The organism is Asticcacaulis excentricus (assembly GCF_003966695.1).
Lineage (GTDB): Bacteria > Pseudomonadota > Alphaproteobacteria > Caulobacterales > Caulobacteraceae > Asticcacaulis > Asticcacaulis excentricus_A.
The window spans coordinates 227148-281259 of sequence record NZ_AP018827.1; the positions used below are offsets into that span (position 1 = coordinate 227148).

The 54112-nt window shown below is 60.7% G+C and carries 64 protein-coding genes and 1 tRNA gene (2 of these 65 only partly in view); 32 read left to right on the forward strand and 33 right to left on the reverse strand.

What is annotated here, in order from left to right:
- Positions 1 to 1056 carry the 3' portion of an aspartate aminotransferase family protein gene (locus EM6_RS01100; protein WP_126419639.1) on the forward strand. The gene continues 336 nt to the left of window position 1, outside the view, so only the last 1056 of its 1392 coding nucleotides appear in the window; the start codon falls outside the window, past its left edge; it ends in the stop codon at positions 1054 to 1056.
- Between the two features lie 196 nt (positions 1057 to 1252).
- Positions 1253 to 1504, forward strand: coding sequence for a hypothetical protein (locus EM6_RS01105; RefSeq protein WP_126419640.1), 252 nt, complete (start codon positions 1253 to 1255; stop codon positions 1502 to 1504).
- A gap of 2 nt (positions 1505 to 1506) precedes the next feature.
- Here EM6_RS01105 and EM6_RS01110 read toward each other — a convergent pair whose 3' ends face one another.
- Both EM6_RS01110 and EM6_RS01115 read right to left on the reverse strand, forming a co-directional pair.
- Complete coding sequence (locus tag EM6_RS01110; RefSeq protein ID WP_126419641.1) at positions 1507 to 2241, reverse strand: hypothetical protein; 735 nt, start codon at positions 2239 to 2241, stop codon at positions 1507 to 1509.
- 157 nt (positions 2242 to 2398) lie between these two features.
- Positions 2399 to 3346: an NAD(P)H-dependent flavin oxidoreductase gene (locus EM6_RS01115; RefSeq protein ID WP_126419642.1), complete on the reverse strand. Its 948-nt coding sequence runs from the start codon at positions 3344 to 3346 to the stop codon at positions 2399 to 2401.
- Positions 3347 to 3536: 190 nt separating this feature from the next.
- Here EM6_RS01115 and queF point away from each other — a divergent pair, with 190 nt between their 5' ends.
- A complete protein-coding gene (gene queF / locus EM6_RS01120) occupies positions 3537 to 3998 on the forward strand; it encodes a preQ(1) synthase (RefSeq protein ID WP_126419643.1) in 462 nt (153 codons plus the stop codon).
- Positions 3999 to 4042: 44 nt separating this feature from the next.
- Here queF and EM6_RS01125 read toward each other — a convergent pair whose 3' ends face one another.
- Positions 4043 to 4480 (reverse strand): hypothetical protein, encoded by a 438-nt coding sequence (locus EM6_RS01125; protein WP_126419644.1) that lies wholly within the window; start codon positions 4478 to 4480, stop codon positions 4043 to 4045.
- Between the two features lie 130 nt (positions 4481 to 4610).
- Here EM6_RS01125 and EM6_RS01130 point away from each other — a divergent pair, with 130 nt between their 5' ends.
- The gene (locus EM6_RS01130; protein ID WP_126419645.1) at positions 4611 to 5078 is read left to right on the forward strand and encodes a hypothetical protein; all 468 of its coding nucleotides are present in this window, start codon (positions 4611 to 4613) and stop codon (positions 5076 to 5078) included.
- A 106-nt stretch (positions 5079 to 5184) separates the two neighbouring features.
- Here EM6_RS01130 and EM6_RS01135 read toward each other — a convergent pair whose 3' ends face one another.
- Entirely contained in the window at positions 5185 to 5817 is a 633-nt protein-coding gene (locus tag EM6_RS01135; RefSeq protein ID WP_126419646.1) for a nitroreductase family protein, read from the reverse strand.
- Positions 5818 to 5900: 83 nt separating this feature from the next.
- Here EM6_RS01135 and EM6_RS01140 point away from each other — a divergent pair, with 83 nt between their 5' ends.
- The 3 genes from EM6_RS01140 to EM6_RS01150 all read left to right on the forward strand — a co-directional run bounded on the left by EM6_RS01140 (position 5901) and on the right by EM6_RS01150 (position 7825).
- A complete protein-coding gene (locus EM6_RS01140) occupies positions 5901 to 6524 on the forward strand; it encodes an NUDIX domain-containing protein (RefSeq protein ID WP_126419647.1) in 624 nt (207 codons plus the stop codon).
- 15 nt (positions 6525 to 6539) lie between these two features.
- A complete protein-coding gene (gene cysE, locus EM6_RS01145) occupies positions 6540 to 7367 on the forward strand; it encodes a serine O-acetyltransferase (protein WP_126419648.1) in 828 nt (275 codons plus the stop codon).
- 257 nt (positions 7368 to 7624) lie between these two features.
- Positions 7625 to 7825, forward strand: coding sequence for a DUF3126 family protein (locus tag EM6_RS01150; RefSeq protein WP_126419649.1), 201 nt, complete (start codon positions 7625 to 7627; stop codon positions 7823 to 7825).
- A 346-nt stretch (positions 7826 to 8171) separates the two neighbouring features.
- Here EM6_RS01150 and EM6_RS01155 read toward each other — a convergent pair whose 3' ends face one another.
- From EM6_RS01155 to rpmH, 6 genes are all read right to left on the reverse strand, one after another.
- Entirely contained in the window at positions 8172 to 8600 is a 429-nt protein-coding gene (locus EM6_RS01155; protein ID WP_126419650.1) for a hypothetical protein, read from the reverse strand.
- A gap of 3 nt (positions 8601 to 8603) precedes the next feature.
- Positions 8604 to 9410 carry a heme-dependent oxidative N-demethylase family protein gene (locus EM6_RS01160; protein ID WP_126419651.1) on the reverse strand — a complete coding sequence of 269 codons (807 nt, stop codon included), beginning with the start codon at positions 9408 to 9410 and terminating at the stop codon, positions 8604 to 8606.
- 50 nt (positions 9411 to 9460) lie between these two features.
- Positions 9461 to 10156, reverse strand: coding sequence for a ribosome biogenesis GTP-binding protein YihA/YsxC (yihA, locus tag EM6_RS01165; protein ID WP_126419652.1), 696 nt, complete (start codon positions 10154 to 10156; stop codon positions 9461 to 9463).
- A 99-nt stretch (positions 10157 to 10255) separates the two neighbouring features.
- Positions 10256 to 12232 (reverse strand): membrane protein insertase YidC, encoded by a 1977-nt coding sequence (gene yidC / locus EM6_RS01170; protein ID WP_126419653.1) that lies wholly within the window; start codon positions 12230 to 12232, stop codon positions 10256 to 10258.
- Positions 12233 to 12251: 19 nt separating this feature from the next.
- Positions 12252 to 12590: a ribonuclease P protein component gene (gene rnpA / locus EM6_RS01175; RefSeq protein WP_126419654.1), complete on the reverse strand. Its 339-nt coding sequence runs from the start codon at positions 12588 to 12590 to the stop codon at positions 12252 to 12254.
- Between the two features lie 354 nt (positions 12591 to 12944).
- The gene (gene rpmH, locus EM6_RS01180; RefSeq protein WP_013479320.1) at positions 12945 to 13079 is read right to left on the reverse strand and encodes a 50S ribosomal protein L34; all 135 of its coding nucleotides are present in this window, start codon (positions 13077 to 13079) and stop codon (positions 12945 to 12947) included.
- Between the two features lie 230 nt (positions 13080 to 13309).
- Between rpmH and EM6_RS01185 the strand changes: the two genes are divergently transcribed.
- The gene (locus EM6_RS01185) at positions 13310 to 14953 is read left to right on the forward strand and encodes a sensor histidine kinase (RefSeq protein WP_126419655.1); all 1644 of its coding nucleotides are present in this window, start codon (positions 13310 to 13312) and stop codon (positions 14951 to 14953) included.
- A 10-nt stretch (positions 14954 to 14963) separates the two neighbouring features.
- Positions 14964 to 15251: a hypothetical protein gene (locus EM6_RS01190; RefSeq protein WP_197723580.1), complete on the forward strand. Its 288-nt coding sequence runs from the start codon at positions 14964 to 14966 to the stop codon at positions 15249 to 15251.
- Positions 15252 to 15260: 9 nt separating this feature from the next.
- Here the strand turns inward: EM6_RS01190 and pip are convergent, their stop codons facing one another.
- The gene (gene pip / locus EM6_RS01195; RefSeq protein WP_126419656.1) at positions 15261 to 16253 is read right to left on the reverse strand and encodes a prolyl aminopeptidase; all 993 of its coding nucleotides are present in this window, start codon (positions 16251 to 16253) and stop codon (positions 15261 to 15263) included.
- A gap of 52 nt (positions 16254 to 16305) precedes the next feature.
- Between pip and EM6_RS01200 the strand changes: the two genes are divergently transcribed.
- Positions 16306 to 17526: an MFS transporter gene (locus EM6_RS01200; RefSeq protein WP_126419657.1), complete on the forward strand. Its 1221-nt coding sequence runs from the start codon at positions 16306 to 16308 to the stop codon at positions 17524 to 17526.
- 183 nt (positions 17527 to 17709) lie between these two features.
- Here EM6_RS01200 and pheT read toward each other — a convergent pair whose 3' ends face one another.
- From pheT to EM6_RS01230, 6 genes are all read right to left on the reverse strand, one after another.
- Positions 17710 to 20091 carry a phenylalanine--tRNA ligase subunit beta gene (gene pheT / locus EM6_RS01205; protein WP_126419658.1) on the reverse strand — a complete coding sequence of 794 codons (2382 nt, stop codon included), beginning with the start codon at positions 20089 to 20091 and terminating at the stop codon, positions 17710 to 17712.
- 54 nt (positions 20092 to 20145) lie between these two features.
- A complete protein-coding gene (pheS, locus tag EM6_RS01210; RefSeq protein WP_126419659.1) occupies positions 20146 to 21219 on the reverse strand; it encodes a phenylalanine--tRNA ligase subunit alpha in 1074 nt (357 codons plus the stop codon).
- 109 nt (positions 21220 to 21328) lie between these two features.
- On the reverse strand, positions 21329 to 23359 hold the full coding sequence (locus EM6_RS01215; RefSeq protein WP_126419660.1) for a phosphocholine-specific phospholipase C: 2031 nt from the start codon (positions 23357 to 23359) through the stop codon (positions 21329 to 21331).
- 162 nt (positions 23360 to 23521) lie between these two features.
- On the reverse strand, positions 23522 to 23881 hold the full coding sequence (rplT, locus tag EM6_RS01220) for a 50S ribosomal protein L20 (protein WP_013479284.1): 360 nt from the start codon (positions 23879 to 23881) through the stop codon (positions 23522 to 23524).
- Positions 23882 to 23894: 13 nt separating this feature from the next.
- The gene (gene rpmI, locus EM6_RS01225) at positions 23895 to 24092 is read right to left on the reverse strand and encodes a 50S ribosomal protein L35 (protein WP_013479283.1); all 198 of its coding nucleotides are present in this window, start codon (positions 24090 to 24092) and stop codon (positions 23895 to 23897) included.
- Positions 24093 to 24224: 132 nt separating this feature from the next.
- Positions 24225 to 24845 carry a glycoside hydrolase family 19 protein gene (locus EM6_RS01230; RefSeq protein ID WP_126419661.1) on the reverse strand — a complete coding sequence of 207 codons (621 nt, stop codon included), beginning with the start codon at positions 24843 to 24845 and terminating at the stop codon, positions 24225 to 24227.
- A 242-nt stretch (positions 24846 to 25087) separates the two neighbouring features.
- Between EM6_RS01230 and EM6_RS01235 the strand changes: the two genes are divergently transcribed.
- From EM6_RS01235 to EM6_RS01250, 4 genes are all read left to right on the forward strand, one after another.
- Positions 25088 to 26242 (forward strand): FtsW/RodA/SpoVE family cell cycle protein, encoded by a 1155-nt coding sequence (locus EM6_RS01235; RefSeq protein WP_126419662.1) that lies wholly within the window; start codon positions 25088 to 25090, stop codon positions 26240 to 26242.
- On the forward strand, positions 26236 to 26571 hold the full coding sequence (locus EM6_RS01240) for a hypothetical protein (RefSeq protein WP_126419663.1): 336 nt from the start codon (positions 26236 to 26238) through the stop codon (positions 26569 to 26571). Before EM6_RS01235 ends, EM6_RS01240 begins: the two co-directional genes overlap by 7 nt.
- Before the next feature lie 22 nt (positions 26572 to 26593).
- The gene (murG, locus tag EM6_RS01245) at positions 26594 to 27730 is read left to right on the forward strand and encodes an undecaprenyldiphospho-muramoylpentapeptide beta-N-acetylglucosaminyltransferase (RefSeq protein ID WP_126419664.1); all 1137 of its coding nucleotides are present in this window, start codon (positions 26594 to 26596) and stop codon (positions 27728 to 27730) included.
- Between the two features lie 61 nt (positions 27731 to 27791).
- The gene (locus tag EM6_RS01250) at positions 27792 to 28850 is read left to right on the forward strand and encodes an AI-2E family transporter (RefSeq protein WP_126419665.1); all 1059 of its coding nucleotides are present in this window, start codon (positions 27792 to 27794) and stop codon (positions 28848 to 28850) included.
- On the opposite strand, the gene EM6_RS01255 is transcribed toward EM6_RS01250, so the two are convergent.
- Together EM6_RS01255 and EM6_RS01260 are read right to left on the reverse strand one after the other, a co-directional pair.
- A complete protein-coding gene (locus EM6_RS01255; RefSeq protein WP_126419666.1) occupies positions 28847 to 29137 on the reverse strand; it encodes a type II toxin-antitoxin system RelE/ParE family toxin in 291 nt (96 codons plus the stop codon). The genes EM6_RS01250 and EM6_RS01255 overlap by 4 nt on opposite strands.
- On the reverse strand, positions 29130 to 29390 hold the full coding sequence (locus EM6_RS01260) for a type II toxin-antitoxin system ParD family antitoxin (RefSeq protein ID WP_126419667.1): 261 nt from the start codon (positions 29388 to 29390) through the stop codon (positions 29130 to 29132). Before EM6_RS01260 ends, EM6_RS01255 begins: the two co-directional genes overlap by 8 nt.
- A 234-nt stretch (positions 29391 to 29624) precedes the next feature.
- Here EM6_RS01260 and murC point away from each other — a divergent pair, with 234 nt between their 5' ends.
- From murC to EM6_RS01285, 5 genes are all read left to right on the forward strand, one after another.
- Positions 29625 to 31052 (forward strand): UDP-N-acetylmuramate--L-alanine ligase, encoded by a 1428-nt coding sequence (gene murC, locus EM6_RS01265; RefSeq protein WP_126419668.1) that lies wholly within the window; start codon positions 29625 to 29627, stop codon positions 31050 to 31052.
- Positions 31049 to 31534 carry a hypothetical protein gene (locus EM6_RS01270; RefSeq protein WP_126419669.1) on the forward strand — a complete coding sequence of 162 codons (486 nt, stop codon included), beginning with the start codon at positions 31049 to 31051 and terminating at the stop codon, positions 31532 to 31534. Before murC ends, EM6_RS01270 begins: the two co-directional genes overlap by 4 nt.
- Positions 31531 to 32433: a UDP-N-acetylmuramate dehydrogenase gene (gene murB, locus EM6_RS01275; protein ID WP_126419670.1), complete on the forward strand. Its 903-nt coding sequence runs from the start codon at positions 31531 to 31533 to the stop codon at positions 32431 to 32433. The genes EM6_RS01270 and murB overlap by 4 nt, the downstream gene beginning before the upstream one ends.
- Before the next feature lie 65 nt (positions 32434 to 32498).
- Positions 32499 to 33278 carry a dihydropteroate synthase gene (folP, locus tag EM6_RS01280; RefSeq protein WP_126422804.1) on the forward strand — a complete coding sequence of 260 codons (780 nt, stop codon included), beginning with the start codon at positions 32499 to 32501 and terminating at the stop codon, positions 33276 to 33278.
- 181 nt (positions 33279 to 33459) lie between these two features.
- A complete protein-coding gene (locus tag EM6_RS01285; protein WP_126419671.1) occupies positions 33460 to 33810 on the forward strand; it encodes a hypothetical protein in 351 nt (116 codons plus the stop codon).
- Here the strand turns inward: EM6_RS01285 and EM6_RS01290 are convergent, their stop codons facing one another.
- Positions 33811 to 34173 (reverse strand): hypothetical protein, encoded by a 363-nt coding sequence (locus EM6_RS01290; RefSeq protein WP_126419672.1) that lies wholly within the window; start codon positions 34171 to 34173, stop codon positions 33811 to 33813. It abuts the gene before it with no gap.
- A gap of 2 nt (positions 34174 to 34175) precedes the next feature.
- A complete protein-coding gene (locus EM6_RS01295; RefSeq protein WP_126419673.1) occupies positions 34176 to 34415 on the reverse strand; it encodes a DUF1653 domain-containing protein in 240 nt (79 codons plus the stop codon).
- A gap of 77 nt (positions 34416 to 34492) precedes the next feature.
- On the opposite strand from EM6_RS01295, the gene thiD reads away from it, so the two are divergent.
- Positions 34493 to 35272: a bifunctional hydroxymethylpyrimidine kinase/phosphomethylpyrimidine kinase gene (thiD, locus tag EM6_RS01300; RefSeq protein ID WP_126419674.1), complete on the forward strand. Its 780-nt coding sequence runs from the start codon at positions 34493 to 34495 to the stop codon at positions 35270 to 35272.
- Positions 35273 to 35397: 125 nt separating this feature from the next.
- Here thiD and EM6_RS01305 read toward each other — a convergent pair whose 3' ends face one another.
- Both EM6_RS01305 and EM6_RS01310 read right to left on the reverse strand, forming a co-directional pair.
- Positions 35398 to 35808, reverse strand: coding sequence for a hypothetical protein (locus EM6_RS01305; RefSeq protein ID WP_126419675.1), 411 nt, complete (start codon positions 35806 to 35808; stop codon positions 35398 to 35400).
- A 51-nt stretch (positions 35809 to 35859) separates the two neighbouring features.
- Entirely contained in the window at positions 35860 to 36045 is a 186-nt protein-coding gene (locus tag EM6_RS01310; protein ID WP_126419676.1) for a hypothetical protein, read from the reverse strand.
- On the opposite strand from EM6_RS01310, the gene EM6_RS01315 reads away from it, so the two are divergent.
- The gene (locus EM6_RS01315) at positions 36035 to 37213 is read left to right on the forward strand and encodes a phosphoserine transaminase (RefSeq protein ID WP_126419677.1); all 1179 of its coding nucleotides are present in this window, start codon (positions 36035 to 36037) and stop codon (positions 37211 to 37213) included. The genes EM6_RS01310 and EM6_RS01315 overlap by 11 nt on opposite strands.
- Before the next feature lie 4 nt (positions 37214 to 37217).
- Here the strand turns inward: EM6_RS01315 and EM6_RS01320 are convergent, their stop codons facing one another.
- Positions 37218 to 37490, reverse strand: a complete 273-nt coding sequence (locus tag EM6_RS01320) for a hypothetical protein (RefSeq protein ID WP_126419678.1) — start codon at positions 37488 to 37490, stop codon at positions 37218 to 37220.
- A 123-nt stretch (positions 37491 to 37613) separates the two neighbouring features.
- Here EM6_RS01320 and EM6_RS01325 point away from each other — a divergent pair, with 123 nt between their 5' ends.
- Positions 37614 to 38570: an IS1595 family transposase gene (locus EM6_RS01325; RefSeq protein WP_126419679.1), complete on the forward strand. Its 957-nt coding sequence runs from the start codon at positions 37614 to 37616 to the stop codon at positions 38568 to 38570.
- A 36-nt stretch (positions 38571 to 38606) separates the two neighbouring features.
- Here EM6_RS01325 and EM6_RS17265 read toward each other — a convergent pair whose 3' ends face one another.
- The 3 genes from EM6_RS17265 to EM6_RS01335 form a co-directional block, all read right to left on the reverse strand.
- Positions 38607 to 38759, reverse strand: coding sequence for a hypothetical protein (locus tag EM6_RS17265; protein WP_172961100.1), 153 nt, complete (start codon positions 38757 to 38759; stop codon positions 38607 to 38609).
- Between the two features lie 196 nt (positions 38760 to 38955).
- Positions 38956 to 39028, reverse strand: a tRNA-Ser gene (locus EM6_RS01330).
- A gap of 25 nt (positions 39029 to 39053) precedes the next feature.
- Positions 39054 to 39560: a hypothetical protein gene (locus EM6_RS01335; RefSeq protein ID WP_126419680.1), complete on the reverse strand. Its 507-nt coding sequence runs from the start codon at positions 39558 to 39560 to the stop codon at positions 39054 to 39056.
- A gap of 306 nt (positions 39561 to 39866) precedes the next feature.
- Here EM6_RS01335 and EM6_RS01340 point away from each other — a divergent pair, with 306 nt between their 5' ends.
- The 4 genes from EM6_RS01340 (at position 39867) to EM6_RS01355 (ending at position 44955) form a co-directional block, all read left to right on the forward strand.
- Complete coding sequence (locus tag EM6_RS01340; RefSeq protein WP_126419681.1) at positions 39867 to 41156, forward strand: adenylosuccinate synthase; 1290 nt, start codon at positions 39867 to 39869, stop codon at positions 41154 to 41156.
- 205 nt (positions 41157 to 41361) lie between these two features.
- The gene (locus EM6_RS01345; protein WP_126419682.1) at positions 41362 to 42162 is read left to right on the forward strand and encodes a response regulator; all 801 of its coding nucleotides are present in this window, start codon (positions 41362 to 41364) and stop codon (positions 42160 to 42162) included.
- Between the two features lie 80 nt (positions 42163 to 42242).
- Entirely contained in the window at positions 42243 to 43151 is a 909-nt protein-coding gene (locus EM6_RS01350; RefSeq protein WP_126419683.1) for a retroviral-like aspartic protease family protein, read from the forward strand.
- Positions 43152 to 43191: 40 nt separating this feature from the next.
- Positions 43192 to 44955, forward strand: a complete 1764-nt coding sequence (locus EM6_RS01355) for an aspartyl protease family protein (RefSeq protein WP_126419684.1) — start codon at positions 43192 to 43194, stop codon at positions 44953 to 44955.
- A gap of 77 nt (positions 44956 to 45032) precedes the next feature.
- On the opposite strand, the gene rpoH is transcribed toward EM6_RS01355, so the two are convergent.
- The 5 genes from rpoH to folE form a co-directional block, all read right to left on the reverse strand.
- Positions 45033 to 45899 carry an RNA polymerase sigma factor RpoH gene (gene rpoH / locus EM6_RS01360; RefSeq protein ID WP_410271587.1) on the reverse strand — a complete coding sequence of 289 codons (867 nt, stop codon included), beginning with the start codon at positions 45897 to 45899 and terminating at the stop codon, positions 45033 to 45035.
- A gap of 239 nt (positions 45900 to 46138) precedes the next feature.
- The gene (locus EM6_RS01365) at positions 46139 to 47143 is read right to left on the reverse strand and encodes an RluA family pseudouridine synthase (protein ID WP_126419685.1); all 1005 of its coding nucleotides are present in this window, start codon (positions 47141 to 47143) and stop codon (positions 46139 to 46141) included.
- Between the two features lie 61 nt (positions 47144 to 47204).
- On the reverse strand, positions 47205 to 47546 hold the full coding sequence (locus tag EM6_RS01370) for a hypothetical protein (RefSeq protein WP_126419686.1): 342 nt from the start codon (positions 47544 to 47546) through the stop codon (positions 47205 to 47207).
- A 14-nt stretch (positions 47547 to 47560) separates the two neighbouring features.
- Positions 47561 to 47998: a biopolymer transporter ExbD gene (locus EM6_RS01375; protein WP_126419687.1), complete on the reverse strand. Its 438-nt coding sequence runs from the start codon at positions 47996 to 47998 to the stop codon at positions 47561 to 47563.
- Positions 47999 to 48244: 246 nt separating this feature from the next.
- A complete protein-coding gene (gene folE, locus EM6_RS01380; protein ID WP_126419688.1) occupies positions 48245 to 48925 on the reverse strand; it encodes a GTP cyclohydrolase I FolE in 681 nt (226 codons plus the stop codon).
- Between the two features lie 217 nt (positions 48926 to 49142).
- On the opposite strand from folE, the gene cysS reads away from it, so the two are divergent.
- The 4 genes from cysS to EM6_RS01400 all read left to right on the forward strand — a co-directional run bounded on the left by cysS (position 49143) and on the right by EM6_RS01400 (position 52253).
- Positions 49143 to 50612 (forward strand): cysteine--tRNA ligase, encoded by a 1470-nt coding sequence (gene cysS, locus EM6_RS01385; RefSeq protein WP_126419690.1) that lies wholly within the window; start codon positions 49143 to 49145, stop codon positions 50610 to 50612.
- Positions 50613 to 50615: 3 nt separating this feature from the next.
- Positions 50616 to 51053 carry an SRPBCC domain-containing protein gene (locus EM6_RS01390; RefSeq protein ID WP_126419692.1) on the forward strand — a complete coding sequence of 146 codons (438 nt, stop codon included), beginning with the start codon at positions 50616 to 50618 and terminating at the stop codon, positions 51051 to 51053.
- 135 nt (positions 51054 to 51188) lie between these two features.
- Positions 51189 to 51650 carry an iron-sulfur cluster assembly scaffold protein gene (locus EM6_RS01395; protein WP_126419694.1) on the forward strand — a complete coding sequence of 154 codons (462 nt, stop codon included), beginning with the start codon at positions 51189 to 51191 and terminating at the stop codon, positions 51648 to 51650.
- Positions 51651 to 51725: 75 nt separating this feature from the next.
- Positions 51726 to 52253, forward strand: coding sequence for a porin family protein (locus tag EM6_RS01400; protein ID WP_126419696.1), 528 nt, complete (start codon positions 51726 to 51728; stop codon positions 52251 to 52253).
- 270 nt (positions 52254 to 52523) lie between these two features.
- Here the strand turns inward: EM6_RS01400 and EM6_RS01405 are convergent, their stop codons facing one another.
- Positions 52524 to 53396, reverse strand: coding sequence for a hypothetical protein (locus EM6_RS01405; RefSeq protein WP_126419698.1), 873 nt, complete (start codon positions 53394 to 53396; stop codon positions 52524 to 52526).
- Between the two features lie 14 nt (positions 53397 to 53410).
- Here EM6_RS01405 and yidD point away from each other — a divergent pair, with 14 nt between their 5' ends.
- Complete coding sequence (gene yidD, locus EM6_RS01410; RefSeq protein WP_126419700.1) at positions 53411 to 53647, forward strand: membrane protein insertion efficiency factor YidD; 237 nt, start codon at positions 53411 to 53413, stop codon at positions 53645 to 53647.
- Between the two features lie 138 nt (positions 53648 to 53785).
- A protein-coding gene (thrS, locus tag EM6_RS01415; protein WP_126419701.1) for a threonine--tRNA ligase crosses the window boundary here: on the forward strand, positions 53786 to 54112 show its beginning. It continues 1596 nt past the right edge of the window; the window shows 327 of its 1923 coding nt (coding positions 1–327); the start codon lies at positions 53786 to 53788; its stop codon lies beyond the right edge, outside the window.

A 54112-nucleotide genomic window follows, 5' to 3' on the forward strand; every position in this document is an offset into this window, starting at 1 on the left:
CTGGGCAATCCGGACCTCAAACACGTCTTTTTCAACTCGTCGGGGTCTGAGGCCAATGACACGGTCTTCCGTCTGGTGCGTCACTACTGGACGCTGAAGGGTGAGCCGGAGCGTCAGGTCTTTATCTCGCGCCGCAATGCCTATCATGGTTCGACCGTCGCCGGGGCCTCGCTGGGCGGTATGACCTTTATGCACGCGCAGGGTGGCCTGCCCATTCCCGGCATCGAGCACGTGCGTCAGCCCTATCTGTTCGGTGAAGGCTTTGGTCAGGACCCGGACGCCTTTGCCGACGCCTGCGTTCAGGACATCGAAGACCGCATCCTCAGCGTCGGGCCGGACAAGGTCGCGGCCTTTATCGGTGAGCCGGTGCAGGGTGCCGGCGGCGTGGTCATCCCGCCGGAAAGCTACTGGCCCAAGGTCGAGGCCCTGTGCCGCAAGTACGGTATCCTGCTGATCTGCGACGAAGTGATCTGCGGCTTCGGGCGTCTGGGTCAGTGGTTTGGCCATCAGCATTACGGCGTCAAGCCGGACATCATCGCCATGGCCAAGGGGCTGTCGTCGGGCTATCTGCCCATTTCGGCGGTCGGCGTGTCGTCACACATCGTCGAGGTGCTGAAAACCGGCGGCGACTTCGTGCACGGCTATACCTATTCGGGTCACCCAGCGGCCTGCGCCGTGGCGCTGGCCAATATTGGCATTATCGAGCGCGAAGGCCTGATCGAGCGCACGCGCGAGGTGACAGGCCCCTATCTGGCCAAGGCCCTGAAACGCCTCGACGGCCATCCGCTGGTCGGCGAAGCGCGCTCCATCGGGCTTTTGGGGGCGGTGGAAATCGTCGCCGAAAAGGGCACCAACACGCGCTTCAAGGGCGCCGAAGGCCATGCCGGTCCGGTGGTGCGTGACATCTGTATCAGGAACGGTCTGATGGTGCGCGGCATCCGTGACACCATCGTCATGTGCCCCCCGCTGATCATCACCGAGGCCGAGATCGACCGCATTGTCGATATTCTGGAGGTTTCGCTGAACGAGGCCGAGCCAGTATTGCGCGCGCTCTGATCGCTTTCTTATGGAGCGGTGACGCCTCGCCTCGCGCCTTTTGATGCCAGACAGCCTAAGCTGTCCGGGCATGAAACGAGCAACCCTGTCCTGCGCACGCCGCCTCTGACAGCGCGTGAAACATAATCGGCCCGGTCTGAGTGTCCCCCGACTCAGGCCGGGCTTTTTTGTCTCAATCGTAAGCAAGGAAACGCCTATGACCGCCCCACATAAGACCGATGATCCGCAAAAGGCCGAAACCGCCGATGTCCGCGAGCATTTTTCGCGCGACAAACCCTCAAACGGCGAAGCTGGCGAATCCTTTGGTGACGAAACAGACAGCAAGGACGAGCGGATGCAGCCCAGGACGCCGAACGGCAAGGGGTTGGCCAATGAGCACTATGTCAAAAGCGATTCTGATCAGCCGCGCGTCGCCGAAGAACCGGGCGCCTTAAGCGGTCGTTCTTAAAGTTAAAACCGTCGTTGCAAGGCCAGCACGAGCCGGTCGCCGTGCGCCTTTGAATACTCATGGCGGTTGGTGTCGTAATAACGCAGATCAAGCGTCGTCCGCGCATTCAGCGTCAGCGTCGCCCCGGCATTCCACGCCGTGTAGGTGCGCTTCGGCTCGGTACGCCGCTCGCCGAGGCCACCCGATACGCTCCAGCGATCGGACAGTTTCTGGACGGCTCCCAACTCATAATAGACGGCCTCTTGGGTCGCGCCCGACGAGTCCGGCGACCAGATGGTCAGGGCCTTTAGCGTCGTGCGCCCGAAGGCGCGGCTGGCCTCGCTTTGCCACTCGACGAAGTGCGTGTCGCTGCCCGGCCGTGCACCGTCATTGACCTTATAGATGATCTGGCTGTTCAGGGTCGCCTTGCCCAGCGTCCACTTACCACCCACGGCCAGTCCGCTCTGATAGTCGCTGCCGTCGCTGCCCTTATAGTTTTTGTAGCGGGCTGAGGCATAAAACCAGTTACGGGTGGCCGTAAGTGCCATACCCACCTGACCATTGCCCTGCGTTTCTGAGACGCCTTTGCTGGTCGAGTCGGTGGCGGCCGTCAGTTGGCCACTCAGCTTCCAGCCCTGCAAGGCCTCCGTGACGTCGTCGCTCCAGTCGGCGATGAGGTTACTTGTGGGGGCAGCCATCGCCGCGGGGGCCGCAAACGACAAGAGCGCAATGACAGATGAGGCGGCAGATAAACGCACGAAGGGCTCCTGTTCGACCGCCATAACTGTCATCAATCTGATGTCAAACTGTCACAAAACGGCGTTGCGCGAGCCTTTATTGCAGTTTGATGACACTATTGTGACAATGCGGGGCCGCGATCAGGATAAACGACCCCGCGTAAGGAAACCATAGGTCCTATGTCAGGCGCGTTTGCGCAAACCTTTGCGTGGCCTCGGAAAATTCCATTTTTAGCCGTGCAATCAGTTCAGAGGCGGGCAGGATGTCGCGCACATTGCCCGTGCCTTGCCCCGCCGACCACAAGGTCTTCCACGCCTTGGCCTCGTCGCTCATCTCGTGGTCCATGTCCATCTTCGTGGTCATGTCCTTCAACATGTCTTTGGTGATGCCGTGGCTTTCGAGCGACGGCAGCAGGAAGGAGGCGGGGACGCCCGAAATGGCCGGCGTATAGACGATGTCCTTGGCCGACGACTGGGTCAGCATGGTCTTGTAGCCGTCGCTGGCCATGGCCTCTTCGGTAGCGATAAAGCGCGTGCCCATATAGGCGAGGTCGGCCCCCATCATCAGCGCTGCCGCCACGTCCGACCCGCGCGACAGGCAGCCGGACAGGACGAGGGTGCCTTTATACCACTGACGGATCTCGCCCAAAAGCGCGAAGGGGTTATAGGTGCCCGCATGGCCGCCCGCCCCATTGCAGACAAGGATCAGCCCGTCCACCCCGGCTTCGGCGGCCTTTTGCGCGTGGCGCACGGTAGTGATGTCGTGGAAGACCACGCCGCCATAGGAATGCACCGCATCGACCACGTCACGCACCGCCCCCAGCGAGGTGATGACCAGCGGCACCTTCTTTTCGACCGTCACCCTCATATCGGCCATCAGCCTTGAATTGGTCGGGTGGACGATCATATTGACGCCGAAGCGCGCATCCTCAAGTTTCAGCGCCCCTTGAATTTCGTCGAGCCATTGCGCATAGCCTTCGGTGGTCCGCTGATTGAGCGCCGGGAAGGTGCCGATCATACCGCTCTGGCACGTCGCAATGACCAGCTCCGGCCCGGAGACCAGGAACATCGGCGCGGCAATGGCGGGGAAGCTGAGGCCCGCTTTCAGGGTATCCGGAATGGCCATGGTCGTTTCTTGCCCTTAAGTAAACTGTTGTATTATATCAATTATTATCCATCTCAGGCGACATTGCAAATGTTGCCTGAGATTCCATTTGTGAATGTGCCTGCTATCGAGCATAGGAACATTCACAAGTACGGCATCCGGAGACGTAGTCTCTTCGGATGCCCCATCGCGTAATAAGGAAAGGTCGTTCATGGCGCACTATACCGATAATCTGACGCAACTGGGCCAACAGTTGGGCGCGCCGACTGACCCGGACAGCGCCGTTTTGGAGCGCGTGCCCAATCCGCACGCCGATATCGACTATGTGGCGCGCTTTACCGCCCCGGAATTCACGTCCCTGTGTCCGGTGACGGGGCAGCCCGATTTCGCGCACCTGGTCATCGACTATGTGCCGGGCGAGTGGCTGGTTGAGTCGAAATCGCTGAAACTGTTTCTGACGGCCTTCCGCAATCACGGGGCGTTCCACGAAGACTGCACGATCTCTATTGCCAAGCGCCTGCGCGACCTGCTGGCCCCGCGCTGGCTGCGCATCGGCGGCTTCTGGTATCCGCGCGGCGGCATCCCGATTGACGTCTTCTGGCAAACGACCGAACCGCCGAAAGGTGTTCTGATCCCTGACTTCGGCGTGGCCACCTATCGCGGCCGGGGCTGAGGGTCAATTATACCTCCCTGCCCTTGGGCGGGGAGGTATAAGAACTACGATGTGTCTTTGCGGTTTTTCGCAACGGGCGTTTCAAAATGCCGGGCCATGACCTGTCTGAGGCTTTCGGGGTCGCCTTTGCTCGCGCGATACAGGGCCTTTGCTTTCATGGCTAAGGCGCGGCTGGCGATTTCGGCCTGAGTCTCTTTGGTCTGGGCTGGCGGCGGCGCAGGCGAGGGCGAGGCTTTCTTTGCGGCCACCTGTTGCTCGATACTGGCCACGGCGTTTTTGATCGCCTTGGCTTCGGTGGCGTCGCAGCGGGCATAGAGCCGCTCGATCAGCAAAGCGCGGCGGATGCCCTTTTCGATCTCCTCGCCGGTTTTGGGGTCTGCCTCGCGGCTGAGCGCCAGCAACATCCGGTCGGCTATGGCGCGCAGATGCCCGCGCCGGGTTTCCGGTGTCAGAGCCTCAGGGATGTCTGCCGCTGTGTCCATGCGACCGAGGATAGACCGCCGTCGTATAGCGGGGATAGATTTTGTTCTTCCTCTCGCGCCAACGGGGGGAGGGGAAGGGGCTTTGTTTCTGCCTGCACCCGTGTAGAATAAGCCCAAGGGGGAGGGGCCGATGTGGAATCGCTGGTGGATACGGATACTGGTCGTCTTGGTATTCGGCGTGATAGCGCTGGTTGCAGGCAACTGGCTAAGTTTTGTGCTGACTGTCGTCATGCCTCTCCTCGCGGAGGCGGGCGAACTGGATTTTGCCGGATCAGCGCTTGTGCATATCGGGGTGATGGAAACGCTTTATTTCGTCGTCCCGACGCTGATCGTTGCCGAATTTTATGGGCTTATTCGCAAGCGGCGTATGTGGACGACGGCCTATATCCTGTATTTCACAGTTTTTTCAGCCGTCCTGACCTTCACCATGATGGCGTCTATGGCCTACGCGCCGGAACATCTCCTCGCACTGGCAGATGTCTGGCCTTTGACGGCTATAGGCCTTGCCGTTCTTGCGGGGCGAGTGGCCATTGAGCCGTATCTCCGATCTCGTCGTCAGGCACATTCCCAAGGCCCATCACACCTCGAGACGTTTTAATATCTCAGAAGGTAGGTTCGTCTGATCTCCTCTCCCATGAGGGGACAGAAACGGGTGCAGGGTCTGTGACCCTGCCCGCCGGAGGCCCTTCTTACTGAGGCCTCAATCACCCCTCCCAGTAACTCACCCGTTCGGCATAGTCCGGGCGGTCGCGTTCCAGCGGCGCTTCGGACGGCGTGCCGAGGTAGATAAAGCCCGCCACCTCTTCGCCGTCCCTGAGGCCTAAAAGCGCCTTGGCCTCGGCGTCATAGGCGTACCAGTCGGTGATCCAGTTGGCGCCATAGCCCATGGCCCCCGCCGCGATCAGCAGGTTCTGACAGATGGCAAAGGCCGAGCCCATCTGCTCCCACAGGGGGATTTTGTGCGGCTGGACGGGGGAATAGATGACCAGCAGGGCTTCGGGTGGCGTGGAGAGTTTGAGCAGCGCGCCCGCCTGCGCCTTGTCACCGCGCGCTTCGGCCAGAGCGCGCAGCTTATCGACCAGCCGCGCCTTCGACTGCGGGGTGAAGCGCACGATGCGCCAGGGGCCGATCTTGCCGTGGTCGGGGACGCGGAAACCGATCTTTAGCAGCACCTCCATCTCGTCTTCGGACGGCGCGGGCAGGCCAAGCGTCGGGGCGGGGGCCGAGCGCCGCGTCAGCAGCAATTCCAGCGTTTGCGCCGATACTTTGGTGGGCAGGGGCGTGCCAAAAGGGATGGGCGCGAGGTCGAGGTGGCGGATATCGGCTTTTTCGGTCATGGCGGTGTCCGGCGCAAAAAATCAGGTTCAACGCATATAGGACATGCTATGGCGCTTGGACAGACTTAACCGGATGAATGCTGATGACTGACCGCACCCTGCCGCCCTGGGATTCCGAAGACCGCAATGCCAGACGCCCGCGCTGGCAGCCGCGCAATGTGCGCGTCATTCATCAATCACCGTGGATTCAGGTGGAGCTTTCCGAGCCTGTGGCCCCAACTGGGCGGGTGGCCAGTTATGGTACGGTGCGCTTCCGTAACCGGGCGATGGGCATGGTGCCGCTGCACGAAGACGGGACGGTGACGCTGGTGGGTCAGATGCGTTATCCCTTTGACGCCTGGAGCTGGGAACTGCCCGAAGGCGGCGTACCGCACGACGAAGACCCCATGGAGGGTGCCCGGCGCGAACTGCGTGAGGAAACCGGCTTTGAGGCGGCCTCCCTTGTTGAAATCCTGCGCCTGGACCTCAGCAACTCGGTGTCCGACGAGGTGGGGATCATCTACCTCGCCACCGGCCTGACTCAGGGCGAAACCGAGTGGGACGATACCGAAAACCTTGAAATCGCGCGGGTTCCCTTCAAAGACGTGCTCGAAGCTGTTATAAAAGGGCAGATACGCGACTCCTTAACCGTTGCGGCGGTACTGAGGGTGTACCATATGGCTGTCACAGGGGCGCTGGAGGCGTCGCTGGCGGCAAAGATTGTGTGAGGCGAAGGGTCAAAGATGGCGCAACCGTTTGAGGTGATTACACCGCAGGACAAGCCGATCTGGCTGACCCTGCGTCAGGAAGCCTCTGACGTCGTGGCGTCGGAACCGGGGCTGGCCTCGCTGCTGCATTCGACCATCCTGTCGCACGACGATCTGGCCTCGGCCCTGTCCTATCATATGGCGCGCAAGCTGGCCGACGACACCCTGCGCGGCATGACCGTGCGCGAGATGGTGCAGCGCTATCTCAAGGCCGACAGCGCATTGGTCGAGGCGGCGGAGGCCGATCTTCAGGCCGTCTATGAGCGCGACCCGGCGGCCAAGGGCTATCTGCAAACCTTCATGTTTTTCAAAGGCTTCCTGAGCCTTCAGGTCTATCGCATCGCGCACCGCCTGTGGCAGGACGGGCGCTTTACCATGGCGCACTTGCTGCAAAGCCGCGTGTCGGAGCTGTTCCAGATCGACATTCACCCGGCGGCCAAGGTCGGTAAGGGCGTGCTGATGGACCACGGCACCGGCATCGTCATCGGCGAAACGGCGGTGGTGGGCGATGAGGTGTCGATGCTGCACGGCGTGACGCTGGGCGGGACCGGCTCTGAACAGGGCGATCGTCACCCCAAGATCGGCCGCGGCGTGCTGCTGGGGGCCGGCGCCAAGGTGCTCGGCAATATCGAGATCGGTGAGTTTGCCAAGATCGCCGCCGGTTCGGTGGTCCTGAAGCCCGTCCCGGCGCACTGCACAGCCGCCGGCGTTCCGGCGCGGCTGGTCAACTGCCAGACCTGCCCCGACCCGGCGAGGTCGATGGATCAGACGCTTTCGGACGTGATCTACGATTACGTGATTTAACTCACCCAAAAGTCTTGGCCTGCGGCCAATACATTTTGGGTGGGGTCAATATCGAGCAAAATTCTCTTGGGGCGGCACTGCGAGAATTTTGCGCTTTAAGGCTTTAAGTGAAACCCAAATGCTTGGGGAAGGGCGCGCCTTGGGGTTTGCCTCTGGCGGCGTTCGCGGGTACACAGACACACAGAATTTATCCCGGCCCTGGTGAAATCGTGCTTTGATCGCACCTCGCAGGGACCAGCCATTCAAGAGACAAAAACATGACACCCGCAGAAATCACCAAGGTGCAAGCCTACCTGACCCAGACCTTTGGCACCAAGGGCCTTGAGGTCCGCGCCCGCAAGCAGAAGGATTCCGCCGAGGTCTATATCGGCGAAGACTTCATCGGCGTGGTCTATGTCGATGAGGACGAGGAAGGCTCCTACCTGTTCGAAATGGCCATCCTCAAGGAAGACCTGTAAGGCTTTGCGGGAATAGCACCGGGCACCTGGCGGGGGAAAGCGTGAAAAGAGCCTTTATCCTGCTGGCCTTGCTACTGACGGGCTGTACGCGAACCGCAAATACGTTTGAGGTTGAGGCTCCTGAGGGCGCATCGGCAGAACTGCGGCTGTGTGGTGATGCCGTCGCTCTCAGACGCGTGGGCTCGAAACTGACGGCGTTTCAAGAAGCGCGCTGTGAAGGGGCAGGCGTCATCGTGGTGCATGTGCCTGATCAACCCGACGTCACCTGCCCTGTTGGTTACGTCACCCCCGGCATAGATCAGACATTCGCTTTCCGTGTTGACGGAGGACGTTGCCGTTAACTGCCTCAGCAGCCGCTCTGGCCGTAAACCGTCACGCTCTGCGATTTGCCGTTCTGTGTGAGGGTAAGGGTTCCGGCCATGTTGGACCATTCCTCGCCCAGCCTCTTTGTCACCTTGAGGGTCTGTGTCACCCTAAGGTCGCCGTCGGCGCTGACGAACTGGTTCACAGGGGTAACGCTCGACTTCGGTTTCCCTTGCAGCGTCAGCGTGACAAGCTGACCGTTCCACCGCATCAGGCCGGTCTGAAAATCGTCATGCCAGATGATCGGTGCTTGGCCTTTTTCAAAGTCAGGCGTTCGGTAAAGCGTCGTGCCGCAACCGTCGAGATGGGCCTGATTGATTTCGCTGCGTGTAATGGCTCCAACTGTGCCCGCCTGTACCGGTGTCGTCAGCGCTATTAAAGCCGTGACGGTTATCGCCATCGTCAGTTTCATCCCTCATCTCCCTTTCAGGCGCAGGATGAGCCGTTCGCGTTCGGCGCGCAATCCCTTATATTCGCTTTGCGCCTCATCGAGGGCTTCGATCTGACGGATCAGGCCTTGGGTGAGGCGTTCGCGTTCCGGGTGGACCTCAATGGCCTCCAGCGGCGTCAGGTGGATGCCTATGGTGAACAGCACCGCGCCCGTCTGCGGTAGCTTTCGCAGCGTCTGACGCTCAACGCGCACATAGACGGCGTCGGCGCGGTCGCCGCTGCCGAAGCGCTGCGGTGGGGACAGGTGCGGGTGATGCAGCGTGTCCGTGCCATACAGCGACCAGTTCCAGCGGATGACCGGCTCATCGGGACGCAGGTTATCGAAAATGCGCTCGATGATGGTCGCATTGCGTGTCCCGGTCTGAAAATCGGGCACGGGGCCATGCACCTGATGCAGGGGCTTACCCAGCTTTTCCGGCAGCAACCACGACGAGGGAAAGCAGATGCAGCCCGCCGTCAGCCGCCAGCCTTCGGGCGATGTTTGCAAGATGGCCAGGTCTTCGGCCACCAGTCGTGCCGCGGCGATCAGCGGGGCGTCAGACGGCGGGGCGGCGGTGTTCAGCGTGGTTTCGATCAGACGCAGGGCTTCGGCTTGCGCGGCCTCAGAGCCCGATTGCGCACCGAAGACGGCATCGCGGTCTACGGTGAGCAGGCGTTCTTTTTCCGCCAGATAGCGGGGCAGGCGCTCATCGCGCTCCAGCCACGCCGCGTCCCCCAGCGGCGCCAGACCGATGCGAAACAGAGGCTGCGAACCGTCAAAGGGCGTGTGCATGAGCGCTATCTTATACCTCCCTGCCTTTGGCGGGGAGGTATGAATGAGACTTACGGCGCGACCGCGCAGGTCGTCATGATTTCAGCGCGCAGTTCGGGAATACCGTGGCCCTTTTCTGAGGAGGTCGCCAGCACCACCGGGTGGGCCGCCGGGCGCTTCTTGATCTGCGCCTGCGTCTTTTCGATGACGGCCTTCAGCTCGTGCGGCTTGATCTTGTCAGCCTTGGTCAGGACGATCTGATAGGAGACGGCGGCGACGTCCAGCGCGTCCATCGGCTCATTATCGACCGCCTTCAGCCCGTGGCGCGCGTCGATCAGCAGATAGGCGCGTTTGAGGTTCGGGCGGCCGCGCAGATAGTCGCGCCCCAGATTCTGGAACTTCTTCACCTCAGCCTTCGACGCCTTGGCCCAGCCATAGCCGGGCAGATCGACCAGACGCAGCTTTTCGTCCAGCACGAAGAAATTGACTTCGCGCGTGCGGCCCGGCTCGTTGGAGGCGCGCGCCAGGTGGTTTTGGCCGACCAGCGCATTGATCAGGCTCGACTTGCCGACATTGGAGCGCCCGGCAAAGGTCACTTCGGGCAGGTCGGCCGCGGGCAGTTGCTCGATCTTCGCCGCGCCCATCATGAAGGTGGCCGGGCGCGCAAACAGCACGCGGGCGGCTTCGAGGGTTTCGGTGGAATAGAGCGCCTCGTCAGGCGTTTCAGCGGCGGGCGTCTCAGCGTTATGTTGCGTTTCGTCGGTCATGGACGGGCCTTTAAATGCTTATACCTCCCCAGTAAACCGGGGAGGTATAAGAGGGGACGGGTTCTTCCCGCCAAAGGCAGGAAGGTATGACGGATCGCCTTAGTCCTTCTTGGTCCCGCGGGTGCGCTTGGTGCCGCCCGCCGAGCTGCCCGTGGCCGCCGGCTTGCGCTTGCGGGCCGGGGTGCCTTGCGTCACTTCGCCTTCGTGGATGGCTTCCTCGGCCACCTCGATGACGTGCGCCGCTTCGGACTTCGGCTTGGTTTTGGCCACCTTGCCCAGCAGGGTGTCGATCGGGTTTTCGACGCCCATCTGACGCATCAGCATATATTGCTGCGCCACAGTCAGGACGTTGTTCCAGATCCAGTAGATCAACAGACCCGAGGCAAACGGTGCCATGATGAAGGTGAAGATCACCGGCATCAAGGCGAAGATCTTGCGCTGCATGGGGTCCGGCATCGGCGGGTTCATGCTTTGCGACAGCCACATGGACGCGCCGTAGAGCAGCGGCAGGATACCGATGTGCAGCGAGGTGGCCATCAGCCCGCCAATGACCGGCAGGGCCGCCGGATCGTAGGGCAACAGGCCGAACAGGTTGAACATCGTCGTCGGGTCTTTATCCGACAGGTCCTGAATCCAGCCAAAGAACGGCGCGTGGCGCATTTCGATGGTGACGAACAGCACCTTATACAGGGCATAGAAGACCGGCATCTGCACGAAGATCGGCAGACAGCCCGACATCGGATTGACCTTTTCCTTCTGGTAAAGGCCCATCATTTCAATCTGCATCTGCTGCGGATTGCCTTCGTGCTTCTTCTTCAGCTCCTCGACCTGGGGCTGAAGCATCTTCATCTTGGTCATCGACTCATAGGATTTATGCGCCAGCGGGAAGAAGATGAGCTTGACCAGAACGGTGAGACCCAGAATGGCCAGACCGAAATTGCCGACATATTTGAACAGGAAGTCCAGCACGAAGAACATCGGGCGGGTGAAGAACCAGAACATGCCCCAGTCGATGGCCTTGTCGAAGGCGGGCAGCTTCAGCTTGTCCTGATAGGCGGCCAGAAGCGAGGCCTGCTTGGCACCGGCAAAGATGTGGTAGGTGACGCTGACCGGCTTGCCCGGCTGCACCGTCACAGCGTCGGCGACGTAGCCCGCCTGATAGAGGAAGTTGAAATCCTTTTCGTTGGCGGTCGTCTGGTCCGTCGCCTTCATCGAGGCGTGAATCTTGGCCTTTTGATCCGGGATGACGGCGGCCAGCCAGTATTTGTCGGTCAGGCCCATCCAGCCGCCGGTCGAGTCAGCCTTGAAATTGGCCTTCTTCTCGTCCTTTTCCCAATTGTGGAATTTGAATTCCGGCGTGGTGTACCCCTTGCCCGTGGCGTCCTTGGAGAAGGCGCCAATGCCGCCTTCGTGCAGGATCATATTCTTGCCCAGCGTCTCAGGCGCGCCCTGACGCACGACATTGGCATAGGGGGCAAGCGTCACCGCCGCGCCCGTGGTGTTGACCACGGTATCGGTGACGGTGATCATGTACTTGTCATCAAGGCTCAGGCGGCGTTCAAAACGCAGGCCCGTACCGGCATCATAGCCCAGCACCACGTCCTTGCCCGGCGACAGCACGCTGCCCGACAGCACCGTCCACACGCTGTTGCCCGACGGCAGGCCGGGCACATTGGCCCCGACCCAGCCCGATTCGGCATAGTAGGCGTGTTCGGCCCCTTGCGGGCGGAACAGTTCGACATTGGGGGAGTCGGCCTTGAGCGTCTCTTTGTACGACTTGAGGAACAGGTCGTCGATGCGCGCCCCGGCCAGAGACAGAGACCCCTTCAGCGCCGGCGAGTCGATGGCGACGCGCGGCGTGGCGGCCACGGCCTGATCGCGCGGGAGCTTGCCTTCGACAAACAGCGACTCCGGCGTGGCGACGGGGGCCTTGGCGGCCTCGATCTTCTTCTGCGCCATAGCCGCGGCGCGTTCCTTCTCCATCTGGGGCCCGGCCACAAAGAACTGATAGCCGAACAGGATCGCCATGGAGAGGGCGAGGAAGATGAACATATTGCGATTGTCGTCGCGCTTCATGAGAGACTCTGAAGAGGGGTTAAACTTTGGGCGACAGCCTTATCAGGGCGCGTTTGACATCGTCAAGCAAACCTTGCCACGGGCAGGACTTGGTTGCGTCGCGGGCGATGAAGACATAGTCGTGGCCGGGAAGGCCAAGGTCGGGCAAAAGGGCGCGGGCCGCTTCGCGCATCCGGCGCTTGGCGCGGTTGCGTTCCACCGAACCGCCGGTCTTTTTGGTGGCGGTAAAGCCTATGCGGATGGTGGCGTCCCCGTCATTGCGAAAGCGCGCCTGAATGACCACGGTCGGGCGCGCCTGATAGGCTGCCTTGTTGGCGGCCAGAAAATCGCTGCGGTTTTTCAGAACGGGAAAGGTCATTCAGCTTTCTTATACCTCCCTGCACGGAGTGCGGGGTATAGCGCCAGCGAAAGTGTAGCTTTCACCAGCGATGGGACCGCCTCAGCAGGGAGTAGTGGGGTGTTTTCGCTAAATCTGACGGGTTGAACCTGCCGGGGACTGTGCAAATGGAAAGTATAGAAAGAAACCCACCCCACCACCACTCGCTTCGCTCATGGTCCCCCTCCCCGCCAGCGGGGAGGTATAAGGGTGAACACAAGCGAAAAGGCCCTCGAATCGCTTCAAGGGCCTTTTCCTGTGTCGGTGGTCCGAACTGCGTCCTTTGACACCTCATATATATCCGATAAATGGCGGCCATTTATCGGCATGAGGTTATTAGGCAGTCAGGCGCTTGCGGCCCTTGGCACGGCGACGGGCGACGACTTTTTGACCATTCTTGGTGGCCATGCGCGCGCGGAAGCCGTGGCGGCGCTTGCGGACGAGACGGCTCGGCTGGTAAGTGCGTTTCACGGTTGTAGCTCCGGGGTTTGGACACGATAACCCAGTGTGTGCGAGCCATCGTTGAAAGAAGAGGCGGCGTCACTAAACCGTGCGCGCGGGCTTGTCAATGGCTATACGCCTGGATTCGCACCTAGGCCGAAGAATCTTTATGACACCGTGAGCGCGCGCCGGGTGATTTTACACTGACCCTTCACGGATTTGTGTTAATATGTGTCTCTACGCCACCTTATCCGAGCGCAATGTCGAGCGATCTGAGCGAAACCTTAGCCGAAACCGGCCCGCACCGCGACCTGACGCCGGGGCGACGGTTCCGCGTCGCCGGGGGATTGGCGCGTGAGAGCGAGGACGGGGCGGCGGCCAGCCCGCGCCCGCGCAAATGGCGTGATCAGAGCCTGCAAGCCTTTCTGGCCAAGCGCTGGAAGGCGCTCAAGCCGCATCTGAAACGCGGCTGGAAAGATTTCCGCTCGTTTTTCAGCGGTCTGTCCGGCCATTTGCTGGCTCTGACGGCGGTGTTCGTGGCGGTGATGGTGGTCATCATCATGGTGCCGACGCTGGCCGCCTATCAGGAACGCTGGCTGATCGACCGCGTGCGTCAGGCCGAAATCGCCTCTCTGGCGCTCGATGCCTCGGCCGAAGGGGCGGTGTCGCGCGAATTGTCGAGTCAGTTGCTCAACAGCGTCGGGGCCTCCTACCTCGCCCTGCAAAGCGGCGGGGTGCAGTTTGTGCTGCGTGATCCGCGCAGCACAGTCGAACCCGATGTCATCGACATCCGCCATCAGGAACGTGGCCTCAGCGACGACCTGACCTATCTGTGGGGGCCGTGGAAGACCCTGTCCGGGCGCGAAGACCGCCTGATCCGCACCGAAGCCGTGCCAAAGGTGCGCAAGGGCACCGACATTATCGAAATCGTCGTGCCGGCGGAGCCGCTGAAACAGGAACTGCGGGAACAACTGGGGTCGATCCTGCGGCTTTCGCTCCTGATTTCGCTGGTCGCCGGTGCCCTGATCTTTGCGGCCCTGTCCTTCTTCGTGGTGCGCCCAGTGCGGCAACTGACGCGCTCGATCGCGCGCTTCAAGGAAAACCCGGAAGACAGCGCCGCCGTGCCGCAACTGTCCGGTCGCCACGATGAGATCGGGCAGATTGAGGAAGAACTGTTCAAGATGCAGCAGGAGGTCGGCCACGCCCTGCGCACCCGTGCGCGACTGGCGGCGCTGGGGCAGGCGGTGTCGAAGATCAGCCACGACCTCAGAAACATGCTGACCGCCGCGCAGATGGCGTCGGAGCGTCTGGCCTATTCCGGTGACCCCAATGTCACCAAGGCCCTGCCGCGTTTGGAGCGGGCGCTGGACCGCGCCCTGACCCTGGCGCAAAACGTGCTGAACTACGGCAAGACGGACGAAATCCCGCCGCGCATCCAGATTCTGCGCCTGAAAGACCTGTCCGAGGCCGCCGCCGAGGACGCCGGTCTGGCGCTCAATGCCCGCACGCCGGACCGCGTGCGCTTTTCGCTCAAGGCCGAACAGGGCTTTTTCTTTGAGGCCGATCCCGACCACGTCCACCGCCTGCTGGTCAATCTGATGCGCAATGCGCGTCAGGCGATTGAAAACCAGCCGAACCGCAAGACGGTGGGGCGCGTGACGCTGAGCGCGGTCAAGACGGCGGAAGAGGTGATTCTGGTCCTCTCCGACAACGGACCCGGCATCCCTGAGCGTGTGCGCGATAAGCTGTTTCAGCCGTTTTCGGCCTCGCTGACGCCGGGCGGGTCGGGGCTGGGGCTGGCCATTGCGCGCGAACTGGCCCAGACGCACGGCGGCGATGTCCGGCTGATCGACACCGGGCCGTCGGGCACCTCGTTTGAGGTCCGTATCCCGCAGAAGGGGTAAAGAGGTACGAATGGCGAAGCCGAGAGTGACGGTCTGCCTGCAGGTGGACGGTAGTTTCGAAATTTTAATGAATGAGGCGGGCCGCGACCTTATGCTGGAAGAGTTACAGCGTCTCAGCCGGCAGTCGGATCACATTCATCTGGATTATTATGAAGATTCAGACATAGCCGATGCGACAGATATTATGTTGTCAGCGATACCGTATCGTTCTGATGACACGGTGTTGGAGCACGGGAAGATACTGTTTCGCCCGGATGAGTGGGATGGCGAATACTTTCCTCACGTGCTGCAATCCTAAGTGAAATCTCTACCCCACCGCCGTTATCGCTTCGTCCGCCGCCGCGACGAGGCCGTCGAGCACACCGGGGTCGGAGGACGAATGCCCGGCCTTTTTCACCAGATGGAATTTCGCTTCCGGCCACGCCCGATGCAGGTCCCAGGCCGAGGTCATGGGCGTGACCACATCATAGCGACCCTGCACGATCCACGCCGGAATGTTCTTGAGTTTGTGGACGTTTTCCAGAATCCAGTTGTCGCTTTCAAAGAAGCCACGATTCTGGAAGTACCACGACTCGATACGGGCAAAGGCCACGGCAAAGTCGGGATCGGTGAACTTGGTCGGGGCCTCCGGCGGGCCTTCGATCGACAGGGTATCGCCTTCCCAGCCCGACCACGCCAGCGCGCAACGCACACGCTCGGCCGCGTCGTCGCCGTTTAACCGTTTGATATAGGCCGCCAAAAGGTTGCCGCGTTCCGCTTCCGGGATCGGGGCCACAAAGCGCTCCCACAGGTCGGGATAGAGGTTGGCCGCGCCCCCCTGATAGAACCAGTCGAGCTCTGACTGCCGCACCAGAAAGATGCCGCGCAGGATCAGGGCCGACACCCGCTGCGTATGCGTTAGGGCGTAGGCCAGAGACAGGGTCGAGCCCCACGACCCGCCAAACACCACCCATTTGTCGATCCCCAGCCGTTCCCGCAGCGATTCCATATCGGCGACCAGATGCCAGGTGGTATTATCTTCCAGCGACAGGTCCTGTGAGGCGTGCGGCCGTGATTTGCCGCAGCCGCGCTGATCGAACAGGATGATGCGATAGGCCTTCGGATTGAAGTAGCAGCGCAGGTTGGGGCTGGTCCCGCCGCCCGGTCCGCCATGCACCACCACCACCGGAATCCCTTGTGGGTTACCGCTTTGCTCATAATAGATTTGATGTTTCCCCTCCGTCGGCATATAGCCGGTGTCGTAGGGTTCGATCTCCGGATAGAGACCTTTTGGCAATGTGACGACGGCTTGATCGGTCATAAGGAAACTTGTGCAGCGGGCTGTGGCGGTTGCCGCCGATCAAAGACCCATTATGCGCAGCGATTCAAGCCTTTTTGCCCTGACGACCGTAAAGCGGCAGAGCCTTTTCTACGCCCTGATCTTTATCGGGTCGGGGGCCAGCCTGCCCTACATGCCGCTATGGTTCGCCTCAAAGGGCATGAGCGGGGCGCAGATCGGGCTGATTCTGGCCCTGCCGCTGCTGCTGCGCGCCGTGACCGGGCCGGTCATGGGGGTGTGGGCCGAAACCTTCCCGCTGTTCCGTTCACCCATGCTGCGGCTGGCGCTGGCGGGCGGGCTGGCCTATGGCGGGCTTATGCTGTGGCCGCTGGCCGGGGAGGCGCGCTTCTGGCTGTTCGTCGCCCTGTGGGCCATAGGCTATAGCTGCATCACCTCGATCAGCCCCTTGCTCGATGTCATGACCATCCAGATGTCGAAGCGCGAAGGCTTCAACTATACCGGCCCGCGCGCCGTGGGGTCGGCGGCCTTTATCGCGGCCAATATCGCGGTGGGTTACGGGCTGAACCTTCTGGGTGTCGATCTGATTATCATCTGGGTGGTCGTGCTGTGTTTTGCGGCCGCGCTGGCGGCGTGGCGTCTGCTGCCGCCGGCCCTGCGCCACGTCGAAGAGGGCGGGGGCCGCGCCCCGGCCTTCCTGCCACAGGAAACGGGGGCGCAGCGGGTGCGGGCCCTGCTCGGCAATCCGGTCTATGTCTTGCTGCTGGCGGCCATGGGCTGCGTGCAGGGAGCGCACGCCTTCTATTACGGCTTTTCCACCATATTGTGGAAGGGGCAGGGGCTCGATGGGGCGACCTGCGGCTATCTGTGGGGGGCGGGCGTGGCGGCGGAAATCCTGTTCCTGATGTTCGGCTTTCGCCTCAGAAACCGTTTCGGCTCGTGGACCCTCTTGCTGGCGGCGGCGGGCCTGAGCGTATTGCGCTGGTTCATCATGGGGTTTGTGCCGCCGGTGGGCGTCCTGTGGCCTTTGCAGACCCTGCACGCCTTTTCGTTTGCCGCCTGTTATCTGGCCGGGCTTGATCTGGTCAACCGCATGGCGCCGAAGGGCTCGGAAAGTCTGGCCCAGACGCTCAATGCCGCCTGGGTGACGGGGGTGATGATGGGATTGTCCACTCTGGCGTCCGGGCCGCTCTATGACGCTCTGGGCAGCCGTGGCTACTGGGTGATGGCGGCCATGTCGGGTGTGGGACTGCTGATCGCCGCCTATCTCTACCGCCGTCAGGTGCTGCGGCCGTAACGCTACTCTCCTCCCTGCGGCTTTGCCGTGGGGAGGTGGATCGGCGCCGGCAGGCGACGAGACGGAGGGGGGTAACGCAAGTGTTTCAACACCAAAGGTTTTTGCTCGGTCTCTCGGAAGAGTCATCCCCCTCCGTCAGCTTCGCTGCCACCTCCCCATGCCTTCGGCACAGGGAGGAGATTTTTAGCTGCGCAGCACGGCTCCGGCCTTTTGGGCGGCGGCGACGATCTTTTGCGATACGGCGTCGATTTCCGGCTCGGTCAGAGTTTTGTCCGCCGGTTGCAGCGTGACCTCAACTGCCAGCGACACCTGACCCTCCGGCACGCCCTGACCCTGATAGACGTCAAAGACGCGGGCTTCGCTGATCAGCCCCTTGTCCGCGCCCCTGATGGCGCGCACCAGATCGCCGGACGCCGTACCCGCCGGCACAAGGAAGGCGAAGTCGCGCGTCAGCGGCATCAGGTTGGACAGGCTCAGCGCGCCTTTGGACTTGCCCGATTTTGCTTTCGGTTGCGGCAGCAGGTCGAGGCGGATTTCAAAGCCCACATACGCCCCATCAAGGTCCATCGCCTTCAACACCGACGGATGCAGTTCGCCAAATTCGGCCAGCACCGTCTTCGGCCCCAGTTGCAGGCGCGCCGAACGGCCCGGATGCCACCAGCCGCTGTTCGACCCCTGCACCAGTTGCAGCGAGGCGACCGGCACATTGAGTTCCTCAAGCAAGGCCAGCAGATCGGACTTCAGCGCAAACAGCGCGTCCTGACCGGTGGCGGCCCAATGACGCGCCTTGTCCGGGGCCTTCAGCGCGGCAATGACTGTCTTTTGATCATTGGGCTCAAGGCCGAAATAGACCGGCCCGATTTCAAACAGTTGCGCGCCGGGATAGCCCTTGGATGCATTGCGCCCGGCGGCCTCCAGCAGATTCGGCAGGATGGACGGGCGCATACAGTTCAGTTCCGAGGCAATCGGATTGGCCAGCACCAGTGCGTCGCTACCCCCGCCGAACAGCTTGGCGTAACCCTGCGGCATGAAGGACCAGGTGACGGCCTCACTATAGCCAAAGGCCGCCAGCGCCCGGCGCGCCGTGCGGGCGCGGGCCTGCGACGGGGTCAGGACGCCGCCGGTTTTGGGGGCCACGGCGGGCAGGGGCGTCGCCGGGATGTGGTTGAAGCCATAGATGCGCGCCACCTCTTCGACCAGATCGGCCTTGCCATCCACGTCGCGGCGGAAGGACGGGACGCTGACGGTCCACGGCGTGGTCTTGGTGATGCCAAAACCGAGCGCGGTCAGGATCGTCTCGACCTTGTCATGCGGCACGTCAAGGCCGGTCAGTTGCGCTACATAGGCCGGGTCGAAGACGACATCGGGCTTGCGCGCCGGGGCCTCGCCCGCCACGACGATCTCGGACGCTTCCCCGCCGCACAGGTCGAGGATCAGTTGGGTGGCCAGTTCCAGGCCGGGCACGACAAATTCCGGATCGACGCCGCGCGCAAAGCGGTACTGCGCATCCGAGGTGATGGTCGTGGTGCGGCCCGTCTGGGCGATACGGATGGGGTCGAACCAGGCCGATTCAAGGAAGACATCGACCGTCTCGAAATCAACCCCGGTCGAGGCCCCGCCCATGACGCCGCCCAGACCGATGACGCCCGAAGCGTCGCTGATCGTCGTCATGTCCGGCGTGACGGCGTAGGTCTTGCCGTCCAGCGCCACGAAGTCGGACGTGTCGGCGGGCAGACCGGCTTCGATCACGCTGCCCGACAGCTTCGCCACATCATAGACGTGCAGCGGGCGGGCGCGGTCGAACGACAGATAGTTGGTGATATCGACCAGCGCCGAGATGGGTTTCAGGCCGATCGAGGTCAGCTTGTCGGCAAGCCATTTGGGCGACGGGCCGTTCTTGACGCCCCGGATGACGCGACCGGAAAACAGCGGGCAGGCGTCGCCATCGACCTTGACCGAGATCGGACAGGGGAAGGTGCCCTTGACCGGGGGAATCGGCGCGTCTTTGAAGGCCCCCAGACCCGTGGCGGCGAGGTCGCGGGCAATGCCGTGCACGCCCAGCCAGTCGGGACGGTTGGGCGTCACCTCAAAGTCGATAACGGGCTCCAGCGCGAAGACGGCGCTAACCGGTGTGCCGACGGCGAGGTCGTCGGAAAGCTCCATGATGCCATCGGAATCGCCGTCCAGCTCAAGCTCGGCCGCCGAACACATCATGCCGTTCGACACGACGCCGCGCACCGGCTTTTCGACCAGGGTGACGTCAAGGCCCGGCACATAGGCCCCGATGGGGGCATAGACGGTGGTCAGGCCGGCGCGGGCATTGGGGGCGCCGCAGACGATTTCCTTGCGGCCATCGACCGTATCGACCTGAAGCACCTGCAACTTGTCGGCATTGGGGTGACGGGCGGCCTCAACCACCTTGGCCACCGTAAAGGGCGTCAGCTTGGCCGCCGGGTCGGTGACGTCTTCGACCTCAAGCCCTGCCGCGGTCATAGCGGCGGCGACGGCCTGAATATCGGTGTCGGTGTCGAGGTGATCTTTAAGCCAGCTAAGGGAGAATTTCATGTCTTATATTCCGGGGTCGAGGGGCCTTCCGGCCCCTCGTCTTAAATCTCTAAATCAGGAAAGGCCGCTTGCCGGGTTCGGCGCGCTGAACCCGCTAAAGCCGTAGTGGCTCAGCCAGCGCGTATCGGCAGCGAACATGTCGCGCAGGTCCGGCACGCCGTATTTGAGCATGGCCAGACGATCGACGCCCATGCCGAAGGCAAACCCCTGATATTCGTCCGGATCGACGCCGCAGGCCTTCAGCACATTGGGGTGCACCATGCCGGAGCCCAGAATTTCCATCCAGCGGTCGCCATCCCCGATGCGGATTTCCGCGCCGTTGCGCGAATAACGCACGTCCATTTCCGCCGACGGCTCGGTGAAGGGGAAGTGGTGAGGGCGAAACTGCGTGATGACCGTGTCCGTCTCGAAAAAGCGCGACAGGAAGGTGTCGAACACCCATTTCAGGTGGCCCATATGCGCCGTCTTGTCGATGACGAGGCCTTCGATCTGATGGAACATCGGCGTGTGCGTCTGATCGGAGTCGCAGCGGAAGACGCGCCCCGGCACGATCAGGCGGAAGGGCGGCTTACCCGCGATCATCGAACGGATCTGCACCGGCGAGGTATGGGTGCGCAAGAGTTTCCTCACCCCGTTTTCATCGGGGTTGAAGAAGAACGTGTCGTGCATTTCGCGCGCCGGGTGCTTTTCCGGGAAGTTCAGCGCGGTGAAGTTATGGAAGTCGTCTTCGATGTCCGGCCCTTCGGCGACCTCAAAGCCCATCTCGGCGAAAATCGCCACCATCTCGTCCATGACCTGCATGGTCGGGTGGACGCCGCCCCTGGCGCGGGGCGCGGCGGGCAGCGACAGGTCGATGCGCTCGGATTGCAGGCGGCGGCTGAGGTGTTCGGCCTCCAGCACGTCCTTACGCGCATCGAGCGCCGCCTGAACCTGATCACGCACGGCATTAATGGCGGCGCCGGTAGCCTTGCGCTCTTCGGGGGGCAGGGCGCCCAGGGTTTTCAAAAGGCCGGAAATGCGCCCGGTCTTGCCCAGCGCCGACACGCGCACGGCGTCGAGCGCAGCAAGGTCTTGCGCGGTCAGGATTTCGGCTTCGATGTCTGCGGCCAGATCGGAATAGGTGCTCATGGTCTCACGGGGGAAAACGGATCGCCGTGTGTTTAGAGCGCAATGCGCCGTGAGTGAAGCGTTTTCTGCTTTTCTCTTCCCTGTTACGAGACAACAGAGAAGAGGGACGTCAGACCGTCAGCTTCGCTGCGCCGAAGGCCGCTGGATCGGACATCGACGGCCTGCCGTCTTCGACGTGTCCGGCCAGACGCAGACTGTAGCCCTCAGCGGTCAGGCTGAAATCGTACCAGCCGTGGCTGGCGGCCATATCGAAGCGTAGCGGCTGCCTTTCACCGGGGGCGAGGTTCAGGTTTTGCGGCGACTGTCCATAGGCTTCGTCGCGCCAGATCAGGCTCAGAGGCTTGTCGGAAGCGTTGCTGACCTCAAACCCTTCGGGTCCGCTTTCGCAGTCGAATAGGACGGTTTTACCTTCGAACCGGCGGTGGAAGCCGTTAGGACCATTGACCCACAGCTTCACGGCACCGGCGGGCAATCTGTGCGTCTTACGGATGCTGACCGTATACCGATAGGGGATGGCATCGCTCGCATTCAGATCATAGAGGTGAAACACTGCTGAACGCTTGTCAGTGCCATTGTTGAGCATGACCAGTTCGCCGTCGCGGTTCAGACCGCATTGCAAATCATACGGCGTCGAGCGGCGGGGACGCAGGCCCTGTTCCTGCACCGGCGCGGTGAGGGCGTCCGGCGCTTTGGGGGTCGTCTTGCCCCCAAGCTTGCGCGCCTGTTCGGCGCGGTCAGCGGTTTTCGGCAGGTGGGCAAAGAAGGGCTGATCGTTCGGTGTTTTGAAATCAAAGCAAGAAGTCAGGTCGCCGCACACGGCGCGCCGCCACGGCGAGATATTGGGCTCCTGAACACCAAAGCGCGTTTCCAGAAAGCGGATGACCGAGGTATGATCAAACACTTCCGAAGCCACATAGCCGCCCTTCGACCACGGCGAAATGACGTACATCGGCACGCGCGGGCCCAGGCCATAGGGGCGGTTTTTCAGCGCGTCGTCCCCCTGATGATATTCGCGCTCCGCCCCTTCGGCATAGCCCAGCGGCTGTCCATTGGCATCCAGCGACGGCGGCGCGGGCGGTGGCACGTGGTCGAAATAGCCGTCGTTTTCGTCGAAATTGATCAGGAAGACTGTCTTCGCCCACACCTCCGGATTGGCGGTCAGGGCGTCGAGCACCTTCGCCGTATAGTCGGCCCCCTGAGCCGGTGAAGAGGTCGAGGGGTGTTCGGAGCCTTCGGCCGTGCCGATGATCCACGATACCTGCGGCAGCTTGCCGGCCAGCACGTCCTCTTTCAGCTTGTCGAGGTCGCGCGTGCGGATCGAACGCTCGGCGAGGTCCGCGAGCTTGCCCGACGTGGCCTTATCCGCCGCGCGATAGGTCTTGAACCCGACCAGCGGGTTGTCGGTGAAATTGTCTTTCATGTTCTGATAGAGGCGCCAGTCGATGCCCGCCGCACTCAGACGCTCCGGATAGGTGGTCCAGTCATAGCCGCCGTGGCCCTTCGGATCGGCGTGCAACTCGTCATAATCATTGACGATGACCGGGCCATTGGGGCCGACATTGGTGCCCGTCCAGTGGACTACGCGGTTGGGATTGGTGCCCGAATGCATGGCACAGAAATAGGCGTCGCACAGGGTGAAGGCTTCGGCCAGAGCGTACTGGAACGGCAGATCGGCGCGTTCAAAATGCGCCATCGCGTGATTGTGCTTGGACTTGGGCCAGTTCGACAGACGCCCTTCGTCCCAGGCGGCCTGCGCGTCCTTGAAGCTGTGCGGCGTGCCTTCGACGCGCATCAGGCGGAAATCCTGGGTGGTATTGAGCGCAAACGGCGCGATCAGCCGGGTGGGGTCGTCCTCGCGTGGCTGGGCGAAGACGCTGCGGTTGGCGTGGGTGGGCGTCGCCGGTGCCGGGATAACGAAGCGGTCGCCAAAGCCTTGCACCCCGTTCATCGTGCCGAAATAGTGGTCGAAGCTGCGGTTTTCCTGCATCAGAATGACGACGTGCTCGACATCTTTGATCGTGCCGGTGCGGGTGTGGGCGGGGATGTCCAGCGCGCGGGCAATGGCGGGGGGCAGGCCGCCAAGTGATGCCGCCAAAGCGCTGCTGAGGGTGGTGCGAAGAAAGGTGCGGCGGCTGGTCATAAGGCGGCTCCGAAGCGTGAGCCTACGCCATAACGCGCCCGGATGACAGTTTTGTTGTCATCCGCTTCTGAGGCGTGGATGAGGAGAAAAACGAAAAACCCCGCGCCATTGCCGGTGCGGGGTTTTCCATGTGTTCGGGTGTCTCTTGAAAGAGACTTAGTCTTACGCGGCCAGAGCGGCGCGCACCTTCTCGGCCACGGCGGCGAAGGCCGGGGCGTCGTTGGCGGCCAGAGCGGCCAGAGCCTTACGGTCCAGCTCGATCCCGGCCAGGTTCAGGCCGTGGATGAACTGCGAGTAGGTGAAGCCTTCGACGCGGGCAGCCGCGTTGATGCGCTGGATCCACAGGGCGCGGAAGTTACGCTTGTTGACGCGACGGTCACGGTAAGCGTATTGGCCGGCCTTATCGACAGCGGCCTTGGCGGTGCGGATGGTATTCTTGCGGCGGCCGTAGAAACCCTTGGCCTGCTTCAGAACTTTTTTGTGACGGGCGTGAGAAACGACGCCTCTTTTAACACGTGCCATGGTTCACGTCTCCTTAGGCGTAGGGCATGTAGGATTTGATCTTCGCGGTATCGGCGTCCGACATCACCTGCGTGCCGCGGTTCTGACGGATGTACTTGCCGTTGTGCGAGATCAGACGGTGGCGCTTGCCGGCGACGCCAGCCTTCACCTTGCCCGACGCAGTGAAGCGGAAACGCTTCTTGGCGCCCGATTTGGTCTTCAGTTTTGACATTTCATTTGCGGCGCGGGTAACGCCGTCCTCTTTATAGAGTTAGCACCCGCCAAGGCATGTCAGGGGCCCGGCAGGTCAGGAAGCGCGGGTCATTACAGGAAAAGACCGGGGCACGCAAGCGGAGTCTTAAAATCAGACTGTATAGCTTAAAGCCATATAGAATTTAGCGGCGTGGCCTGCCACCAAATCGGCGCTTTCCAGACCATTGATGATCTTTCGCGCGTTTTTCCAGTCGGTGACATTGCCGTGGAAGAAGTCTGCCAGCCTCTTACCGGTAAACAGGCCGTCGATCATGCCGGTGAACATGATCTTCAGCGCCACGTCCATGTCCAGCGCCAGGCTGGGGTTGGCCACAAGGTTCACGCCGATGGCCGTGCCTAGCTTTATGTAATTGGCCTTGTGCGTGATTTGCACCAGACCGCGCCCCAGCCACGACTTGCCCTCGGCGTCTTTGCGCCAATAGGGTTTCTTTACCCACGGCAAATTGCCTGCGATAAAGGCCTTCTCAAGAATGATGATGGCCGCCTCGTCCGTAGAGGCGCGTGTTTCGCGCACGGGCTGCATGGTGCGGGCGGTCTCATGGAAAGCGGTGGCCAGCATATAGGCCAGCCAGCGATCGTCCAGATGAGAGGCGTCTGTTTCCCATTTGTCGAGAATGGCGGTGAGGCCCTGCATTTGCGAAGGTGTAATCTTTCCGCCAAACAACTCAGTGCGGACGGTGTCGAAGAAGTGTTTGCGATTGATGCCGGCCATAGAGCCCCCTTTTGAGTTCAGTGTGAATCGTCTTGGCTTGAACGAGGACAGTTTGCATCACTCGTCCGCAGGGAGAATAGGTTTTCAACCTAAAAGAGCAATAACGTCATTCTCGCCCTGCGTGTTTTTGGGGAAGGCGTGTCATTTTTAACCGTCTGTTAACCGCGTTTCCGGACTCTGCCTAATCAGAGGCGTCGCGAGCGTGCGGGGCCTGTTTTCCCCTTGCAGAACCGTACCCGTCCATGAATTCCGGCTTCGCACATCCGTTTACGCGCACCGACCGCTCGCCGCTCGCCATGTGGTGGTGGACGGTGGATAAGCTGACGCTCGGCTTTGTGCTGCTGCTTATCTTTGCCGGGCTGGTCTTTTCGTTTTCGTCGTCGCCGGTCGCCGCGCCCAAGGTGGGGATCACCAACGAGTTTTATTTCACCCAGCGCCATGTGCTGTTTGCCTTCGCCTCGGTGGCGCTGATGCTCGGCATTTCGATGTTTTCGCTGAAAGGGGTGAAGCGCGCCAGCGTCGCCATCTATGGCGGCGCCATCTTCGTCATGGCCATGCTGCCGCTGATCGGGCACACGTCAAAGGGGGGGCGGCGCTGGCTCGATCTGGGCTTTTTCAGCCTTCAGCCGTCGGAATTTCTCAAGCCCGCCCTGATCGTGCTGGTGTCGTGGATGTTTGCCGAAGGTCAGAAGGGCAAGGGCGTGCCCGGTGTGACCATCGCCTTTTGTCTTTATGCCCTGTGCATCGCGCTTCTGCTGATCCAGCCCGATGTGGGGCAGTCCATTCTGATCACCGTGGCCTTCGGGGCCTGTTTCTATATTTCCGGCGTGCCGATGCGCTGGATCGTCGGTCTGTCGGCGGCGGGCGTGACGGGTTTTGCCAGCCTCTACTTCATCCTGCCGCACTTCCGCGACCGCATTAAGGACTTTATCGACCCGGACGGCGACCGTTTTCAGGTCGAACGCGCCGCGGCAGCCATCGCCAATGGTGGCCTGACCGGCACGGGCGTCGGCGAAGGGACCATGAAGCGCCTGATCCCCGACATGCACACTGACTTTATCTATTCGGTGGCGGCGGAAGAATATGGTCTGTGGATGTCGCTGCTGCTGATCGCCATTTTTGCGTTCGTCGTGCTGCGTGGCCTGTGGAAGGCCATGGCCATGCCCGACGCCTTTCGTCAGATTGCCACCTCGGGCCTGTACATCCTTTTGGGGATGCAGGTGCTGATCAATATCAGCGTCAACTTGCAGGTCATTCCGCCCAAGGGCATGACCCTGCCGTTCATCTCCTATGGCGGGTCGTCGCTGATGGCGATGGGGCTGACCATGGGCCTGATTCTGGCTTTGACGCGCAAACGCCCGGCGGAAGTCGAACCGGACGACCATACGCAGTGGTGATTTATCCCGTCTTTGCCATTCTGGATGACCGTACACTTTCGGTGTACGCCTCTCTTGAAGAGGTCCAGCGTGATCTGGAGGTTATTGATATTGACGCGGGCGAATACGCCTTCTTTGACGCGAGAGGCAGGGCCTTGCGTCCAGATGTGATTCCACCGGTCTTCTCAAAGCACGGACGATTTATAGGCATTGGGGGTGGTGAATTGAAGGGCTTTGACATTGGAGACGGACCGCCTTTAATCGAGCGTCTTTCGGGCGTATTTCACATCAATGACAATTCATATTTTCCGGACGTCCCCACCATTGTCTCATTCCTGACGCGTCCCTAATTTTGAATAAAGAACCGATTTCATGGCTGCGAAAAAGAAACCCAAACCCCTTTCCGAAACGCCGCTGGCCGTGGTGGCTGCCGGGGGGACGGGCGGGCACATGTTCCCGGCCGAGGCGCTGGCGCGTGAGCTGATCGCGCGTGGCTGGCAGGTGGTGCTGGCGTCCGACGCGCGCGGGGCAGCCTATGCCGAAAAATTCCCGGCGATAGAGCGCCTGTCGCTGGAAGCCGCGACCTTCAAGCGCGGCGATGTGATCGGCATGGCCAAGGCGGCGCTGAAAATCTTCACCGGTACGCAACAGGCGCGCAAGGCGTTCAAGCGCCTCAAACCCTGGGCGGTGATCGGCTTTGGCGGCTATCCCTCCTATCCGGCCCTGATGGCGGCCTTGTCGCGCAAGGATGTGACCCTGCTGCACGAACAAAATTCGGTGCTGGGGCGTTCCAATCGCCAACTGTGCGCCAGGGTCGATGCGGTGGCCTGCGCCTTTCCGGTATTGAAAATGGCCCCGGCTGTGCTCGAAGGGCAGGTGCAGGTTGTCGGCAATCCGGTGCGTCCGGACATCCAAACGCTTTATGACAGGCCCTATCCGCCCATCGACAAGGAGATCCGCTTGCTGATCACCGGCGGATCGCAAGGGGCGAAGATTCTGTCAGAGACGGTGCCTCAGGCGCTGGCGCTTTTGCCGGTGTCGCTGCGCATCAACCTGCGCGTCGAGCAGCAGACCCGCGCCGAGCAGATCGACCTCGCCCGTAAAACCTATACCGAGGCCGAAATCGAGGCCGAGGTCGCGCCCTTCTTCGACAATATGGCTGAGCGGCTGGGCCGCGCCCATATCGTTATTGGCCGGTCGGGCGCTTCGACCTGCTGCGAACTGGCTGTGGCGGGTAAGCCGTCCCTGCTGATCCCGCTGAAAATCGCCGCGGATGACCACCAGACGCACAACGCCGCCGTGCTGAAAGAAGCCGGCGCCGCCGTGGTGCTGCGCGAAGACGATGTGACGGTCGAAAGCCTGAGCGCGGCCATCCGCGCCCTGATCGAAGAAGGGGCGGTGGGCCTTGAAAAACGCGCCGCTGCCGCCAAATCGGTGGCGCGACCCGACGCGGCGCAGCTTTTGGCCGATCTGGTCGAGCGCACGGTCAAGCGCAAACGGTCGGAATAATTGTTTCCTTATCTGCGCAGCCGCTAGATCGGGATGATTTTTAGAGTAACGGGGGCTTCCCATGTTTTTTGCGCGTAACCGGCTCGATGCGGGCTTTGTCCAGAAGACTCTGTTCCTGCTGATGGTGGTGGGTTTAAGCCTTCTGGCCTTCAAGCTGATCGGCATCTGGCTGTTGGTCTTTGGGGCGGTGGTGGTGGCGACCGTGCTGCGCGCCACGGCGGAGCCGCTGGTCAAGTATCTGAAGCTCAAGGACAACTGGGCGGTGCTGCTGGCGCTTCTGTTCCTTGTGTCGTTTCTGGCGGCGTCCGGCTGGCTGTTTGGCAGCGAGATCGTGCGCCAGACCAACAACCTCTCGCGCGAACTGCCCGAAGCCTGGGCACAGCTTCAGGAACGTCTGCGCGCCTCTGAGGCCGGGGCCACGGTGCTGGATCAGATCAATAATCTCGGTCAGCAGGCGTCGGGTGTCCTGTCTCTGGTGCCCAAGATCGCCGGTGAAATCGCCTCTTCGATTGCCAATCTGGTGGTGGTCGTCGTCGCGGGTATCTTCATGGCCATGCACCCGCGCAGCTATCGCGACGGGGTGGTGCGCCTGTTCCCCAAGTCGCAGAAGGAGCGCGTGCGCGATGGCCTCAATCTGAGCGGCAAGGCGCTACGCCTATGGCTTTTGGGGCAGTTGTTTTCGATGGTGCTGGTCGGGTCGCTGACGGCCATCGGGCTCAGCATTGCGGGGGTGCCCTCGGCAGGGGCGCTGGGCCTGATGTCCGGTCTGGCGCAGTTTGTGCCGATCGTCGGGCCGGTGGTTTCGGCGGGGCCGGGCCTGCTGCTGGCGGCGTCAGAGAATATGACGACCTTTGTGGCGGCGCTCGTCATCTATGTCGGCGTGTCGCAGCTTGAGTCCAACATCATCACGCCGATGGTGCAAAAGCACGTCGCGGCCGTACCGACCGTTATCACGCTGTTTGCCGTGCTGGGCTTCGGCTCGCTGCTCGGGCCGCTGGGGGTGCTGTTTGCGACGCCGCTGACCGTCGTGGCGCACACGCTGGTGATGAAATTCTATGTCGGTGAAGTGCTGGGCGATCACGGCGCCGAGGCCGAGGTGTCGGGAGAGGCTGAAACCTAAAGATGACGTAGCGGGTCCTGCGAGTGGTGCAGGATGCGCAGAACCAGAATACCCTGCGGGAGCGGTCGATAGTAAATCATATGCGACAGGTGCGAAAAGCGTCGGGTCTGCGTGCGTATCTGCTCGCAGGCGGCACCTATGCCCGGCCGTTTCGCCAGCAGCATAAGGGTTTCGTAGAGTTCGTAGCGATATTTTCGCGCCTGCTCATAGCCGAACCGGTCGAGCGTGTACTGCGCTATGGATTTCAAGTCCTGACCCGCTTCATCACTGAGGGTAAAGTCAGCCATGTTTCGCGGCCTGACGTTTCAGGTAGCGCTCTTCGGCATCATTCCAGATATCGTCAAAGCTCATATCGCTGAAGCCACTCGCTTCGGCCTTGTCCAGCATATCGCGCAGGCGGTCTTCAGCAGCCTGTTTTTCCTCATCGCGGCGCACCAGATCGCGGAAATATTCGCTGACATTGTTATAGTCGCCCTGTTCGACACGGCGCTGAACGGTTTGTGCCATGCGGTCGGTCATGGAGATGGAAAACTTGGCCATGGGATGCTCCTCTGCTCCCCGGATTGTAGCATTAAATCCGATTTATTCCTATCTGATCCGACGGTGTGGCGCTCAAAAAATCCTCCGTGACACCTGTGTCGCCGTGTTCTAGAGCGTATTTCGTCGCTAACGTTTTGGTTGGTCGCGCATTTGAGTCCGAAAACCGTTGCACACTTTTCGGAATGCGCTCTAAAGCAGAACACCTTTCATCTTACCCCACGAGTCCACGCCTCCATGATTGCCCCTGCCAAGCTCCGTCCCACGCCCTTCGACCTCGGTCCCGTGCACTTTGTCGGCATCGGCGGCATCGGCATGAGCGGCATTGCCGAGATCATGATCAAGATCGGCTATAAGGTGCAGGGCTCGGACGCCAAGGCCTCGGCCAATACCGAGCGTCTGCAAAAGCTGGGGGCCAAAATCTTTATCGGCCACGAAGCGGCGCATGTCAGTGATGACGTGTCAGCGCTGGTCTATTCGACGGCGGTTAAACACGACAATCCCGAAATGGTCGCCGCGCGGTCGCGCCGTATCCCGCTGGTGCGGCGCGCCGAAATGCTGGCCGAGCTGATGCGCCTGCAATTTTCCATCGCGGTTGGCGGTACGCACGGCAAGACGACGACGACCTCGATGGTGGCGGCGCTGCTTGACGCCGGCGGGCTGGACCCCACCGTGGTCAATGGCGGCATCATCAACGCCTATGGCACCAATGCCAAGGTCGGTGACGGTGACTGGATCGTGGTGGAGGCCGATGAGTCCGACGGCTCCTTTCTGCGCCTGAAATCGACCTTGGCCATCGTCACCAATATCGACGCCGAACACCTCGACCACTGGGGCGATTTCGAAGCTGTGAAGAAGGGCTTTGTCGATTTCGTCGAAAACATCCCCTTCTATGGGTTTGCCGCCGTTTGCGTCGATCATCCGGAAGTGCTGGCCCTGACGGCCAAGGTCGAGAATCGCCGTCTGATCCCTTATGGCGTCTCACCGCAGGCCGAGGTGCGCTGCACCCATATCGACTTCGGCCCGGAAGGCGCGACCTTCGACGTGGTCTTCTCACCGGTGGGCGTGGAGCCCTTCACCTGGGCCGGTCTGAAACTGCCCATGACCGGCAACCATAATGTGTCGAACGCCACGGCGGCCATCGCCATCGCCCGCGAACTGGGCGTCTCTGAGGCCGATGTGCGCAAGGGGCTGGGTGCCTTTGGCGGCGTCAAGCGCCGCTTCACCACTACGGGCATCGTCAACGGTGTGCGTATCATCGACGATTACGGCCACCACCCGGTCGAAATCGCTGCCGTGCTCAAGGCCGCGCGTCAGGTGACGCAGGGCAAGGTCATCGCCGTGGTGCAGCCGCACCGCTATACCCGTTTGCGCGATCTGATGACCGAGTTTTCGACCTGCTTCCACGACGCCGACAAGGTGATCGTCGCCGATGTCTATTCGGCGGGTGAAGCGCCGATCGAGGGCGTCAGCAAGGACGCACTGGTCGAAGCCCTGCACCGTCACGGCCACCGCAATGCTGTGGGGCTGGACGGTCCGGCGGCGCTGGCAGGCCTTGTGGCCGCTGAGGCGAAGGCCGGTGATCTGGTCGTCTGCCTGGGGGCGGGCGACATCACGCAATGGGCCTATGCGCTTCCGGCGCAGTTGGAAGGGTCGGCGGCGTGATCGAAGCGCCTTTGCCTCTTGATGCTTTTTGCACCGAGTTGCGGCGGCTTGCTGCGTCTATTGACGCGCCAAAAGATTATGGTCCCCGCTGCGGTGGGGAACATACAGGCGGACTATATGTCGGCTTGAGTTCGGATGGCAGCAAGTATCGACTGATCTACACCGAGAAAGACTACACGGATGTCATTATCGAAAGCACCGATAAGGACAGTGTTATGGAGCAGGTTTTCGTCAACGTGACCGGCAACATGGCCTCATATATGATTGCTGAGAATTCAGACCCGATAACACCAGAAAGCGCTTTTGATATTCCGTCAGATTTTTCCGATGCTGAAATAGAGAGGCGAGCGGTGCTTAATCATATCCGCCTCTCAGAAGCGCAGGAGGCGCTTTTGGGGAGGTTGAATCCGGAATGGCAAAAACGTCAGAAACAACGCAATGCTACATTACTTGTGCAGATAAAGAATAATTTTAAACGATGAACTGGACCGAAAATCTCCCCGCCGTGCGCGGCAAGATCGTAAAGCAGGCCGAACTGGCCCCGTTTACGTGGTTCCGCGTCGGCGGCCCGGCGGATGTGTTGTACATCCCGGCTGATCCGGAAGACCTGAGCGATTTCCTGCGTCAGTTGGACCCGTCTGTGCCTGTCACCTATATCGGCGTGGGGTCCAATCTGATTGTGCGCGACGGCGGAATCGAAGGTGTCGTCATTCGCCTTGCCGGTAAGGCCTTCTCTGACATTCAGATAGACATAGAAAACAATCTGATCATTGCGGGGCCCGGCGCGCTCGACAGCGCCGTGGCGCGGGCCGCGGCCAAGGCCGGTCTGGCAGGTCTGGAGTTTTATGCAGGGATTCCCGGCACCATTGGCGGCGCTCTGACGATGAATGCCGGGTGTTATGGCCGCGAAACCAAGGATATTCTGGTTTCGGCCTGGGGCTATGACCGCACGGGTGAGATGCGAACCTTCACTAACGAAGACTTTGGGTTCAGCTATCGCCACTCGGATATCAGTCCGGATATTGTCTGGATACAGGCGGTGTTTCAGGGCGCGCCTGATGATCCGGCGGCCATCACCGAACGCATGGACGCCATCACCGCCAAGCGCGAAACGTCCCAGCCGATCCGTGAAAAGACCGGCGGTTCGACCTTCAAGAATCCGGAAGGCCATTCGGCGTGGAAGCTGGTCGATGAGGCGGGCTGGCGTGGCAAGCGCTTTGGCGGCGCCAAGTTCTCAGAGTTGCATTCCAACTTCATGATCAATGCCGACAATGCCACGGCGGCTGACCTCGAAGGGCTGGGTGACACGGTGCGCGCCGAGGTCAAGGACAAGTTCGGCATCGACCTGCACTGGGAAATCAAGCGCATCGGGCGTCGTTAATATCTCTTCCCTGTTGCACCGCGACGGGGAGGGGGGAGATCAGATTGGCCACTTTTCCTCTTATCATGGGCGTTATCAATGCCACGCCGGACTCGTTTTCCGATGGCGGGGCCTATGATCCCGTGGCGCAGGGCCTGCGCCTGATCGCCGAAGGGGCCGATGTGCTCGATATCGGCGGTGAGTCCACGCGACCGGGGGCCGAACCTGTGCCTGCCGCCGAAGAAATCGCCCGCGTCGTGCCGGTCATCGAGGGCTTACGCGCCCGGTGGTCCGGTCCGCTCAGCATCGACACGCTGAAACCCGACGTGGCGCGCGCCGCCTTTGCTGCCGGGGTGACGATATGGAACGACGTAACGGCGCTCAGCCACAGCCGCGACAGTCTGGCGACCGCCGCCGAACTGCAAGGGCAGGTCATCCTGATGCACATGCAGGGCGAGCCGCGCACCATGCAGACCGCGCCGCACTATGACGATGTGGTGGCGGAGGTCGAAACCTATCTGCTCGCCCGCGCCGAGGCGGCGATAGCGGCGGGTGTGGCACGCGAAAACATCTGGCTCGATCCGGGTATCGGCTTCGGCAAGACGCTGGACCACAATCTGAACCTGATCCGCGCCACGTCGCGTCTGGCGTCGCATGGCTTTCCGTTGCTGGTGGCGGCCTCGCGCAAGCGCTTTATCGCCGCGCTGGAAGAACGCGACGGTGCGCCCCCCTCCGATGCCGCCCGGCGTATCGGCGGCACCCTGGCCATCCACCTCTATGCGGTGCAAAACGGCGCGCGTATGGTGCGCGTGCACGATGTGGCCGAGATGCGTCAGGCGTTGAGAGTGTGGGCGGCTCTCGCCTGAGAGGCGAAGTCCGGTTACGCCTGCAACGGTCCTATGTCTTTGAAATGTAACACTCCGCCCCTTTCGTGCAAAAAAGGCGGCCAAAGCGGCGCGAAACGGCTTTACAGCCCCGCCGGGTCCGGTGTTAACCTTTCAGCGTGCGCTGCGGGATAGGTGCGCGCAGGGGAAAATCGGTAGAATTATGATGAAGCGGGTCCTGACGAAAAAGCCTCAGTTCAGCAAGACCGTGTTGCCGGACCGGCAAAAGCGTAATCTGAAGTTCAGTCATGCGCCGCAGGAGGTCGAGGTCGAGACACCCGGCCCGCACATCCTGACGGGGCCGGTGGAGATGGAGGTGCCCGCCTATGAGTGGGCAAGCGCCGAAGACACCGTGCCGCCGGCCGTCATCGCGCAGCAAAGCCGCAGCCTGTTCCAATGGATCGTCGCTATCGTCCTGCCGGTGGCCGCGCTGGGTGTTATCGCTCTGAGCGTGGTGGCTCTGGCGCAGGCCGGGGGCTATGACGCGGACTTTATCGCCTCGCGGTTTCGCTGATCAATTTATCTGCGCGTAGATATCGAAGGCGGCGCTGAAGTCCGGGTTGCGGATCACCGTGCCGCAGGTCAGCGCGTAATCGCCCGGATCCAGCATCAGATAGGCTTCGGGCACCAGAGGCAGGAAAAAGTCTTCGCCCTGACGTGTCCCGACCAGCGACAGCACCAGCCCTTCCTTGCGATTGGCGCGGATAACGCGCCCGCCGATCAGCTCAAAGCTCAGCAACTCGTCATGGGTGCCGATCTGATTGAGGCGCACGACCAGCATCTTGCCCAGCAGAACGCGCACCATCGGATCCGAGGCCTCGGCAAAGGCTTCGGGGACCAGTTCGTTCCAGCGGGAGTCGTCGGTGTTTTCGTTCATGGTCACAGCTTACGAAATCGCGGCACGATCTCACCGTCACTATCGACCGATTCGCTGAACATGGCCAAAGGCCGAACCCACAAACGCGCCGGATCGGCCTGAGTGACAGGGGCATAGAGCACCAGCACCTCCTCCGTTTCGGAGTGGGTCACACTGCCATACACCACGTAATCCTTGCCCTTATAGTGGCGGTACAGGCCGGTGGCGAGGGCGCTGGGGTAGTCGGTGATCGGGCGGGTCATTGCAGATCCTTGCGTTGCGCGCTTTCCTTAGCCGGGCGCGCAGATTAAGGAAAGGTATCTATCTCACGGAGGTTTCCATGCGTCGCGTACTGATCATTGCCGGTTCGGACCCGTCGGGCGGGGCGGGGATTCAGGCCGACCTGAAGGCCGTGACCTGCCTCGGCGGCTATGCCATGACGGCGATCACCGCCCTGACCGTGCAGAACACGCTGGGCGTCACCGATGTGATGCCGGTGCCGGAAGCCCTGATTACGGCGCAGGCCGAAGCCTGCCTGAGCGATATCGGAGCCGATGCGGTGAAGACCGGGATGCTGGGGACGACCTCAGTGGTCGAAACCGTGGCGGCCCTGCTCGATAAGGCGGGGGTGTTTGCGGTGGTCGATCCGGTGATGGTGGCCAAGGGCGGGCACCCGCTATTGCCCGATGAGGCGATTGACGCCATCCGCACGCTGCTCATCCCGCGCGCAGGGCTGCTCACCCCCAATGCGCCGGAGGCGGCGGTTCTGACCGGTATCGAGGTGGTGGACGAAGCCTCTCAGCAACGCGCCGGTGAGGCGCTGCTGAACATGGGCGCCAAGGCCGTGCTGATGAAGGGGGGGCACATTGACGGCCCCGAAGTGGTCGATTGGCTGCTGTGGGCAGACGATGCGCGGCGCTATGTGTCCGAACGCATCGAGACACGACACACGCACGGCACGGGCTGTACCCTGGCCAGCGCTTGCGCCGTGCTGGCGGGGCCGGATCGCTCTCTGGGTGACAGCGTTGACCTGGCGCGTGACTACGTGATGGGAGCGATTATCACCGCACCGAATCTGGGTGGCGGGCATGGGCCGCTCAGGCACAACTGGGTGCTTTGAGCGGGTCAGATGCGCCCCCTTAGGGTATGGGGGGACAGAAGGGGACGCATCCTTGAGGGGGCAGTGTTCCCGGCTGCCCCCGACTTTCAGGCGGGGCGGTTAGATCCACCCGAACCTGAAGCCTGTTAACGACGCCAGGCGGTGTCGCGGTCGTTACGCTCCCAGTGGAGCTTTTGTTCAAAGCGGTCCAGACGGTAGCTGAGATTGGCCATTTCCTGACGGTCGATGCCGCGGCCCGAACGCTCATACTGATTTGACAGGCGCTCGATACCGTTCAGTTCGCTGCTGAGGCGGCCATATTCGCTGCGCGTCAGGCGGCCCGAACGGCGGCCCATGTCGAGGCGGTCTTCGAGGCGGTCGATACGCGCATCAACCCGGTTGTCGCGGTAGTCGCGGACATCTTCGCGGCGATCGTAACGGTCATAGCGGTCGTAGCGGTCATAGCGGTCATACTGGCCGGCCGCGAAGGCGGGGGTGATGGCGGTCAGGCCGGCAATGGCAACGGCAGCGGCGGCAATGGTCTTGAGCTTGGTCATCTGGCTTTCTCCTTGGGTCAGGTGTGACGCTGTGGATCAGCGTTGAGACCTTTATAAAAGCCGCCACTCGAACCGAAGCTGAACGGTGCGGTTCATTTTCGGTTCAGGGTTTGCGCCGTCGATTTCCGCTTGCACTTGGGCGGATTTGGCCGCAAAAGCCGCCTGTTTGCGTAGATCGCCCGGCGCGCCGCCCGGAGAGACGATGACCCAAGAAGAAGGCCAGACCATGAGCGCCAAACCTGCCACCATTCCCGAACGTCCGTGGTTTTCGTCGGGCCCGACGGCCAAGCGTCCCGGCTGGACGCCCGAAGCCCTGTCGGGTGCGCCTGTGGGGCGTTCCAACCGCTCAAAGGTGACGGTCGGTCGTATTCGTCAGGCGCTGGACATGACGCGCGAGATTCTGCGTCTCCCCGCTGACTATCAGGTGTTCATGGTGCCGGGCTCCGACACCGGGGCGTTCGAGGCCGCCATGTGGAACCTTCTGGGGGCGCGCAAGGTGCAGCTTCTGGCCTTTGAAAACTTCGGCCAGTTGTGGGCCGATGACGCCACCAAACACCTCAAACTCGATGCCGAAGTGCTGTCGGCCCCTTATGGAGAGCTGCCTGACCTGACGCAGATCGATCCGCAGGCCGATCTGGTCTTTCCGTGGAACGGCACGACCTCCGGCGTGCGGGTGCCCAACAGCGACTTTCTGAATGGCCATGCGGTTGCCGACAGCGGGCTGGTGCTGTGTGACGCCACCTCGGCGGCTTTCTGCATGGACCTGCCGTGGGAGAAGCTCGATGTTGCCACCTTCTCCTTCCAGAAGGCGCTGGGTGGGGAAGCCGGGATCGGCGTGCTGATCCTGTCGCCCAAGGCGGTCGAACGACTCAACAGCTTCGATTCGGGCCGGGCCATCCCCAAGGTGCTACGCCTGAAAAAAGGCAATGCAGCCGACGCGGCCATTCTGGGCGGTGACGCCATCAACACCTTTTCGTTTCTGGTCATCGAAGACTATCTCGACGCTCTGCGCTGGGCGCAGCGCGAAGGCGGGCTCGATGGCCTGATCCAGCGTTGCAATGAGGCGGCCGGGGCCCTGTTTGACTGGGTGGAAAAGACGCCGTGGATCGACTTCGTGGCGGTGGACCAGGCGACACGCTCGACCACCTCGGTGTGCCTCAAATTCGTTGATCCGGCCATTCAGGCGCTGCCCGCCGAGGCGCAGGCGAAACTGGCGGCGCGCGTCGGCAGCCTGCTGGAGCTGGAAGGCGTGGCGTTTGACATCACCGGCTATCGCGCGGCCCCGCCGGGCCTGCGCGTCTGGTGCGGCTGTACGGTCGAGGCCGAGGACGTCGAGGCCCTGCTGCCGTGGCTGGAATGGGCCTATGCGGCGGCCGTGGCCGAACTGGGGCTGGTCGCCGCCTGACCGCTCAGGCTTCCGGCTTGCCACCCTTGTCGGCCTTCGGGCCTATGCCGGTGACGGCCGTGCCGAAGACCAGCAGCACCGCGCCATAGATAATGCTCTCTGTGTCGCCAGAGAAGCCCTTTAGCAGCAGACAGGTGCCACCGGCCGCCATGCCGGTTTGCAACATCCGCAGTCCCTGCTTGCGCCGGGCCTCTGTGCGCCCGGTCACGCCCCAGATCAGGCCGCCTAGACCAATGGTGACAAACACCCCGGCCACGATCGTCAAAAATGTCCACATGGTGTGAATCCTCTTTGTGTCAAGGGAGCTTGACACACAGTGACGATCCAGTCAAGCGACCTGGACATTATGCACTTGACATACCACGTCTGAATTTGTAGTGTTTTTGCATTGGAGATAACAATGCAAACGCTCACCGACCCCATTTTCCACGATGAAGAAGCCGCCCGCGTTCATTTTGAAGCGCTGCGTTGGCCGGACGGTCGCGTTTGCCCTCATTGTGGCGTTGTCGGCAACTCAACGCTTATGCAGGGCAAGACGACGCGCGCCGGACTTTATAAGTGTAAAGAGCCTGAATGCCGCAAGCCGTTTACCGCCACGATGGGGACGATTTACGAGCGATCACATATCCCTTTGCATAAATGGCTTCTGGCTACGCAAATCATGTGTTCCAGCAAGAAAGGCGTAAGCGCAAATCAGCTTTACCGTATGCTTGGCTTTGGCAGCTATCGGACGGCTTGGTTTATGGCTCACCGCATCCGCGAGGCCATGCTTGCCAACGATGAAACGCCTATGGGTGGCGACGGTGGCGTAGTTGAGGCTGATGAAACGTTTTTTGGGCGCGATCCAGAGGCCAAGGAAAGCCGCATGGCAATTCGTTCGATGAACAAAATTGTCACGCTGCTTGATCGAAACTCAGGCAAAACCCGCAGCGTTGTTGTGAAGGAAATCACCGTCAAATCTGTGACGGAAATTCTCAACGCTAATGTCAGTGAAAAGGCCAATCTGGTTACCGATGAAGCCCACCACTACAAGGCCCCCGGCAAGACTTTTTCGAGCCACAAAAGCGTCAATCACGCTCAAAAAGAGTATGTAAATAAGGAAGATAAGACGATCACGACAAACCAGATTGAAGGCTTTTTCGGCATTTTCAAGCGTGGTATGCGCGGCATTTATCAACATTGCAAATCGCATCATTTGCGCCGTTATCTTGCCGAGTTTGACTTTCGTTATTCCAACCGGGAGGCGTTGGGCTGCGATGACACGGAGCGCACTAACCGCGCCGTTATGGGCGTCGTGGGACGCCGCCTGATGTATCAAAGACCTGAAAGGCAACAAGCCATCAACGCGCTTGTCTAAGCGCCGCAAAATGCGATGGCGGACAAAGGGCAAGCGTTAAGAGGCAATCGGTCTGCCAACCCTGCCCTTGGCTGTCTTTTTGGGGTGATCCTTTGGCGCTGTTCCGATCATACGACGCACGACATCATCCCGTCTGGCAGCTATTTCCGCCTCGGAAAATTCCTTGGAGTCCTTGACTTTTTCGGTCATTTGCCGTAATCTCCACGCACAGACAGGCCGATATGCTATCGCATACCAGCCTGTAAGGCGAGCCTATCAAATGGCTCTAATTCTTATCTTCTGTGGGCTTGCCACATGGGATACTCCTTCTGCCCTTTGGGCGGTTTGAGTTGTTGTCAGAAGGCCCGCACCGGCCAAGGATTGTGGCCTTCTGACGAAATTGGTGCGCACTCGGCTGGACTCGAACCAGCATCGGGGACTTAGCGGGAACCTGCTCTTTCCAGTTGAGCTACGAGTGCCATAAGGCCCCGCGTTAGCGGGGCCTTAAACTTTCTGCGAAAGCAAATCCTCCGTATCGTCGGCTTCAGTTACCTGATGCGTATGAGCGTTGGCGTTGATAAGCGGAGGCGGGGTAACTCCATAGGTCGAACGGCCCTTGTTTGTGAACCTAAACACCCCGTTTTTCACGCGCTCAAAAATACCCTCGTCGACATATTTCATCATCGTTGCACGTACAGAGGCGTCCTTGACCTCAACCCCTTCTTGCTTGGCCGCGCTCAGAATGTTCTCGTAGGTGATTTCGTTGAGGTTGCTGGCGCATATCCTCCCAAAAACAGCATCCCAATGTCCTTTTGGTGCGCTACCTGTTGATTGGCGAAGGCGGGGCTTTTTTATGGGTTCGCTCACCCCCACATACTTCAAAGCCTCCTCGTAAGCGGCAATTTCAGCTTGAAGCACGGCAATTTTTTGCTGCTGCGCGCGCAGATCGTCCAGCGCAACGCTTAACGCGCCTTTTCGCTCCTGCACTAACTTTTCCAGCGGGTGTGCCATGTGAATCGCTCCGGGATGTTGTGGTTAAAAATAACGTCGCGATCCGTTAACGTCAACACCGTTAGTGACGTTTTTTCACAATCACCAAAAAACGCAACGCGCAGTCGGGTATGTCAAGTGCATAATGTCCAGCGACCTTGACATATGGCGTCGCGGCGGCGGGGAGTGGGGAATAACCGGCGTTCGCCTCATTTTACGGGTTACCAAGCCCGAACTTTAAGTTTATAGGCTGCAACCGCCTGAATTTTGAATGTAACGCACCCGGACGAAATCCTCTCCGGCGGCGTTTTGCTGCGGAGTAAGAACTTGGCCAATGTGACCGTTGTGGGCGCCCAGTGGGGCGACGAAGGCAAGGGCAAGCTGGTGGACTGGCTGTCCAATCGCGCCGATGTGGTGGTGCGCTTTCAGGGCGGTCACAATGCCGGTCACACCCTGGTGGTCGATGGCAAGGTGTATAAGCTGTCCCTGCTGCCGTCCGGCGTCGTGCAGGGCAAGCTGTCGGTCATCGGCAACGGCGTGGTCGTCGATCCGTGGGCACTGTTTGATGAAATCGGCCGCGTCGAGGCGCAAGGCCTGAGCATCACCCCCGACCTGCTGGTGCTGGCTGACAATGCCTGCCTGATCCTGCCGATCCACCGCGAACTCGATACGGCGCGCGAAGCCGCCGCCGGCGCGGGCAAGATCGGCACCACGGGCCGCGGCATCGGCCCGGCCTATGAGGACAAGGTCGGCCGTCGCGCCATCCGCGTCGCCGATCTCGAAGACTTTGACGGTCTGGATGCCAAGATCGAGCGTCTACTGGCCCACCACAATGCGCTGCGCAAGGGCCTGGGTCTGGCCGAGGTCGATACGGCGGCCCTGATCGCCGAACTGAAGACCATCGCGCCGCGCCTGCTCGCCTTCGCCAAACCCGTCTGGTACGTGCTGGACAAGGCCAAGTCCGAAGGCAAGCGCATCCTGTTCGAAGGGGCGCAGGGCGCGCTGCTCGACATCGACCACGGCACCTATCCGTTCGTCACCTCGTCCAACACGGTCGCCGGTCAGGCCGCCGCCGGTTCGGGCATGGGGCCGCGCAGCGTTGGCTATGTGCTGGGTATCCTCAAGGCCTATACGACCCGCGTCGGATCGGGCCCGTTCCCGACTGAGCTGTTCGATGACATCGGTGAGCGCATCTCGCGCGTTGGCCATGAGTTCGGCACGGTCACGGGCCGGGCGCGTCGCTGCGGCTGGCTGGACGCGGTGCTGGCGCGGCAATCCATCGCCATCAACGGTATCGACGGCGTGGCCCTGACCAAGCTGGACGTGCTTGACGGCATTGAGACGCTGAAAATCTGCGTCGGCTACAAGGTCGGCGACAAGGTGCTCGACTACCTGCCGGCGGGCTTCAAGGCGCAGGCCGGTATCGAGCCGGTCTATGAAGAACTGGAAGGCTGGACGGAATCGACGCAGGGCGCGCGTTCGTGGAAGGACCTGCCCGGCAATGCGGTGAAATATGTCCGCCGCATTGAGGAACTGATCGGGGCGCCGGTGGCGCTTCTGTCCACGAGTCCAGAGCGAGAGGACACCATTCTCATGCGGGACCCGTTTGCGGACTGACGGTCGAGTGGTGGCCTCCGGAAACTAAAAAAGTCGCGAGAGGACACCATTCTCATGCGGGACCCGTTTGCGGACTGAGACCGGTCTGCGTGCAGCAAAAAAAAAGGTATCGGGCTACACCTCTGCAATCGTTATTTTGCGCTGCCGTAAATCCGGTATTTACTCCTCTACTTTAAAGTTTTGATCGAACACCAAGAGGCAAGGCGTGTACGGTCAGAATCCAGCTACAGCACAAAAGCTGAGAGCGACGCTCAAACTGGTTTTGCTGGTTGAGGCGAATCCAAACTATGCGCGGATGCTCTCGGACATGCTACGCATGCTGGGGGCCGAGCAGATCAGCCACTATCGCGATCACGAAGAGGCGCTCGATAAGGCCCCCGGTCTTCTTTACACGCTGATCGTCTGTTCGCATCAGGCGCCGGAATGCGACGCGCTTGCCTTTACCAAAGGCCTGCGCCGCTCCAACGCCTCGTGTCGCAAATCGCCGATCATCACCATCGCGCCTGAAATCACCATGAGCCTGCTCAACGACATCCGCGATTCGGGTGCCGATGAGTTTATGCGCAAGCCCTTTACCTGGGGTGACCTGCAAAAGCGCGTGGAACACGTGGCGCTCAAGGCGCGTCCGTGGATCGAGGCCGTGGGCTATGTCGGTCCGGACCGCCGCCGCTTTAACTCCGGTGACTATACAGGCCCGCGCAAACGCGCTGCCGACAACAAGGACCAGAAGACCGCCCAGATCGAACAGGCGGTGCGCATCCTCAAAGCGGCCTTTGAGCAGTATAATAGCGACCCGCTTCAGGCGCGCCGTGCCATGTTTGCCCAACTTGAGGTGCTGGTCCCGGCGTGCAAGACGATCGCCAGCCAGAGCTTCCACAACGATGTGCGCACCATTCTGACCCAGTTGCGCGAGGAATGGCCGGACCTGAAACAGATTCGCCCCGCCATCCTCAGCCTGGCGGCCTTTATGAAGATCGAAGACCGCCACCCGTCGAACGCGGCCTGATTGATCCGGCCCGCTTGATCCTGATTGCTTTTGCGCGTGGCATGGCCTAGCTTCCCCTAAACTATAAGGAGGGGAAGGCCATGATTACACGTCGCCATCTTTGCGCGGGCTCAGCGGCGGCGGGTCTGGGACTTTGGGCCGGCCACGCCGCCGCGCAAGCGAAGATCATCCGCGTGCCGCTCACCCTCTCGTCTTCCAAAAAGCCGATTGTCGAGGTGACACTGAACGGTAAGGGGCCCTATCGTTTCATTCTCGATACTGGGGCCAGCCACACCGTCATCCGCGCCAGTCTGGCCTCGGAACTGGGGCTGGCCGTCGCCGGGCAGGGGCGCAACCGCAGTCTCAAGGGCACCGAATACACGACGCGCTACATAGTCTCGGACGTCACCGTCGGCGGGCAGTTAGGGTTGCACGACTGGGAAGTGTTTGCTTCCAAGGGGTTTGAAGCCGCTGAATATGATGGGCTTTTGTCGGCGGACCTGCTGACGCGCCTGCCGTGCCAACTGGATCAGACGGGGGGCGAGATTCGCTACTATCTGGGGGGCGACATGCCGCTGGAGGGCTTTGCGCCGCTCGACAGCTATTACAAGCGCGATATCACCGGCGGGGCTGACAAGGTGCATATTCGCCTGCGCTTTGCCGGCCATGAGTTGGATTGTCTGCTCGATACCGGGGCCAGCCGCCCGCTGTATATCCGCGGCGATTTTGTGCGCAAACACGGCTTATGGGAAAAGTATCCGCTGCTGAACGAAAGCGCCCTGACCGGGGTCAATGGTCAGCAGGTGAAGGTGCGCCACGTCGAGGTCAGGGATTTACAAATCGGCGGCATAGCCGTTCCGCGCCTGCTCGTCGCGCTGGGGGACCCGCATGACCGCGCGGCCTTCGGAGAAGAGGGCGACCGCGCCGAAGGCATCGTCGGGGCCCCCTTCCTCAGCGGGTTCGTGCTGGCCTTTACGGCGCAACGCAGCCTTCAGGTGCGCCGCGTCTGAGCTTTTGGAACCGAAGTATCAACGGTGAGGGGAGGGACATATGTTCACGAGGCGCATGGCCTGCACAGGTGTTTTGAGCGCGGCGATATGGCCGGGTATGGCTACGGCTCAGGAGGGAGTGGTCCGCGTTCCTTTCACCCGCTCCAAATCGCTGATGCCGGTGGTGGCGGTGACGCTCAATGGCAAGGGACCTTATCAGTTCGTCATCGACACCGGGGCCAGCGCCACCATTGTTCGCCAGTCTCTGGTGAAAGAGCTGGGTCTGCGCCGCAACGGTGAGGCGCGCGGCAGCAGCCTGAGCGGGACGGAGGTGCTGAGCCGCCATGTCGCGACCGAGGTCGTGATCGGCGGCAAGCTCAGGGTCGGGGAACTGAGCGTCTATGCGTCCGAAGGCTTCGAAAAGCAGGGCTTTGATGGGCTTCTGACCGCCAATATTCTGACGCGCTTGCCGTGTCAGCTCGACTATCGGGCGGGTGAGGTGCGCTATTATCTGGACGCCACGCAGCCCATGCCGCTGGACGGGTTCGGCGAAATCCACGCCAGCTATATTACCGAGCGCGGCATTGATGCCGATAAGATCACCGTCAGTATCGGCTTTGCCGGACACAGTATCGACTGTCTGATGGACACCGGGGCCGGTTCAGCCCTGATGCTGCGCGGCGACTATGTGCGCGATTATAATCTGTGGGACAAGTACCCGTTGATTAGCGAAGGTCAGTTGCGCGGCGTCAACGGCAAGGCGCTGAAAACCCGCCTTGTCGAGGTGAAGGATATTCAGGTGGCCGGCCTGTGGGTGCCACGCATGGCCGTGGCGCTGGGCGATCCCTATGACCGCGAGGGCTATAACGTCCGCGCGCCCTTTCAGGGGATATTGGGTGCCCCTTTCCTCAGTGCCTTTCAACTGGCTTTCCAGCCCAAATCTGCGGTGCATATCAAGGCGAGTGGGGGTTTTGCGGCTCTGGCCCCGCCGGAAAAGCACGTCTCTAACCTGCCGCAAACCACACCAGACCGACCGGTCATTCCGTTCCGGCTAGGGGAAGACCGCCGCTTCAATTTTGTGGCGGAGATCGACGGCAAACCCCTCACCGGCCTGTTAAATCTGGGTGATGGCACCAGTTCGATCGGCGCGGAGACGGCGGCCAAATTCGGATTGAGCAAACTGGCGGGCGGCTATGACGGTGCGGCACTTAGCTTTGGGGGCGTCAGACGGCCGGGCTTGACCCTTCGCAAGGCAAGACAGCCGAAACAGGATCTGTATCTGGGGGCGGACTTCGTGCAGATGACCCCGTGCCGGCTCGACCTCGATAACAAATATATGATGTGCTACCTGAAGGGCGCACCTGAGACGACAGGTTATGACCGCCTTCCGGCGCAATGGCTCTCTGACGGTACGCTGATGATCTCAGGGTCGTTGATGGATAAGCCCATGCGCTTCCGGCTGGATACAGGCTGGGGCTACGGTCTGATTCTGTCGTCAGAAGCGGTGAAGGCGCATGATCTGTGGGACGCCTTTCCCAAGGCAGAAAACCGTCTGAGTGGTGACGGCAAGGGCGGCATGAAAAAGATTCGCTATACCGGTGCGCCGCGCCTTGATTTTGGTCCCTATCGCATTGATCCGGCCCCTCTGACGCTCAACGATCCGACGGGGGGTGGCGAAGAGGGTTATAAGGGCGTCGATGGCGTTATCGGTATCGGCGTCCTGTGGCGCTTCAATATGATCTTCGTCCATGACGAGGTGTGGTTCAAACCCAATCAGCGCTTTGGTTACAGTCCGACCAGCCTGCCGTCCAAGCCAGCAGAATAAAACCCAAAATAAAACCCCCGGCGTCCATTCACCGGGGGTTTCTGCCAACCTGTTAGGTTTTTGGGCTCTGTCTATGCTTACCCCTCGGCCGAGGCCATCATCGCCTTTTGCAGCTTCTCGAAGGCGCGGACTTCGATCTGACGCACGCGCTCTCGCGACACACCAAAGCGGTCGGCCAGGTCTTCGAGCGTCGTCGGGTTTTCCTGAAGACGACGCGCCGTCAGGATGGCGCGTTCGCGTTCGTTCAGTTCGCCCATCGCCTCTTCGAGCAGGCTCATGCGCAGCTTGTACTCTTCGGAGTCGGCCAGCACGGTTTCCTGCGACGGTGTCGAGTCGTCGGCCAGCCAGTCCTGCCATTCCGAATCGCCTTCCGAAGCGCGCAGCGGCGCATTGAGCGACGAGTCGGGCGAGGACATGCGGCGGTTCATGCTGATCACGTCGTCTTCGGAGACGCCCAGCTTGGTGGCGATCTGCGCGACCTGTTCGTGGCGCATGTCGCCGTCTTCCAGAGCGCTGATTTCCGACTTCACCTTGCGCAGGTTGAAGAACAGCTTTTTCTGCGCGGCGGTGGTGCCCATCTTGACCAGCGACCATGAACGCAGGACGTATTCCTGAATGGCGGCCTTGATCCACCACATGGCGTAGGTAGCCAGACGGAAGCCCTTGTCCGGGTCGAACTTCTTGACCGCCTGCATCAGGCCGACATTGCCTTCGGAGATCACTTCACCAATCGGCAGGCCATAGCCGCGATAGCCCATGGCGATCTTGGCCACCAGACGCAGGTGCGAGGTGACGAGTTTATGCGCCGCCTTAGGGTCGGCGTGTTCGGCCCAGCGCTTGGCCAGCATGAATTCCTCATCCTTGGCCAGCATCGGGAACTTGCGGATTTCCGACAGATAGCGGTTCAGGCCGCCGTCCGGCGACAGCACGGACGGATTGGGCATGCTGAGGGCATTCGAGGTCAGCGAGCTGGTGCTCATGGTAGCGTCCCCTTCGGACCCGTCGAAGGGTCCAGAATTTGATCCTGAATTGGTGTCCGGCATCGGCGCATCCCCCTGAGACGACAGCCGGTGGCTGCGCGTGTAGGACAGGCTTTTGTCTTCCTTTTCCATGTAGGTGCTCCGGCGGGGAAAAAAAGACCCAGTGTAAAAATTATTTTATGCGGACTGGTTCAAAATTAAAATCAAAGCGATTTCAAAGCGCTCAGAAGCTCTGCCATATCCGCGGGCAGGGGGGCTTCAAAGGCGAGACGCGCACCCGTGATCGGGTGAACGAAACCTAGGTGCGCGGCGTGCAGGGCCTGACGCGCAAAGGACCGGGTTTTTAGCGCCTCGGCCACCGCCTTGTGCGGCGCACCCGAACCATAGACCGGATCACCCAGACAGGGACAGCCCAGATAGGCCATGTGCACGCGAATTTGATGGGTGCGTCCGGTTTCCAGCGTGCAGCGCACGCGGGCCGCGACCGGTTTCTCGCCGCCGAAGCTGTCCAGTGTGCGGTAATGGGTGATGGCTTCGCGCCCGCCGCTTTTCAGCACGGCCATCTTTTTGCGGTCGTGGGGTGAGCGGCCAATGCGCGTGGTGACCGTGCCTGAGGCGATTTTCGGTGCGCCGCGCACCAATGCTTCATAGGCGCGGTCGATATCGTGGCGCGAAAAGAGGTCGCTCAGGCCGCGATGGGCGGCGTCGGACTTGGCCGCGACCATGACGCCGGAGGTGTCCTTGTCGAGGCGATGGACGATGCCGGGGCGCAGGACGCCACCTATGCCGGACAGCGATTCGCCGCAGTGAAACAGCAGGGCATTGACCAGAGTCCCATCCGGCGTGCCGGGGGCCGGGTGGGCGGCCATGCCGGCGGGTTTGTTGACCACGATCAGGTGGGCGTCCTCGTACAACACCTCCAGCGGCAGGTTCTGCGCTTCGGGAATCGCCGAGACGGGGGCGGGGACGAACAGGCGGTAGAGCCCGGCCCTGGCCTTATGCTTGCCATCGGAGAGAGCCTGGCCGTCGTGGCTCAGATGACCGTCGCTGATCAGGGCCTGAAGACGGGCGCGCGACAGATCGGGCAGCAGCGGCAGCAGCGCGCGATCAAGCCTGTCGCCGGCCATCTCCGCCGTCAGCACAAGATCGTGCGTCTCGCCATCGCTGGCCAGCGGCAGATCGTCATCAATGTCGTCGTCAGGGGTCATGAATACCTTCTCTCCCCGTTTGAGGGGAGAGGGGATAAAAACAGGCCGAAAATCGGGCGTATTACCGGTCGTCCCGGATCAAAGCAATACGCACATACCCCCATGACTGTATCTGTTTCAGTACAGCCATAAAGTCATCATAGGGCGTTTGGGGCGATACGGCCAACAGTATCCGGGTTTGTCTGATTGCGGCGGTGCCTTGCTGGTTCGCCAGAACCGTCCTCAAATCACCGATGGCGACGTCTTTATCACCCACGCGGACAGTTTTTGCGTCAACGACTCGCACCACGATGGTGACGTCAATGGCCACGGCGGCAGGCGGGTCAGTCCGGGCGGTGGCGACAAGCGGATGCAAAAACGCCACGGCTATCGAGGCGATGACCGTGGCGTTTTTGTATGTCATCTGACAGGTGTCGCTTACGACAGGTCTTCGTTGATCAGAGCGACCTTGAAGTAGCCATTGTCCTGAAGCGTGTTCAGCACCGACATGAAGTCGTTATATTCGATGTCGGCATCACCGCGCACCAGAACGCGTTCTTCGGTGGGGTTAGACGATTCCAAAGCCACAGCCAAATCGGCCGGCAGGGTGGCGAGCGAGGTTTTCTTGGCACCGATATAGATGTCGTCCGTGCCTTGGATCGAGATGAACACCGGGTCCTTGGGCTTCTCTTGTTGAGTCAGGTTCGGCACGGGCGGCGGCATGTCGAGCTTGATCGACACGGTGGCCATCGGCGCGGACACCATGAAGATGATCAGCAGCACGAGCATGATGTCAACGAACGGCGTGACGTTGATTTCGGAATTCTGTTCGACGTTATAGCGAGAACCGCCGCCGCCACCGAGCTTAGCGCCCATGATGTAACTCCCGTAAGACCCTCAGAGCCACCCGTCGGGAGGCATGAGGCATTAAACAACCGCCCGCCGGAAAGCAGACGCAAATTTCAGGAACCGATTTAGGACAAAGCTCGCGCAAATGTAAAGGGGTTCGTTCACGCGGGATTACAATTTCTTCATGACGCTTTTGCGACCGTCTCGCCTGAGACGCGAACGCCCGGCGATCAGGTGACCGCCGGGCGTTAAAAGCGTGACTAGTGCGCCGGATCAGGCCTGACAGAAGCGCATGAAGCGGTCCTGAAGCGCCAGGTCGGTCTTGAACACGCCGGTAAAGCGGGTGGTGACCGTGGTGACGTTCTTGTGGTGGACGCCGCGAGTCGTCATGCACTGATGCTCGGCGTCGATAAGCACGGCCACACCCAGCGGAGCCAGAGACTGCTCGATGGCATCGGCGATCTGCTTGGTCAGGGTCTCCTGCGTCTGAAGGCGCTTGGAAAAGATTTCGACGACGCGCGCGATCTTGGAAATACCCACCACCTTGGCGGTCGGCATGTAGGCGACATAGGCCTTGCCGAGGAACGACGCCATATGGTGTTCGCAGTGCGATTCGACGTCGATATGGCGCAGCATGACCATGTCGTCATAGCCCTGCACGTCCTCAAAGGTGCGCGACAATTCCTTGGCCGGGTCGGCCTGATAGCCGGAGAACCACTCGTCATAGGCTTCGACGACGCGCTTGGGCGTGTCGATCAGGCCTTCGCGCGTGGGGTCGTCACCGGCCCAGGCCAGCAGCGTGCGCACGGCGGCCATGGCCTCTTCTTTCGACGGACGCTCGACATTGAGGATTTCGGAAAACCCCTTGCTGCGCGTCTGGGCCAGATTCTGGGCGAGCGCTTGAGTGAGCGGGTCTTCGCTGTTCGGGCGGGAATTCGGGTCGAGGCTGTCCATACATATATCTCCGGAGGGCCGAGTGGCGCCGGGACGACGGTCCCGGAATGACGCGTGGCATCCCTCTGCCGGGGTCACAAACATAAGACCCCTTGAAAGTTTGCAGGTGGTTTACGATCCTGCGCAGGAATTGGATTGTCTTCGATTTAATCGCTTGGAAGCCAACCCTTGCCGCGTCTATATGGGGCAAACTTCACGGAGTTCAACAGAAATCGTCATGAAACTGCGACTCAGCGACACGCTTAAACGCCAGAAGGTGGACTTTGTCCCGAAAAACCCCCAGCGCGTGACGATGTATGTCTGTGGACCGACGGTCTATAACTACGCCCATATCGGCAATGCGCGCCCGGTCGTGGTGTTCGACGTGCTGTTCCGTCTGCTGCGCCATCTCTATGGCGAAGAGGCGGTCATCTATGCCCGCAACATCACCGACGTGGATGACAAGATCAACCAGAAGGCCTTGGCCGAAGGGGTTGATATCGACGTCATCACTTCGAAATTCGCCGACATTTATAATGCCGACATGCGGGCACTCAACGCGCTGGAGCCGACGATCCAGCCGCGCGTGACGCAGAATATGAACGCCATTGTGGCGCAAATCGAGGCCCTGATCCGCAACGGCCACGCCTATGCAGCCGAAGGTCATGTGCTGTTCGACGTCGAAAGCTATAAGGCCTATGGGGCGCTTTCCAACCGTTCGCTGGACGACATGATCGCCGGCGCGCGCGTCGAGGTGGCGCCCTATAAAAAGAACCCGCAGGACTTCGTGCTGTGGAAGCCGTCCAAGCCCGGTGAGCCGAAATGGCCGTCGCCGTGGGGCGAAGGGCGTCCGGGCTGGCACATCGAATGCTCGGCCATGATCGAGGCCAATCTGGGCCTGCCTATCGACATTCACGGCGGCGGGCACGACCTGATCTTCCCGCACCACGAAAACGAGATCGCGCAGGGCGTCTGCGCGCAACACGGCCATAGCCATCAGGAAGAGAGCTACGCCCGCTATTGGATGCACAACGGCTTCCTGACCATGGACGCCGAAAAGATGTCCAAGTCTCTGGGCAATGTGCTGCTGGTGCACGACCTGATCAAGGAGTTTCCGGGCGAGGTGATCCGTCTGGCCCTGCTGTCGGCCCATTACCGCGCGCCGCTGGACTGGAATAATGATCTGCTGGTGCAGACGCGGAAGACGCTTGATCGGCTTTATGGAACCTTGCGCGAGGCGAAGCGCGTTATCGAAGCACACCCATTGCCGGATGGCTGGGAGATAAAGCGGCATACGCTCGACGGAAAGTACGTAGAGCCTCGGCTTGATAGGATGGTCGATATCCTGTGCGATGATATCAATACACCGCAGGCAATCGCTGATTTGTTTATGCTGAGGGATATGCTCCGTGGCGAGTTTGAGGCTAGCCCATTGGAGGAGCGTGGCTTCCATACCAAGAAGTATATGGATTTGATGGTCAATGCCGGTGCATTACTAGGCATTCTACAAACCGATCCGGAGGAATGGTTCAAAGGCGGGGCCGATGACGATCTGTCGGCGAAGGTCGAGGCCCTTTTGGAAGCGCGCAAAACCGCGCGGGCTGAAAAAAACTGGGCTGAGGCTGATCGTATCCGCAACGAACTGACCGCGCTGAACGTAGAGGTCATGGACGGCCCGGCAGGGGCCACCTGGAAACTGAAGGCTTAAGACATGGCGCTAAAGGTGGAAAAACGTATCGGCATCCAGACCCCGGTCGATACGGTCTATGAGATTCTTCAGGATATCGAAGGATGGGTGCAGTGGTCGCCCATCCATAAAGAGGCCAAGGGCAAGCTCGGGTTCGGTGCGCCGGTACGCTTCATGGAGCATTATGAAGGGCTGGGGGACTGGGAGATCAACGGCTTCGTGTCGGACTGGTCGCCGCTGTCGCACATCCATATCGGCGTGCCGAAGAAGTTTTACGAAGGTTCGCTGATCCGCTTTTATGAGCTGAACATCCTGTCGGACACGGCGTGCGACTTTGCCATCGGGGCGCAGTTTTCGGGCTTTCTGTCGGAGCGTGAGGGAAAGAAATACCGCTCATATCTGCGCGAAGGCTTTGCCAAATTCGCCGAAGCCTTGAAGGCGAAAGCCGAAGGGACGATATAAGCCTTAGCCCCTCCCCTGATTTCAGGGGTGGTGGATGCGAGCGAAGCGACGCAGACGGTGGGGTTGATTCCCCGCATAACCCCCCTCCGGCTTTCAGCCGGTATCCCCCCTGAGATCAGGGGGGAGGCTTGGAAGATGATCGACGAACTCTATTCCCGTGAAATTCTGCGCCGCGCCACGCAACTGGCGCACGTCGGGCGGCTGGAAGCCCCCGACGGGGCGGCTGACCGTACCGCCAGGCTGTGCGGTTCGACCATCCATGTGGAAGTCAAACTCGCGGACGGCGTGATCACCGACTTCGCGCAGGAGGTCGAAGCCTGTGCCCTGGGGCAGGCCGCCGCCGCCATTTTGAGCCAGAGCGTCATCGGTGCCCCGATCACCGAGGTCGTCGCTGCGCGCGACGCCATGAAGGCCATGCTCAAGGGCGGCGAATTTGCCTATCCTGAGCGCTTTGCCGACTTCGCCATCCTTCAATCCGTGAAGGACTTTCCGGCGCGCCACGCCTCAACGCTTCTGGCGCTGGAAGCCACGGTTGAGGCAATCCGGGGGAAATCGCCGTGTGATAAAAATGCCTCGGAAATGGTTGAAGGTGATTGAAACTCCTTTCAAAGTTGACCGAAAGTGAGCGATGAGATACGCCGATGTTTCCATAGAAAAAACTCTGAGGAAACAATGGTTAAGATCGTTACTATTCTGGCTTCGGCCACCTTGCTGGCCGCTGTAGCTGTTTCGGCGAACGCCCAGGAAAAGGGCTCTACCTATCTGCAAGCGGGTGCCGGTGTTCTGGATGCTGATGGTGAGAGATTCAACGTCGTCCAGTTTGTTGGCGGATATAACCTCAACCGTAATTTTGCCGCTGAGGCAGAATTGGGCCTAGGTGTCTCGGAAAAACGCTATCAGGTCGGCAGCGTTTTCGTTGACGCTAAGATCAAGCGCACGGCAGGCGTTTATCTGGTTGGTTCTTTGCCGGTTGCAGATAATCTCGACCTGCTCGGACGTGTTGGTTTTGCTGCGGTTTCCATCGAAGCCAAAAGCGGTAACGTTTCCGCTGATGAGCAGGAAGAAGGCCCGGCCTTCGGTGTTGGTCTGCGCTATCTCTTTAAGGGCGGCGTTCACGGCGTTCGGGGTGATCTGACCCGTTACAAGCTGGACGAGGCTGATTTTGACACACTGAAAGTGTCGTATGTGCGCCGCTTCTAGAGCGATATGGCGAAAAGTGTGAGCGGCTTTTGACAAAAATATCGCGACAAAACAAAAATTTAGAGCGGGATGATACTTCCATTCAAAATCATTCCGCTTCAAGCCACGAACGTCAATCGACCCTCATATTTTACCAGAGAGGTTGTAAGCCTTTTTGGGGATGAAGCTCCAAGTGAAAGGGCTCCCGTTTGGGAGCCCTTTTGACGTTAAGCGCCTTCACCGCTGCTGGCGCTGGAGACCACGGTTGAGGCGGCGGGTAAGGCGGGCTGATTATTCGACGGTCAAGGCCTGCCATTCGAAAGGCTTCAATGCTTCAGTTCGCTCTTCGTCGCTTTTGGCGATCTGAAGTGCGTGCTGTTGAATGCGGGTGTAACGCTCAAGAACTGCCGGCCCCAAGGTTCTGGCCTCATCTTTATTATCCAATTCACATCGGTTGATATTAAAATCAGGCTTGCTGTCGTAGATGGAGTCTAAGAAATCATCGGTTTCCGGATGGATAGATTTTTTGACGAGCGGCTTAGGTGGAGCGGGCTTATCATCCGCGCTTTTTTCTACAGCAATCTCTTCAGGTGCTTTGCTGGACTTCGATGTAATGTGGGTGCATTCAACGATAAGGTATTCGACCTGAGCGCCTTTGGTCAGTGTCTGCCCGTGTGGGTAGCGCAGAATGACATACACGGACCTGTCAGGGATTTGAGTGAAGTTCAACCCTGCCAGCCAGTAGTCACGCCGTTCGGCATTGGTTTCAGCGATGCGTGGCAAAAACGGGACGTAAGTAACATCCGCTCTATAGGTTTTGCCACCCAGAATGTCGTGACTCATGACAATCTGATCGCCCTCCGCCTTGTGGCCTAGAGTCGCTTTAAAACCATCTGGCCCGTTAAGGGTCACTTCTGACACCTGATCAAAAGGCGTGGGGAGTTTGTCGAGGTCCGGCCCAATGGCGTATTTTCCGCAACCCGCAAGCGAAAGGCTTATGGTGAGAAACGCAACGGCTATGATTTTCATCCCCATATCTCCTCTTTCAATGGAGTGAGGATTGATCACGAATCCGTGATCGTCAAGTGATTGTTGCGTGATCAGATTGCGTCCGGCATTGCCATTCAGAGCAAAATGTCGGAAACAGTTGATACTTTTCGCCAAAAAGGTATTGCCGCATGGGGCGTCTCTATGCCAAGGCCGTGAAGACGGGGCTCAGGGCCTATAAGCTCAGCCTGTCGCCCCTGATCGGGCAGGCCTGTCGCTTTGCGCCGACCTGTTCGGAATATACCGCCGAAGCCCTGATCGTGCATGGCCCCATAAAAGGTTCATGGTTGGGATTTAAGCGTATCTGCCGGTGCCGTCCCGGCGGGGGCCACGGATACGATCCGGTGCCGCCAAAAGACGTGAATTAGTGCCGCGCATCTCGGTCCGAAAACCGCTAAACACTTTTCGGGATGCGCTCAAATGACTGCCGTCGCCTGTCGTAGGGGCGCGGCTTAACCGAACGCTCTGGCCTGTCGTAGGGGCTGAGCATACTGAAAGAGTGACATATGATTGACCTGACCTTTCCCGATGGCGCCGTTCGTTCCTATGAGCCGGGCGCAACCGGACGCAGCATAGCGGAGGGTCTGTCCAAGTCTCTCGCCAAAAAGGCGGCGATGCTCCGCCTCAACGGAGAGCTTTACGATCTCGACCGCCCCATCGAGGGCAGCGCCTCCATCGAAATCCTGACGCGCGACGATCCGGCCCTCCTGGAAGTCATCCGCCACGACACGGCTCACCTGCTGGCGCAGGCGGTGCAGGAGCTGTTCCCCGGCACGCAGGTCACCATTGGCCCGGCCATCGAGGACGGCTTCTATTACGACTTTGCGCGCGAT

Coding starts and splice junctions, on each gene's coding strand:
- EM6_RS01315 (WP_126419677.1), top strand. CDS start 36,035: ATGAGCGCCAAACCTGCCACCATTCCCGAACGTCCGTGGTTTTCGTCG.
- EM6_RS01395 (WP_126419694.1), top strand. CDS start 51,189: ATGATCGACGAACTCTATTCCCGTGAAATTCTGCGCCGCGCCACGCAA.
- folE (WP_126419688.1), bottom strand. CDS start 48,925: ATGGACAGCCTCGACCCGAATTCCCGCCCGAACAGCGAAGACCCGCTC.
- EM6_RS01400 (WP_126419696.1), top strand. CDS start 51,726: ATGGTTAAGATCGTTACTATTCTGGCTTCGGCCACCTTGCTGGCCGCT.
- rpmI (WP_013479283.1), bottom strand. CDS start 24,092: ATGTCAAAACTGAAGACCAAATCGGGCGCCAAGAAGCGTTTCCGCTTC.
- EM6_RS17265 (WP_172961100.1), bottom strand. CDS start 38,759: ATGACCGAAAAAGTCAAGGACTCCAAGGAATTTTCCGAGGCGGAAATA.
- cysE (WP_126419648.1), top strand. CDS start 6,540: ATGGCGCAACCGTTTGAGGTGATTACACCGCAGGACAAGCCGATCTGG.
- EM6_RS01230 (WP_126419661.1), bottom strand. CDS start 24,845: ATGGCCGGCATCAATCGCAAACACTTCTTCGACACCGTCCGCACTGAG.
- EM6_RS01150 (WP_126419649.1), top strand. CDS start 7,625: ATGACACCCGCAGAAATCACCAAGGTGCAAGCCTACCTGACCCAGACC.
- cysS (WP_126419690.1), top strand. CDS start 49,143: ATGAAACTGCGACTCAGCGACACGCTTAAACGCCAGAAGGTGGACTTT.
- EM6_RS01390 (WP_126419692.1), top strand. CDS start 50,616: ATGGCGCTAAAGGTGGAAAAACGTATCGGCATCCAGACCCCGGTCGAT.
- EM6_RS01285 (WP_126419671.1), top strand. CDS start 33,460: ATGATGAAGCGGGTCCTGACGAAAAAGCCTCAGTTCAGCAAGACCGTG.
- EM6_RS01140 (WP_126419647.1), top strand. CDS start 5,901: ATGACTGACCGCACCCTGCCGCCCTGGGATTCCGAAGACCGCAATGCC.
- EM6_RS01290 (WP_126419672.1), bottom strand. CDS start 34,173: ATGAACGAAAACACCGACGACTCCCGCTGGAACGAACTGGTCCCCGAA.
- murG (WP_126419664.1), top strand. CDS start 26,594: ATGGCTGCGAAAAAGAAACCCAAACCCCTTTCCGAAACGCCGCTGGCC.
- yidC (WP_126419653.1), bottom strand. CDS start 12,232: ATGAAGCGCGACGACAATCGCAATATGTTCATCTTCCTCGCCCTCTCC.
- pheT (WP_126419658.1), bottom strand. CDS start 20,091: ATGAAATTCTCCCTTAGCTGGCTTAAAGATCACCTCGACACCGACACC.
- EM6_RS01295 (WP_126419673.1), bottom strand. CDS start 34,415: ATGACCCGCCCGATCACCGACTACCCCAGCGCCCTCGCCACCGGCCTG.
- rpoH (WP_410271587.1), bottom strand. CDS start 45,899: ATGCCCAATCCGTCCGTGCTGTCGCCGGACGGCGGCCTGAACCGCTAT.
- EM6_RS01335 (WP_126419680.1), bottom strand. CDS start 39,560: ATGGCACACCCGCTGGAAAAGTTAGTGCAGGAGCGAAAAGGCGCGTTA.
- EM6_RS01325 (WP_126419679.1), top strand. CDS start 37,614: ATGCAAACGCTCACCGACCCCATTTTCCACGATGAAGAAGCCGCCCGC.
- EM6_RS01115 (WP_126419642.1), bottom strand. CDS start 3,346: ATGGCCATTCCGGATACCCTGAAAGCGGGCCTCAGCTTCCCCGCCATT.
- EM6_RS01160 (WP_126419651.1), bottom strand. CDS start 9,410: ATGCACACGCCCTTTGACGGTTCGCAGCCTCTGTTTCGCATCGGTCTG.
- EM6_RS01105 (WP_126419640.1), top strand. CDS start 1,253: ATGACCGCCCCACATAAGACCGATGATCCGCAAAAGGCCGAAACCGCC.
- EM6_RS01155 (WP_126419650.1), bottom strand. CDS start 8,600: ATGAAACTGACGATGGCGATAACCGTCACGGCTTTAATAGCGCTGACG.
- EM6_RS01320 (WP_126419678.1), bottom strand. CDS start 37,490: ATGTGGACATTTTTGACGATCGTGGCCGGGGTGTTTGTCACCATTGGT.
- queF (WP_126419643.1), top strand. CDS start 3,537: ATGGCGCACTATACCGATAATCTGACGCAACTGGGCCAACAGTTGGGC.
- murC (WP_126419668.1), top strand. CDS start 29,625: ATGATTGCCCCTGCCAAGCTCCGTCCCACGCCCTTCGACCTCGGTCCC.
- EM6_RS01260 (WP_126419667.1), bottom strand. CDS start 29,390: ATGGCCAAGTTTTCCATCTCCATGACCGACCGCATGGCACAAACCGTT.
- EM6_RS01305 (WP_126419675.1), bottom strand. CDS start 35,808: ATGACCAAGCTCAAGACCATTGCCGCCGCTGCCGTTGCCATTGCCGGC.
- EM6_RS01355 (WP_126419684.1), top strand. CDS start 43,192: ATGTTCACGAGGCGCATGGCCTGCACAGGTGTTTTGAGCGCGGCGATA.
- EM6_RS01365 (WP_126419685.1), bottom strand. CDS start 47,143: ATGACCCCTGACGACGACATTGATGACGATCTGCCGCTGGCCAGCGAT.
- EM6_RS01370 (WP_126419686.1), bottom strand. CDS start 47,546: ATGACATACAAAAACGCCACGGTCATCGCCTCGATAGCCGTGGCGTTT.
- EM6_RS01190 (WP_197723580.1), top strand. CDS start 14,964: ATGGCGAAGCCGAGAGTGACGGTCTGCCTGCAGGTGGACGGTAGTTTC.
- EM6_RS01185 (WP_126419655.1), top strand. CDS start 13,310: ATGTCGAGCGATCTGAGCGAAACCTTAGCCGAAACCGGCCCGCACCGC.
- EM6_RS01250 (WP_126419665.1), top strand. CDS start 27,792: ATGTTTTTTGCGCGTAACCGGCTCGATGCGGGCTTTGTCCAGAAGACT.
- EM6_RS01255 (WP_126419666.1), bottom strand. CDS start 29,137: ATGGCTGACTTTACCCTCAGTGATGAAGCGGGTCAGGACTTGAAATCC.
- EM6_RS01375 (WP_126419687.1), bottom strand. CDS start 47,998: ATGGGCGCTAAGCTCGGTGGCGGCGGCGGTTCTCGCTATAACGTCGAA.
- pip (WP_126419656.1), bottom strand. CDS start 16,253: ATGACCGATCAAGCCGTCGTCACATTGCCAAAAGGTCTCTATCCGGAG.
- EM6_RS01350 (WP_126419683.1), top strand. CDS start 42,243: ATGATTACACGTCGCCATCTTTGCGCGGGCTCAGCGGCGGCGGGTCTG.
- folP (WP_126422804.1), top strand. CDS start 32,499: ATGGGCGTTATCAATGCCACGCCGGACTCGTTTTCCGATGGCGGGGCC.
- thiD (WP_126419674.1), top strand. CDS start 34,493: ATGCGTCGCGTACTGATCATTGCCGGTTCGGACCCGTCGGGCGGGGCG.
- pheS (WP_126419659.1), bottom strand. CDS start 21,219: ATGAGCACCTATTCCGATCTGGCCGCAGACATCGAAGCCGAAATCCTG.
- EM6_RS01200 (WP_126419657.1), top strand. CDS start 16,306: ATGCGCAGCGATTCAAGCCTTTTTGCCCTGACGACCGTAAAGCGGCAG.
- yihA (WP_126419652.1), bottom strand. CDS start 10,156: ATGACCGACGAAACGCAACATAACGCTGAGACGCCCGCCGCTGAAACG.
- yidD (WP_126419700.1), top strand. CDS start 53,411: ATGGGGCGTCTCTATGCCAAGGCCGTGAAGACGGGGCTCAGGGCCTAT.
- EM6_RS01130 (WP_126419645.1), top strand. CDS start 4,611: ATGTGGAATCGCTGGTGGATACGGATACTGGTCGTCTTGGTATTCGGC.
- EM6_RS01235 (WP_126419662.1), top strand. CDS start 25,088: ATGAATTCCGGCTTCGCACATCCGTTTACGCGCACCGACCGCTCGCCG.
- rnpA (WP_126419654.1), bottom strand. CDS start 12,590: ATGACCTTTCCCGTTCTGAAAAACCGCAGCGATTTTCTGGCCGCCAAC.
- EM6_RS01215 (WP_126419660.1), bottom strand. CDS start 23,359: ATGACCAGCCGCCGCACCTTTCTTCGCACCACCCTCAGCAGCGCTTTG.
- rplT (WP_013479284.1), bottom strand. CDS start 23,881: ATGGCACGTGTTAAAAGAGGCGTCGTTTCTCACGCCCGTCACAAAAAA.
- murB (WP_126419670.1), top strand. CDS start 31,531: ATGAACTGGACCGAAAATCTCCCCGCCGTGCGCGGCAAGATCGTAAAG.
- EM6_RS01135 (WP_126419646.1), bottom strand. CDS start 5,817: ATGACCGAAAAAGCCGATATCCGCCACCTCGACCTCGCGCCCATCCCT.
- EM6_RS01125 (WP_126419644.1), bottom strand. CDS start 4,480: ATGGACACAGCGGCAGACATCCCTGAGGCTCTGACACCGGAAACCCGG.